Below are 57,671 nucleotides of genomic sequence, written 5' to 3' on the forward strand. Positions count from 1 at the left end.
ACGGAACCCATTGGCTGGCTGTTGTTGTCGTTTTGTGGCTCACGCACATAGTCGGTCGTACTTGGCTGCCCGCCGAGCCGCGGCCAGCTTCCTTCGCCTTATCCGATTCGCCAACTGAACGTTCATCGCTTTCGGCTGAGAGGTCGACTCCTTCGCCATTGGCGATACCGCCTGTCTGTGGAGATGTAGGGCAGACTCCTGCCTTTTTCTGCGCAAAGGTGCAGTCCTCAGGATCCGCGTAAGAGGGTGCTGTAGGCGTAATTGTGAGCGCCATCGTCGCCAGAGCTGAGACTATGAGCAGAAGTTTGAACCGGACCATATTGGGGACTCCGAAATCAGCAGTTGTCGGGAATTACTGTCGGGCGTAACGAAGACGACGACCATCGGCGAGCGGGAATCGTCGTGTTTGACCACGGACTCACCGGCCTCGTTGACCGTGTCGGAGGCGCTGAGATCTAGGCAGAGGTATGTGCGTATCTCCCAAGTGGAATCTGCCAGGGTCTGGGATGATTGAATGGTCATTGAATCAAACAGGGTGACCCCGGTAAACGACCAGCCTTTTTCCTCCATCAGCTTGCCGGCTTGCTCTGCGCCGTCGTGTTCCGTGCCTGTAGTAAGGGACAAATATGCCTTCCATGATTCAGAATCCGTTGCACGGGCAGTATCACCTGCTGCAAGGTAGGTCGTATACGCCGCCTTCGCGGCAGCGAGAGCTTCGTCGTTCGAGGCGAAGGCCGGGAGACTCGCACTGGGAGTGGCGGTCGCCTCCACGATGGGCGGACCCGAATTGGGCGGGACGGGAGCGGCCATGCATCCGTTCAGCGTACTGGCAAGGAAAAGCACGGCAGCGGTGAGCACAGCTCTGTGCACGGGGTGTCCATGCGGCGGGTTTCGCATGGGGCCACCATAGACCGGATTGCTACAACCCCGTCAAAGTTCTCCACAGGCTGGTGTTGGGACCAGAATCAGGCTACGCGGCGGGCTCGAGGGTGAGCGTGTCGGTCGCGTCGTCCTTGATAGTCGTCGGGGTGAACAACCACGGACGCGTCTCATGATCGCGCCAGAGCGGCGCCTGATCGATGTAGTTGGAATGGAAGGCGTGACCGGATGCCCCGGTGAGATTGATCCAGGTGGAGTCGTCGAAGTCCTCCAGGCTGATCACCTGCCGCATCGAGGGCACCCAGTCGACCTGGTAGCCCTGGGTGGCATCCCACCCGACGGCGTTCACGACGGTAGATCCGCCCGCCAGCTCGTAGGGTCCGCGGTTGAACAGCCACTCCAGCGGGGCGATCCCCGACTCGCCGAAGCTCGCGTTCTTGAGGTCGAGCGTGTGAATGCTGCCCCACTGCCAGTCAGCCGGGTCAGACCCCATCAGGTCGGCACTCTCGGTGGCGGCGCTCGTCATCACCCGCCGCAACATGCTCTCCTGGCCGACGGTGCCGTAGGTGGGGTTGGACCACCACGGCGAGTCAGGCTGGCCGAGCAGGCTCGTCACCACGGAGAACGCCCGGTCACCACCGGTGAGATGGGCGCCGTCGTCGATCTTGCCGGTGAACATGTCCTTCAGCAACGTACGCCAGATCACGTTGAAGTAGGCGGCCGCCGCGCTGTCGGCATCTACCTGGTAGTCCCAACCATCCAGCAGCTGTTGCGCCTCGGCTGCTGAACCGGGGAGGCGCACCTCCTGTAGCCGTGGCACCAGCGCCGCGGCGATCGCACTGTAGTTGTCGCCCTGAATGTCGCTCATCAGCTCTGTGGTGAGCGGAGTCCCGACCGCGATGAGGTTCTGCAGTCGAGCGGTGATCTGGTTCGCTCGATATCCGAGATCCCAGTCGGCCGTCAGCAGGTTCGGGGAACCCGGATCGGCGGCGGCGTTATTGGCCGTGACGATGTATCCGCTCGATGGATTGAAAGTGCTCGGCAGCGCATCAAAGGGAATGTAGCCGGTCCAGCCGTATTGGCTGGTCCAGCCTGGCACCGGGAGGGTGCCGTTTCCACTGGCCCGAATGGGGATGAGTCCGGGAGCCTGGTAGCCGATATTGCCGTCGACGTCGGCATACGTCAGGTTCTGCGCCGGAACCTCAAACAGGGCTGCGGCCGCCCGAAAGCTGGTCCAGTCGGTCGCTTGGTTGAGCGCGAAAATTGCGGATGCCGTTCGCCCGGGTGCCAGCGCGGTCCACTGCAGGGATAGCTCATACGTGCTGGCCTCAGCGCCGGACTCTGCCCCGGAGGAAGCCGGCGGTAGTTCAGCCACTGTCGGATAGTCACTGGCGATGCGTTGGTAAGTGGTGCCCTTAAATCCGCTGAGCAGTGGTCCGTGCTCGGTCGAGCGAATCTCGATCTTGACATCGTCACCGCCGGCGACCGAGATCTTCTCGTCGCGCAGCAAAAGCGGCTTCGCTGCGCCGTCGAATTCGTAGCTGTCGCCGGTTACTTTTTCAATATAGAGGTCGGCGACGTCGGGTCCGAGGTTAGTGAAACCCCAGGCGATGCGCGCGGTGTGACCGATGATGACGCCCGGCAAGCCGGAGAAGCTGTACCCGGCGACGTCGAACGGGCAGTCGGCGTTGATTGACTGGCAGCGCAGCCCGACCTGGTACCAGACCGAGGGCAGTGCCGGCCCGAGGTGCGGGTCGTTGGCCAGTAGCGGCAGGCCGGTGTCGGTGAGAGAGCCCGCGACGACCCAGGAGTTGGAACCGATCTCGCCGCCGGCCGGTCCGAGCAGCTCCGGAACCGAAGAGAGTGCGGCGCGCAACTCGGTGAGTGCTCCCGCGTAGGAATCGACGGACGCTGGCTCGATGGTCGAGTCAAGGCTGGTGCTGGCGGACGGCTCGGACGTAGGTTCAGCGGTCGGTTCGGCAGCATCCGGCGCCCCGGCCGAAGGAACGACGACCGTCTGGCTGCCGGTAATGGTCGGGTGCGTTCCCGCGGGGTACTCGGGGTGCAGCTGGTTCACCTCGCTCGGTGTGAGCGTCATCGACAGCAGCGCTCGGTCGATCTCATCATCGAGGTTGGAACGCAGGTCCCAGGCCATTGCCTTGAGCCAGGCGACCGAGTCCGCCGGAGTCCACGGTTCGACCTCATACCCAGGGTTCTGCAGGCCTAAAATGGCATACTCTAACGACAGATCGGCGCCGTCATGGGTGTCGAGGTAGGCGTTCACCCCGTCGGCGTAGGACTGGTAGTAGCCGAGTGTGACCGGGTCGAGCAGTGCTACCTCCTGTTCGGCGACGGTGCGCCAGCCGAGCGTACGCACAAACGTGTCGGTGCCCACCTGGCTCTCGCCGAACAGCTCCGACAGTCGACCGCTCGTCACGTGCCGGCGAAAATCCATCTCCCAAAAGCGGTCCTGGGCATGCACGTATCCCTCGGCCAGGAACAGGTCGGCCGCGGTCTTCGCCGTGATCTGAGGTATTCCGGCGTCGTCACGGGTCACGGTTACCGTGCTCGACAAGCCCTCGATGTTGACGGATCCGGACAGGGTCGGAAACGAGCGTGTCACCGTCCAAACGCCCAGCCCGGCCGTGACCAGAACGAGGCTGAGCACCACACCGAGCGCGATCAATAACCGCCGAATGTGGCGATGGCCCTTGCTGCGCGGTGCGTCGGTCCCCACATCACTCCCTCGTGTGTTGCCTCTACCGGGATGCTAGCGGAACCCGCTGACATCCGCTCTGCAGCAGCTACGCGTGCAGCGCGGCGTTCAGTGTGATGCCGCTGCCGCTGCGGGCGAGTACCTCGACGGCGCCGGAGATGGAATTGCGGCGAAAGAGCAGGTTGGGCACGCCAGAGAGCTCCACGGCCTTCACCGTCGGCCGCGTGCCGTCGTCGCCGACCGGCTCGCCGACCAGAATCACTTTGGTGCCGGCTGTGACGTAGAGCCCAGCCTCGACGACGCTGTCGTCGCCGATGGCGATGCCGACGCCGGAGTTGGCGCCGAGCAGGGCGCGGGCGCCGATCGAAATGCGCTGGGTTCCGCCACCGGAGAGAGTTCCCATAATGGATGCCCCGCCACCGATATCGGCGCCGTCACCGACCACGACACCCTGCGAAATACGGCCCTCGACCATTGAGGAGCCGAGGGTTCCGGCGTTGAAATTGACGAAGCCTTCGTGCATCACGGTGGTACCGGGGGCGAGGTGGGCGCCGAGCCGCACGCGTGAAGCATCCGCTATTCTCACGCTGGCCGGTACGACGTAGTCGAGCAGCGGCGGGAACTTATCGACGCCGCTGGCCTGGATTCCGGCACGTTGCAGGGCCGGACGAAGCCGTGCGAAGTCGACCGGCAGCATGGGGCCGACGTTGGTCCAGACCACGGTGGGCAGGTGCGCGAAGATGCCGTCGAGGTTGATGCTGTTCGGCAGAACGAGCAGGTGGGAGAGCAGATGTAGCCGCAGATAGGCATCCGACGTGTTGGCCGGGGTCGCGTCGAGGGTGATCTCTACGGTGACGGCTTCGAGGCGCACCGCGCGACGGGCGTCGTCGCCGGCTGCCTCACAGAGTTCGGCCGGAACGATCCAGCGATCGCGGCCGGTCGGCAGTGTACCGAGCGCCGGGGACGGAAACCAGGTGTCGAGCACGGTGCCGTCGGTGGCGACGGTCGCGAGACCGTACCCCCACGCCTGGGTCGGTGCGGCTGTGACGTTTTCGGTAAGAACGGAGGGCATACCTCTAGGTTAGTAGAGTGACTTCTAGACTTCCGGCCCCAGCGAAACTCACCGTACTCGACCTGACGGCGACGTCGGTCGAACTGACCAGGCAAATTTGCGATATGGAGTCGGTCTCCGGCAACGAGACCGCACTGGCCGACGCGATCGTCGTCGCGCTGGAGGGCTTCGAGCACCTCGAAATCATTCGCGATGGCGACACCGTCGTCGCTCGCACCAACCTGAATCGTGCCCAGCGCGTCGTCATCGCCGGCCACATCGACACCGTTCCGCTCAACGACAACCTGCCGACCCGCTACGAGACCATCGACGGCGTCGACTACCTGTGGGGCCGCGGCACCACCGACATGAAGGCCGGCGTCGCCGTGCAACTCAAGCTCGCCGCCGAACTGAGCGCCCCCGGCGTCGACGTGACCTGGATGTGGTATGACCACGAAGAAGTCTCCGACGAACTCAACGGCCTCGGCCGTCTGGCCCGTAACCGGCCCGACCTGTTCAAGGGCGATTTCGCCATTCTCGGCGAACCGACCAAGAGCCAGATCGAGGGCGGCTGCAACGGCAACCTGCGGGTCGAGATTCGCTGTTTCGGACTGCGCTCGCACTCCGCGCGCAGCTGGGTCGGCGAGAACGCCATCCACAAGGCTGCAGCCATTCTGAACATTTTGGCCGGGTATCAGGCCCGCGAGGTCGAGGTCGAAGGCCTCGTCTACCGCGAGGGACTCAACGCGGTCGGCATCACCGGCGGCGTCGCCGGCAATGTCATCCCGGACGAGTGCATGGTACACGTCAACTACCGCTTCGCTCCGAGCCGCAGCGGCGATGAGGCTGTCGCTCATCTGCGCGAGTTGTTCGCCGGCTACGACCTAACGGTCGTGGACCGTGCCGAGGGCGCCCGGCCCGGCCTCGACGCCCCGCTCGCCCGCGAATTCCTCGCCGCCGTCGGCGGTATCGCCAGGCCCAAATACGGTTGGACCGATGTCGCTCGCTTCTCGGCCCTCGGAGTTCCGGCCGTCAACTACGGGCCCGGTGACCCGCTCAAGGCGCACGCCGATGACGAGCGCGTGGCCGTAGAAGAGATCACGGCCTGCGAGAGCGGTCTGCGCGCCTGGCTGAGCGCATCCGTTCGCTAACGCAGCGACAGAACAATGACTGAGCGGATGCTGCGCTCCCGCAGCCAGGCCACCCGCCGCCCACACTTCCACCGCCCGCCCGCCCACCTGATACCCGCCACCTGGCACGCCCGCTATCGGCTGACTCCGTGGTGGGGCAAGGTGATCGCGGTCTGGGCGCTGTCGCGCGTGGTCACGACGAGCCTTGTCGTTATTCTGGCGAGCGTGCAGGGCCCCAACGCGTGGACCGGCGCGAGCCCGAAATACACCGACTTTGCCAATATGTGGGACGGCAACTGGTACAACATCGTCGCTGTTGTCGGCTACCCGAGTGTGCTGCCCGTAACCGAGACCGGTCAGGTCGGTGAGAATGCTTGGGCGTTCATGCCGGGATACCCGGTACTGGCGCGACTGCTGATGGAACTGACCGGGTTCACCTGGGCGCCGGTGGCGGTGTTCGTCTCGGTCGTCTTCAGCCTCGGCACCGCCCTGCTGTTCTACCGGCTGATGGCCCGGGTTCAGTCGCCGGCCACGGCCCTGTTCGCGGTCGTGCTGTTCTGTGTCGCCCCGCTGTCGCCCCTGTTGCAGTTCGCCTACGCCGAGTCGATGTACCTTTTCTTTCTGACCCTCGCGCTCTACCTGCTGCTCGAACGCCACTATTGGCTGCTGTTTCCGGTGATCGCGGTGATGGCCCTGACCCGGCCGAGCGGGCTGGCCTTCGCGCTCGCGCTCGGGCTGCACGTGATCTATCGGTTCGTCACGCGCGGGCGTGACCCTTTTGCGCCTCGAGAACGGATGCTGGCGGCATCCGTTACCCTGTTCAGTGCGCTGCTGGGGCTGGTCTGGCCGCTCGCTGCCTGGGCGGTGACCGGCGACCTGATGGCCTATACCGACACGGAACTCGCTTGGCGAGCACCCTACATCGGCTATCAGGAGCTCGTGCCGTTCACGGCCTGGTTCCAGAGCGGCGTCTGGTGGCTCGGCAGCCCGTTGGGCATCGTCGTGGTGACCGCGCTGATTCTGGCCTTCGCCCTGCTGCTCTTCACACCCGCTGTACGGCGTCTCGGCGTTGACCTGCGGCTGTGGCTGGCGAGCTACGCTCTGTACCTGCTCGCGGTGTTTTTTCCCCAGTCGAGCACTTTTCGGCTGCTCATGCCGATGTTTCCGCTGCTCGGCGCGGCCGCGATGCCGCGTAACCGGGCCTATCGCGTGGCGATCGTTTTGGTCTGCGCGGCCGGGCAGTGGGGCTGGCTGCTGATCTGCTGGGGAGTGGACGGCTACGACTGGACGCCGCCTTAAACGACCGCGAAAGGGCCCTAATTTACGTCTCGGGCCGAGATAGTCGATAATGGGTATACAAAGACGAATGGAAGGGGAGTTCATGGCGGCCATGAAACCACGGACCGGAGACGGTCCAATGGAGGCGGTAAAAGAGGGGCGCCTGATCATCGTGCGTGTACCGCTCGAAGGTGGGGGTCGGCTCGTTGTCTCAGTCAACGACGCCGAGGCCAAGGAACTTCACGATGCACTCGCAGGGGTTGTCGCTGCGGCGAAGTAGCGTTTTTCGAGTACAGAACATAAAAAGAACGGCTGCTCGCGCAGCCGTTCTTTTTATGTATGGGAGGTTAAGCGTTGAGCTTGGTGATCTGCAGCAGTCCGTCGCCGACGGGGGAGAGCGCGCTGATCACGGCGCTCGACCCGGCGATCTCGGTCAGCAGCGTGCGGAAACCGGTGGCGACGTCGTCGCGCTGCGCGGGGTCGGCGACGCGTCCGCGCCACAGGGCATGCGCCACGAGTACGGTTCCGCCCGGGCGGGCCAGGCGCAGGCCATGTTCGACGTATTCGATGACCGACTGCGGGTCGGCGTCCACGAACACAATATCGTAAGAATTTTCGTTCATGCGGGGCAGCACCTCGCCGGCCTTCCCGGTGATCAGGCGAACCCGGTTGGCCGGAATCTTCGCCTCGGTGAAATTGGCCTTGGCGTGCTGCAGATGATCGACCTCGGTATCGATCGAGGTCAGGGTGGCGCCGGGCGCGCCAGTGAGCAGCCAGATCCCCGATACTCCGGCCCCGGTACCGACCTCGAGGATGCTGCGCGCCCCGGTGGCGGCGGCGATCACGGCGGATTGTGCGCCCACCGAGGGTGCAATCGCGTCGATTCCGAGTTCGAGGGATTGTTGACGTGCGCGCGAGATGGCTTCGGATTCGACGACACAGTCGTCGGAGAACTTCCAGTTCAATTCAATGTCAGACACAAATAACTCCAGTAGATGATTAGCTCAAGACTAGGGCCGAGGTGGGCATGGTCCATGGATGCCCCGCCGGGCAGATATTCTAGGGACATGTTTGGGCTGACATTCGAGAAGATTCTGCTGATCGGGATCATCGCCGTCTTCTTGCTCGGTCCCGACAAATTGCCGCACTATGCCGCCCAACTCGCTCGCCTCGTGCGCCAGCTGCGCGACATGGCCAACGGTGCCAAAGATCGCATGCGTGACGAGATGGGTCCGGAGTTCGACGATCTGGACTGGAAAAAACTCGACCCGCGGCAGTATGACCCGCGACGCATCATTCGAGAAGCCCTCGCCGATGAAGACCCGGTCAAGGAGCAATCCGCGTCGATTTCCCGGGCCGAGCCCAACCCAGACGGCGCCTATCTGAAACGCAAACGTGCCAGGGAAGCCGCCCTGACCGCGCTCGAGCCGGCCCCGTTCGACTCTGAGGCCACCTAACGCTCTAAGGAGAACGGATGACCGAGTCGAAGCAGCCCAAACGAGTGAAAAAGTCTGTCTACGAGGCCGAACTGGCCCGGCTGCAGGCCGAACTGGTCACGATGCAGCAGTGGGTGAAGGCGTCCGGTGCCCGCGTTGTGGTGATCTTCGAGGGCCGCGATGCCGCCGGCAAGGGTTCGGCGATCAAGCGCATCACCGAATATCTCAACCCTCGGGTCGCTCGCATCGTCGCCCTGCCGATGCCGACCGAGCGCCAGCGCGGCCAGTGGTATTTTCAGCGGTATCTCGAGCACCTTCCTTCGACCGGTGAAATCGTGCTGATGGACCGATCCTGGTACAACCGGGCCGGCGTCGAGCGGGTGATGGGCTACTGCAGCTCCGACGAATATCGCCGGTTTCTGCACCAGACACCCCTGTTAGAACGGATGCTCGTCGAAGATGGAATTCTGCTGGTCAAGTACTGGTTCTCGGTGTCTGACCTGGAGCAGGAACGACGGTTTCGCTCCCGGCAGAAGGACCCGATGCGGCGTTGGAAGCTCTCCGAAACGGATGTGTTGTCGATCACCAAGTGGGTCGAGTATTCCAAGGCTAAGGACGAGATGTTCGTGCACACCGGCATCGCCGAAGCGCCTTGGTGGGTGGTCGAGAGTGAGGACAAGCGGGCCAGTCGGTTGAACGTGATCAGCCATCTGCTCTCGCTCGTGCCCTACGAGAAAACGGACCCGCCGAAGGTGCACATTCCGCCCAGACCACCGGCTTCGGACTATGAACGGCCGCCGCGGGAGGAGAACCATCAGATTCCCGACCATGCGGCGACGTTGGTGAAGCCGAAGGAATAAGGCTCCGCAGGGCGGTTTCCCCGGGCGGTTCCATCGAGTCGGCTAGTGCGGCGTGAGGCCTAGACTGCGGCCCGCCAGCCCGCGTGCCCGCGTTTTCATGCGGTGCGCGAGCTCCAGAATGACGCGAGCGGCCGGGTCGTCGGGCGCGCCGAGCACAACAGGGAGTCCGGCATCACCGCCGCTGCGCAAGGCCAGGCTCAGCGGAACCTGCGCTAGCACCGGCACTGGAACATCTTGGCCGACGGAGAGGCGCGTGGCGACCTCAGCGCCGCCGCCTGAACCGAACAGCTCGAGCAGGCTACCGTCGGGCTGCACCATCGCCGACATGTTCTCGATCACGCCGTAGACGCTCTGCCCCGTCTGGCGGGCAACGATTCCGCTGCGCTCGGCCACGTCCGCCGCCGCGGACTGTGGCGTGGTCACAACGATGACCTCGGCGTGGGGGAGCAGCTGGCCGACCGTGATGGCGACGTCGCCGGTGCCCGGTGGAAGATCGAGCAGCAGCACGTCGAGGTCGCCGAAGTACACGTCGGTCAGGAACTGTTTGATCGTGCGGTGCAGCATCGGTCCGCGCCAGGCGACCGCGGCCGACGCGTCGTCGATGAACATGCCTATCGAGATGACCTTCACGTCGTGCGCGATCGGCGGCAAAATCATGTCGCCGACCTGGGTCGGTTTGACTGCGAGGCCGTCGTGCACCAGGCCGAGCAGACCGGGAATACTGAAACCGTGCACGTCGGCGTCTACGATTCCCACTCGCAGGCCTTCGCCGGCGAGCGCAACAGCCAGGTTCGCGGTGACGGTGGACTTGCCGACGCCACCCTTACCGCTCGTGATCGCATAGACGCGGGTGAGCGACTCCGGGCCGAACTGCACGCTGCGTGCTACCTGGCCGCCGCGCAGTTTCTCAGTCAGTGCGGTGCGTTGCTCGCGGGTCATGATCGCGACCTCGACGCTCGCGCGCCCCGGTCCGCATACCGACTCGGCGGCGGCGAGAACGTCGCTCTCGATCCGCACAGCGGCCGGACAACCGGCAATGGTCAAGCGGATGCCGACGTTCACCTGCCCGTCGTCGCTCACCGTCACCCCGGACACCATGTCGAGGTCGGTGATGGGCTTGCGAATCTCGGGGTCGGTCACCCGGGCCAGGGCGATGAAGACGCGCGAGCGGATGCTATCGTTCGTTGAAATCAGTGGATCAAGAGTCATACGGTGGGGCGGCTTTCCTTGGTGCTGTCTGGGTCTGTGCGTTCGTCCAAATGCTCAAGCAACGCGCGCAGTTCCGCGCGAATGAAGTCCTTCGACGCCATGTCCTTGATGGCGATGCGCAGCGCCACAACCTCGCGGGCGAGGTATTCGGTATCGGCGAGGGTGCGTTCGGCCCGCTGACGGTCTTGTTCGAACTGCACCCGGTCGCGGTCGTCCTGCCGGTTCTGCGCGAGCAGAATCATCGGAGCAGCATAGGACGCCTGCATGGACAGCACGAGGGTGAGCGCGATGAAGCCGAGGGCGACCGAGTCGAAGCGCCACGCCACCGGCGCCAGAGTGTTCCAGGAGATCCAGGCGACGGCGAACAGGGTGAGCCCGAGCAGAAACCACGGGGTTCCCATGCCGCGGGCGATGGCCTCGGTGAAGCGGCCGAACCGGTCCCGGCTGTGGCCGCCGTTGCGCCCGAGACCCACGAGGTTGCCGGTTCGCAATCCTTTGGGCGCATCGAGGCGCAGGTCGGCGCGATTATTGCGGGCCACGAGTCGTCCTTTGCGCTCCGGGTAGTGGGATACTGCCGGTTCTCATCTCGCTGCGGGCGGCGGCGCGTCGACGCACGTCGTCATTACCGTCATGGCTGCGCCAGTCGTCGGGCAGCAAGTAGTCGAGCACGTCATCAATCGTCACCACCCCGACCAGTCGGTAGTTCTCATCGACCACGGGCACCGATACGAGGTCGTAGCTCGCCAGAATACGGCTGACTTCGGCGGCCGACGTGTCGGCGGTCACCGGATCCAGACCCGCGTCGAGCAGCGTGCCGAGCCGCTCGTGGGGTGGGTAGCGCAGCATCCGCTGAAAATGGACCATGCCCAGAAAACGACCGGTGGGTGCTTCGTAGGGGGGCAGAGTCACGCAGATCGCCGCGCCGAGTGCTGGGGCAAGATCGTGACGACGGATGCGCGCGAGCCCTTCGGCGACGGTGGCATCGGCCGAGACAATAATCGGCTCGGTCGTCATGAGGCCGCCGGCCGTGTCGGGGGCGTAGGAGAGCAGAAACCGCACGTCTTCGGCTTCTTCGGGCTCCATCAGGTCGAGCAGCTGCTCGCCACGCTCCTCGGGCAGCTGGGCGATCAGGTCGGCCGCATCGTCGGGCTGCATCTGATCAAGCACATCGGCGGCGCGGGCATCGCCGAGGCTGGTCAGAATGCCGACCTGATCGGTCTCGGGCATTTCCTCGAGCACGTCGGCGAGGCGATCGTCGGGCAGCTCACCGGCCACCTCGAACATGCGCTCGCGCGGCAGATCGAGCAGGGTATTGGCGAGGTCGGCCGGTTTCAAATCGGAATAGGTCGCGATGAGGTGTTCGGCGGACTGTGCCTGGCCTTCGGTCTCTTTCTCGCGGACCTCGGCCCAGGTTGCGAAGGTCGTGATGCCCTTGACAAAGGGGGAGGCGCTGGTCTTTGGGCGACGCACGAAGAGCTGGCTGATCGCCCAGTCGGCCTCCGTACCCTCCTTGATCGCGACGTCTTCAATGGTGGCTTCGCCCGAGCCGTCAGTGAAGAGCACCTTGCGGCCGAGAAGTTCGGCGATGACGCGCACCTCGCCGCCGCGCTGCTCATAGCGGCGCACATTGATGAGGCCGGTCGTGATGATCTGGCCGCTGCCGATGCTGGTGACCCGGTTGATTGACACGAACACGCGTCGTTTACCGGGGATCTCCACGATCAATCCGACGACGCTGGGCGGGTCATTTTTTCGATACACCACAAGAACATCGCGCACCTTGCCCACGCGGTCGCCCGCGGGGTCGAAAACGGTGCACCCGGCCAGTCGGGCGACAAAAACTCTTGTGGAACTCACAATATAAATGTAGGCCACTGGTGCGACATTGGCGGCCCGGCACGACTTCCCCGTGTCGGCTACTAGCCCGACAATGGCGGCCAGGCACGAATTGCTGGCACGGAATAGGGTTGCGCTCATGACCGTTTGCAAACTTGTCCATGATTTCCGTCGAAGGCTGGTAGAAACGGTCGCTGCACGGTGCTCGGCCGGGCCCGCTTTCCGGGCGCAGGGCGAGCGTTGAGCTTTCTGGCGAAGGGCGGCATTCCTGCGGCAAGGCGAGCCGTGCAATTGATCTGGAGCGCAGTCGCACCCGACTACAGCAAAGTCGGCGACAGCGCCGCCGCCGGCCGGGCTCTCACCGGCCTCCTGAACGCAGCGCACGACATCGTCGCCTATCGGCAATTATCGATCAAGGCCGAATCCATCCACCTGGTCTCCGGCGACCGGATGAGCTACCTGAAATTTGCGGTCGCAACCGATCGCACCGCAGACAATGCCGTCTCGCTGTCCCATCTCTTGGCACTCAACGCTGAGGAAGCACGGGGCCTCGGCGACCTGATCGGCGGAAAAGCGCCGTTTCGCTCACTCCGCATCGTTATCCTCTCCCTGGAGGGGGACTTCGCCATCACCCGGCTCGACCTGGACCCCGAGAGCCCGGGAGGTGTCTCGTGGTATGGTCCGTTCGACCGCAAGCTCTTCAACGACATTGCTCTGGGCTTTGCGCTCTTCGTCACCCACATGGTGGCCAATGTCTTTGATGACGACGACGGTGAGGAGACGTTCGCCGAGTCCATTGAATGGATAACCTGAGGTGCGCGCTCAGGCAGGTCAACAGGTCTGCGTGAAAGAATGATGCTATGAGCAACCAGAGTCTGTTTCCCCGGCGTCGCCCAGTTTTGCCTCCCGTGTTGCCGCGCGGCGAGGTGCTCGGGACGTACAGCACCTATGCCGATGCGCAGAGCGCGGTCGACGCGCTCGCCAAGGCGGACTTTCCGGTGAAGCAGCTGGCGATCGTCGGCAACGACCTCAAGAGTGTCGAGCGCGTGACCGGCAAACTCACCTACGGCCGGGTCGCGCTCGCTGGCGCGGCATCCGGTGCCTGGTTGGGAATCTTCTTCGGGATTCTATTCTTTTTGTTCTCGCCGACCGGATCGAGCCTGCCGTTCGTCTTCGCCGCCCTGATCATGGGTGCCGGTTTCGGCATGCTACTCGGCATTACGAGCTACGCGATCAACCGCCGCCGCCGCGACTTTACCTCGACCATGCAGGTCATCGCGACCAACTACCAGATCATTGTCGACGTTGAGCTGGTCAACCGGGCCCGCAACCTGCTCGCGGGCTTCCGCCAGGCCGAGCCAGCACCCGTGGTACCCACGGTGACCCCACCGGCGACCCCACCCGTGACCCCACCCGTGGATCCACCCACCCCCAACTAACTCACGCTAGAGCGGGAAAATATTTGCTTCGGCAGGGCTGAAGCAAACATTATCCCGCTCTAGCGAACCTGTTAGCGCTGGGCTTTGGCGATCCAGGCCTCTACTTCACTCGCGGTGCGGGGGATCGCTGCTGAGAGGTTCTCGGCACCCGTCGCGGTCACCAGAATGTCGTCTTCGATGCGCACGCCGATGCCGCGGAATTCAGCCGGCACGGTGAGGTCGTCGGGCTGAAAGTACAGCCCGGGTTCGATCGTGAAGACCATGCCCGGTTCGAGCACGCCGTCCATATACATATCCCGGCGCGCCTGCGCGCAGTCGTGCACGTCGATGCCGAGGTGGTGGCTGGTACCGTGCACCATGTAGCGGCGGTGCTGGCCGTTGTCCGGAAGCAGGGCCTCCTCCGCGGTGACCGGGAGCATTCCCCACTCAGCGGTGCGCTTCGCGATGACCTGCATCGCGGCGGCGTGCACGTCGCGAAAGATGGCGCCGGGGCGAACGACGGCCAGAGCGGCATCCGCTGCCTCGCGCACGGTTTCGTAGACCTGGCGCTGTACGTCGCTGTAGACACCATTCACTGGGAGGGTACGCGTGATGTCGGCGGTGTAGTAGCTGTCGAGTTCGACGCCGGCGTCGATGAGAATCAGGTCGCCGGGAGCTACGACGCCGTCGTTGCGGGTCCAGTGCAGAATACAGGCGTGCGGGCCGGAGGCGGCAATAGTGTCGTAGCCGACCGTGTTGCCGTCGCTGCGAGCGCGGGTGTTGAACACGCCTTCTACCAGGCGCTCTCCACGCGCGTGCACGCTCGACCGTGGAAGGTCGGCAATGACATCGTTGAAGCCGCGCGAGGTGGCCGCGATGGCCAGGCGCATCTGCGCAATTTCGAAGGCGTCTTTCACGAGGCGAAGTTCGGAGAGGCCGAGGGCCAGACCGGCGTCGGGTTCGTGTTCGGCGTTGATTTCGATGCTGAACGGTGAATCGGTGGCGTTGCTGCTGAGCACCCGCTCGGCGGCGAAACGCAGACGGGCTTCGTCGACCTGCTCGGTGAAGTTCGGGTCGGCTTCACGCAGCACGAGGGTTTCGCTATCGACGACCTTCAGCACGGCGGCGAGCTCGGCGATGCCGCGCACCTCAAGGGAGAGGTCGCTGGCGACCTGGGCGACGGATGGACGCGGTCCGATCCAGAATTCGCCGATGTCGGGGTTGGCGTAGAACTCGTCGGAGTCACGACCGGCCCGCTCGCGAAAGTACAGGGTAGCGTCGTGGCCGCCGGCGGCCGCCGGTTCCAGCACGAGCACGGCGCCGGGTTCACTGTCGCTGCCCCAGCCCGTGAGGTGGGAGAAGGCCGAGTGGGCGCGGAAAGCGTAGTCGGTGTCGTTGGAGCGCTGCTTGAGGCGGCCGGCCGGAATGATCAGGCGCTGGCCCGGGTACTGCGCGGACAGCCGAGCGCGACGTTCGGCGGCGAACGGCGCCTGCTCGCGGGCTGGGGGCAGAACGTCGGTGCGTTCGGCCCACCCGCTCGCGATGAAAGCTTTGAAGCCGGTAGACCCCGGAGTGGTCGAACGGTTTTCGTTCGAACGCGCGGCAGGAATAAATGCGGGAGCAGTAGTATCAGCCATTCCCCCATTCTCGCACCGCACTCTGGTCAGCCCCCGATCTGGTGCTGCAGATGCTGCGATAAGTGGATCCTGCGTGACTGTCCGAAATTATCTGGCCGGCGTCAGTGTCGCTACGATCGGTCGGTGATCGCTTCCGGCCTCGTCGAGCGACTCGATCACCTGCAGGCCGGAAACCCGCCAGTTGGGGGTGGCCATCACGTGATCGATCGGGCTGCCGAGCAGCGCGGGCAACGCGGTCGGCCAGGTGCCGACGGATGCTGCACCGACGGACAGCGCCGCATCCGAGCAGTTGCCGAGCACCGAGTCGCCGCCGCTCGCGCGGTCCGCCATATGGTCGAGCGTGGAATTGAAGTCGCCCGCCATGATCACGTCGTCGCCCTGGCACTGGGTAGCGAGCCAGTCCAGATCGCTGCGCCAGTTCGACATCTCATACTGAATCGGCGCAACGGCATGCACCGCCACAATGGTGGGGCCGGAACCGTCGACCGGTTCGGCCACGACGGTCGGCAGCACGTTGGTGTTGCCGGGCGGCCCGGACCCGGCCGCGTTGGTGACCGCGTAGGCGCCCAGGTCGGGGCTGATCAGCACGGTGGTGGAGCGGGCCTTGGAGACCAGATCGAAGGCCAGGGTGTGTACCCACATAGGGCGGCCAGCGTCGCGCATCGCTTCGGCGATCAGAATGCCGGTCTCCTCCGTCGTTTCGGGCAGGGTCACGACATCGGCGTTGTGGGCCAGCGCTTGCGCGGCGATGACCGCGGCACCGGGAGCGTCTCCGAGCGTGTTCCAACTGAGCACGGTGACGGAGTCGGCATCCGCTTCGGCGCTGACCAGACCCTCGGTGGGCGATACCGTCGTCGAGAAACCGCGGGAGGCCAGAACGCCGACGTTGGCGATACCGAACAGGGCGAGCAGCACCATGGCCACTCCCAATGTTCGACGGTGCGGAAGAATGAACCGCAGTACGGCGAGCAGAACGAGCCCGACGACCGCGCCGATGACGGCCACGGCGCGAAAGGAGACCAGATGGGCGACGACCCAGCTGTTATGCAAGCCGAACGCTTGCGGCCAGGTCACGACCAGCAGGATGACGGCGGCACCGATCAGAATCAGTGCCCGAAGGAGTCTGGTGAACATTATTCTGAACCCTAGATCAGTATTCTGGGGAATAACTCGTGCCGTGGGCGGTGGTGAACGGGCGCAGGTGTCCAACTAGCATGGGGTCATGGCAGTCGCGCGGCAATTTCGGGGTCCGATCGACCTTCACGCACACTCGAGCGTGTCCGACGGTACCGAAACTCCGGCGGAGCTCGTGCACGCCGCGGCCGTGGCAGGGCTCGGCACGATCGCTCTCACCGACCATGATTCGTCGGCTGGCTGGGCTGAGGGTTCCGCGGCCGCACGCATCGAGCACCTGACACTTATTCCGGGAATGGAATTTAGCACCCGGGTGCGGTATTCCAGCGTGCACCTTTTGGCATATCTTTTTGACCCGGACGATTCTGCGCTGCTGGCCGAGATGACCCGCGTTCGTGCAGCCCGGCTCAGCCGGGCCGAGGAGATGGTCGCCCGCATCGGAGTGGATTACGACCTGAGCTGGGACGACGTGCTCGCCCAGACCACTCCTGAAGCCACGGTCGGGCGGCCGCATATCGCCGATGCTCTCGTGGCTCGCGGGCACGCCCTCAATCGCAGCGCGGCCTTCGCCGACATTCTGCACTGGAAGGCCGGTTATTTTCAACCGCACTACGCCCCCGAGCCCCTGCGAGCGATCGAACTCGTGCGCGCAGCCGGGGGAGTGCCGGTCATCGCCCACCCCGCCACCCGCGGCATCGGCGACGTCGTCGCTGAATCCAGCTTGAAGACGATGGTCGACGCCGGACTGTTCGGGCTTGAACTCGAGCATCGCGAGAACAATCCGGAGCCCACCAAACGGCTGCACGAGCTCGCCGCCAAATTCGGGCTGTACGTCACGGGTTCAAGCGATTATCACGGCACCGGCAAGCCCAACCTGCTCGGCGAGAACACCACAGCCCCCGACGTTCTCGACCGCATCATCGCCGAGGGCCGCGGCTCGGCTCCGGTTTACGGCTGATTGCTTGTTCGAGTGGCGCTGCGCAGCGACTAGATTGTGCTGCCGGTCTGCGGCGAGCGACGACGGGTGCGACTGCGACGCAGCGGGGCGTTATTGCCGTCGTGGTGCTCGGCTCCACCGCCATCGTGTGTTCCGGCGGCCGGAGTCGCCGCCGGGGCATCCGGGTTCGTGCTGGAGCCGACGCGGGTGCGTGACCGGGCGGGGCGACTGGCGTCGGCGGCGGCCGGGCTCGTCGCTGGCCGGTCGGAACCGGTGCGCGCAGAGTCGCCACGGCCGGAGCTACGACCGCTCTCGGAGCGACCGGAGCGTGCCGCGCCGGATCGGCTGCCCACTCCGGCAGAACGAGATGCGCCGGTACGTCCGGCCCCGCCGGTGCGAGCGTCACCCACGGTGACCTCCTTCACCGGGGTGGCGCGCAGGCGGCCCTTGGAACCGGCTGGAATGTTCAGGTCGGTGTAAAGATGCGGTGACGAGGAGTACGTCTCCATCGGTTCCGGCTGGCCAAAGTCCAAGGCCTTATTGATGAGCGACCACTTGTGCAGGTCGTCCCAGTCGACGAAGGTGACGGCGATTCCGGTCTTGCCGGCACGACCCGTGCGGCCGACGCGGTGCAGGTAGGCCTTCTCGTCTTCGGGAATGGTGTGGTTGATCACGTGGGTGACGTCTTCCACGTCGATGCCGCGCGCGGCGACATCCGTCGCGATGAGGATGTCTTTCTTGCCGCTCTTGAAGCTGGCCATGGCGCGTTCGCGCTGTTCCTGGTTCAGGTCGCCGTGCACTGCGGTGGCGTTGAAGCCACGGTCGCCGAGTTCCTCGACGAGCTTCGCGGCGGCACGCTTGGTGCGGGTGAAGATGATGGTCTTGCCGCGGCCCTCGGCCATGAGGATGCGGCCGATGACCTCGTCCTTGTCCATGTTGTGGGCACGGTAGACCAGGTGCTCGATGTTGGCCTGCATGAGGCCCTCGTCGGGATCGGTCGCGCGAATGTGAATCGGGCGGTTCATGAAACGACGGGCCAGGGCCACGATCGGTCCGGGCATCGTTGCCGAGAACAGCATGGTGTGGCGGGTCGCCGGAGTCTGCGCGAAGAGCTTCTCAATGTCGGAGAGAAAACCGAGGTCGAGCATCTTGTCGGCCTCATCGAGCACCATTTCGCGCACGTTGGCGAGGGTGAGCAAACGCTGGCCGGCGAGGTCGAGCAGACGGCCAGGGGTGCCGACGACGATCTGAGCGCCAGCCTTGAGCTGTTCGATCTGATCTTCATAGGCCTTGCCGCCGTAGATGGAGACAATCTTGGTATTACGGTTCGCCGCGGCAAGTTCGAGGTCTTCGGAGACCTGCACGCACAGTTCGCGGGTCGGCACGACGATGAGGGCCTGCACACCGGGCTCCGGGTCGATTCCGAGGCGCTGAATTACCGGAAGTCCAAAGCCGAAGGTCTTTCCGGTGCCGGTCTTGGCCTGACCGATGATGTCCTGGCCGGCGAGGGCGAGGGGGATGGTCTGGGTCTGAATCGGGAACGGTTCGAGGATGCCCGTGGCGGCGAGGGAGTCGACCATGTCCTGGTCAATATTAAGTTCAGAGAAAGTCACGAATGTATGCCTGTCATTAACTGGAAGCGAAGTGCGCCCGTTTTTGCGTCTCGGGCAGCGGCCGCCGATCCTTGTCGGCGACGTAATTCCACCTTACTGCCCCGTCTGGACAGCGGCCACAGGCGCGCTGTTCTAAACTAGGCCCGTGGTCACGTGGTTCGGTCGGCGCCCGCAGCGCAATGAAGCTCCGAGGCTTTCGGCCCGCGGGGCGCCCCAGCCAGCCGAAAAAGTAGACATCAGTTCGCTCGCACCGGGCGTGCAACATTTTCTCGGCCAGGCCGCTTACAGTGAGCTCGGCGAATTCGATAGCCTGGCCCGCGCGGTGGCGACCGCACCGAACCTCGCAGTGAAAGAAGGCCTCAGCGCCGCTGCTGGTCGGGCGCTGAGCAAGCACCACGGACTGATCACCGAGATTCGTCGACGCGGCCACGAACCAGCCGTCGAGATGGCCCCGTTCGTCCTGAGCCTCGATGCGTTCCGCGCGAAAACGGCCGGTACTGACTGGCATGAATTACTGCTGAGCTGCTACCTGGTTGGTGGCTTGCTCGACGACTTCTTCATTCGGCTGTCCGACGGCCTGCCGCGTGATATCGGGCCTCGCGTCGCGCAATTGCTGGGCGAGGATTCCGGTACCGACGTGCTCATTCACGAGCTACAGACCGCGATCGAAAACGACCAGGCGCTCGGCTCACGGCTGGCGATGTGGGGCCGTCGGCTCGTCGGTGACACCCTGCTCGTGGCCAGGTCGGCCACTGATCTGGCGAACGCTCCCGCAGACAGCAATGAGGCACGCATCGAACCGGTCTTCACCGAACTCATCGCGGCGCACACCCGCCGCATGGACGGCCTCGGCCTCACTGCATAAAAATGTGAGACTAGGCCGTTCCGGTTTTGGCGAGGGCTTGCAGCAGCCGCTGATCGGCGTGAATGCGTCGCCGGCTGATCAGAAGATTCAGCACAACGGATGCAGTACAGGCGGCCCCGAGGGACACCCACCAGATCCATCCGCCGGCCCAATTCCAGCCGAGCCAGGTCAGTGCGACCCAGACAAAGGATGCCGCGGCCGTTCCGATCGCCGGGACCAGCACCGAGCCCTGGGTGGAGCGTCCGGGTAAGAAGTACCGTGCGCCGAGGCCTATGAGCGTGCCGAACAGCGCGACGAACAACAACTCCATGGCGTTTTAGGCGACGAAGCCGACGCGGCGCGACTCTTCGCTGCCGAGTTCCACGTAGGCGAGCCCAACGGTCGGAACGATGTAGACGCGACCCTTGCTGTCGCTGAGCTTCAGATAGCCGGTCTGACCGGAGAGGGCCGCCGCAACGGTCTCCTCAATCTCGGTCGCTGGCTGCGAAGTCTCAAAACCGATCTCCCGGGGAGAGTTGAAAATACCAATGCGAATATCCACCGAACTGCCTTTCGTAGCCTTGCGCCCAGATTACGACAGAACGCGCCCCCGCCCTGACCGATTTCACTGTCGGCGCAACCCGTTACCGTTGAAATGTGACCAACCACGACCTCGACGCCGACCAGCAGGCCGTTCTCGACCTCCCCGAAGCGGAGAGCGCCGCCGTTATTGGTGCGCCCGGCTCCGGCAAGACCACCACACTCGTCGAACTCGTCGCCGACCGAGTGTTGAACCGGGGGTATTCACCGAGCGAGGTGCTGGTCTTGGTTCCGACGCGCGCCGGTGCCACCGTGCTACGCGACCGGATCGCGCTGCGCCTGGCCGTGCCGACCAACGGACCGCTAGCTCGCAGCGCCAACTCCGTGGCCTTTCAAATCGTGCGCTCCGCGGTCGCCCAGGCCGGTGGGCCGACTCCGACCCTGCTCACCGGCGGCGAGCAGGACCAGATCATCGCCGAACTGCTACAGGGCCATCTAGACGACGAGACGGCCGGAGCGCCGAGCGGCCCGGTTTGGCCGACCACTCTTGGCGCGGATGTGCGCAGTCTCCGCGGTTTTCGTACCGAACTGCGCGATCTGATGATGCGCGCCGTGGAATATGGCGTCACCCCGGGCCAGTTGGAGCGTCTCGGCCTGGGCCGGCCGGAGTGGGTGGCTGCTGCCGAGTTTATTCGCGGCTACGAAGAGGCCAAGGACCAAGCCCGCCCAGAGCAGTACGACTCTACCGAGCTCGCCCGCTATGCAGCGGCGATCGTGGCCAGAGCCGAGGCCGGCCCGGCCGGGGCTGCGACGCTCGGCACCCTGGCCGGACTGCGTCTGATCGTGCTCGACGATGCCCAGGAAGTCACCCAGGCCACGCTCACCCTGCTGGCGCAGTTCCAGGCGCGCGGAGTCGCGATCATCGCCGTTGGCGACCCCGACATCAGCACCGGTTCATTCCACGGTGCGCATCCCGATGCCCTCGGCCGCCTCGGTCAGTACCTCGGCATCGGCGCGGTCGGTACGCCGGTGCGGACCTCCGCCGGCACCGCGGCGGCTTTGCCTTTCGGCGGGATAGCGCCGCCGATCGTGCTCGGCACCGTTTACCGCCATGGCGCGGGCATCCGTCAGGTGATTCAGCAGATCACCAGCCGCATCGGCGCGGCCGCGGCCGGCACCCAGCGCGCGGCGGGCAGCGTGCTGGCTGCGCCCGACGTGGTGAGCGAGATTGCTGTCGAAGGCTCCGATGATCCTGCGCTCTCGGCCCCGAGCGCAGTGACCACGCCGGACGTCGTCCCCGAACCATCCGTGCACACCGTCATCGCGACCAGCCCGGCCGACCAGCTCGCGGTGATCGCCCGGCTGCTGCGCGAGCGGCACGTGATCGACGACATTCCGTGGTCGCGCATGGCCGTGATTGTGCGCACCGGTTCGCTCGTTCCGTCGATATCCAAGGGGCTCGCCGCTCTCGAGGTGCCGACGCAGGTGTCGACTGCCAGCACGGCGCTGCGCGACGAGTACGCCGTGAAGGCATTTATTCTCGCCCTCGAGGTCGCCCTCGGCCGTAAACAGCTCGACTCCGAGGCCGCGATCGAGCTGCTGCGCGGCCCGCTCGGCGGCCTCGACCCGATCACCCTGCGTCGGCTGCGCGCCGCACTGCGTCAACAGGAGTTGGGGCAACACGAGCTAGGCGAACACGAGCTAGGCGACGACATCCCCTCCCCGCGCAGCGCCGATGAACTGCTCGTCGTCGCCCTGCACGACCCCGAGCTGCTCGCTACCATCGACAACCGCACCGCCCGCCGCGCAGCCGGTTGCGGAGCGAGCCTGCGCCAGGCCGCCATCGAGTATGCGGCCGGCGCGACCATCGAAGAACTTCTTTGGGGCCTGTGGCAGCGCAGTGGCCTCGACCGCGAATGGAAGGAACAGTCCACCAGCACCGGAATCGTCGCCGACGAGGCCAACCACAACCTCGATGCCGTCGTCGCCCTGTTCTCGGCCGCTCAGCGTTACGTCGAACGTACCCCCGCGGCCCCACCGGTTTTGTTCCTCGAACACCTCGTCGACACTGACGTGCCCGAAGATACCCTAGCGCCGCGCGCCCTGGGCGCGGCGGTCACCGTGTCCACGCCGAGCGGTATCATCGGGCGCGATTTTGATATCGTCGTTCTCGCCGGTGTGCAGGCCAACGTCTGGCCCGATCTGCGTGTTCGCGGTTCGTTGCTCGGCGCCGGCGACCTCGCCCTCATCGCCTCGGGGCAAGATGTCCCCGATACCGACGCCCGAACGGCGGTGCTCCATGACGAGCTACGCATGTTCGCTCAGGCGGCCAGCCGGGCCACGACTGAACTGCTCGTGACCGCCGTCAATAACGAAGAGAACGAACCATCGGTGTTCTTTCGCCTGTTGCCGCAGCCTGCCCCGGCTCTCGGAGCCGACGACCCCGCTCACTACCCCGTGTCGCTTCGCGGTCTGACCGCACGACTGCGTCGCGACCTGACCCGTGCCATCCACTCGCCGGGTCGGTTCGACTCTGCCACCCGGGCAGCGGATGCCGCCGCGACGCTGGCCCGGCTCGCCGACGAAAATGTTCCCGGTGCCTCGCCCGACGAGTGGTACGGTCTGGCCGATCCGAGCACCGTGCGTCCGCTCAACGACCCGGAGGCCGGTGACCAACCGGTACGGGTATCGCCGTCGCGCATGGCAGCCTTTGAAACCTGCCCGCTGCACTGGCTGATCGGTCAGGTCGGTGGCGGCAACTCCAACTCCGCCGCTAACCTCGGCACGATCATCCACAAGGTCATGGAAGACGCCACCGATCGGCGCCCAGAAGCCCTGTGGCAGGGGATGGAGGCCCGTTGGAACGAGCTTGACTTCGATGCTGATTGGCAATCCCGGGTGCAGAAGGTTGCAGCGCGGAAGCTAACCGATCGACTGGCCTCCTACCTGCTGGATTTCGAGCACGGCGGCGGCGAGCTGCTGAGCGCCGAGGGCACCTTTCAGCTCGAGGTGAGCGGTGCCGTGCTGTCGGGCACCATCGACCGGGTCGAGCGCCAGGCTGATGGTCGGGCCGTGATCGTCGACCTCAAAACTGGCAAGGGCGATGCGACGAGCGACAGTGGAGTCGCGGAGCATCCGCAGCTTGGCGCCTACCAGCTGGCCTTTCAGGAAGGCGCCATCGACGGTGTGTCCTCGGATATGGCTCTGGCCGGTGCCCGCTTGGTCATCGTCTCCTCGGGCACTGTCAAGCAGAACTATCGCAATCCCACCCAGCCCGCGTTCACGCCGGAGCAGCTTGAGGCTTTTCGCATCCGGGTGGGTGATGACGCTGCCGGAATGGGCGGTGCCACCTTCATCGCCGAGATCACTTCGCACTGTCTCGACCCCAGGTCTCACGGGTCCTGCCGCATCCACGTCATCAAGCAGGTCAGCTCATGAGTCTTCTTTCCACGACCACTACGGTTTCCGCGCTCGATATCGCGGCGGCGCTCAACATGTTCGCGCCGACTATTGAGCAGCAGGCGGTCATCGAAGCGCCGCTCACGCCGACCCTCGTCGTCGCCGGAGCCGGCAGCGGTAAGACCGAGACCATGGCCAACCGGGTGCTTTGGCTGCTCGCCAATGGCCACGCCCGACCCGACCAGATTCTCGGACTCACTTTCACCCGCAAAGCCGCCGGCGAGCTCAGTGAGCGCATCAACAAGCGCATCAGCGACCTCGAAACAGCCGGCCTCATGCCGATCACCGTCGACGCCGACTCCGACTCCGACTCCGACCATGGCACGGCTGCGGAGTCTTCCGACCTGTTCAACACCCCGAGCGTGTCCACCTACAACTCCTTCGCCAGCCGCCTGTTCACCGACAACGCCCTGTTGCTCGGCCGCGAACCCGAGTCGGTGTTGCTGAGCGAAACCAGCGCCTGGCTCCTGGCCCGTCGCGTCGTCATCGACTACGGCGACGGGCGGCTCGTGCCCTTCGGCAAGAGCCTCGACCTCGTCACCGATGCCGTGCTGCAGCTCAGCCGTGCCCTGGCCGAGAATCCGCCAGCCGTTCACCTCGGTCAGCCCGGGGCTCCCCACGACCTCACCGGTCTGGCCGACAGTTTCGGCTACCTGCCCGATTTGCCCTACGGCAATCCGCGCAAGAAGACACCGTACGCCTCGGTCACTGATTCCCTGGCCGCGGTCGTCCCGCTCCCCGTTCTGGCCGAGCTCGCCGCCCGCTACAGCCGTGAGAAGCGTCGCCTCGGACTGATCGAGTTCTCCGATCAGGTCGCCCTGGCACTGCAGGTCTGCCAAAAGGTCGACACCGTCGTCGACCGATACCGGGACCAATACCGCGTGGTGCTCCTCGACGAGTACCAGGACACCTCGGTCTTGCAAACCGAGCTGCTACATACCCTGTTTCGCGACCACCCGGTGATGGCCGTCGGTGATCCCCACCAATCCATTTACGGATGGCGCGGTGCCAGTAGCGCAAACCTGCTCGGCTTCGGCCGAGATTTCAACACCAGCGACTTCAGCCCAGCGATTACGGCCCCGACCATGTCGCTGTCTTTCACGTGGCGCAATCCTGCCCTTGTGCTCGATGCTGCCAACACTCTCGTCGCCCCGCTGAGCGCCGCGCTCCGCGCCAAACCAGGCGGAATCCAGGTCGAAACTCTCAAGGTGCCCACCGGCACCCGGCTCGGCGCGGTCGACGCGCTCATGGCTGAAACCATCGCCGAAGAGGCCGGAGCCATCGCCGACTGGTTCGCCACCCGACTGGTCGGCGAGCACAGCGGCGCGATGCTGTTTCGGGCCCGTAGTGAGATGGAATACTTCGCCGAGGTGCTGCGGGTGCACGGCGTTCGTGCCCACGTGCTCGGACTCGGTGGTTTGCTCTCCACCCCCGAGGTCGCCGATGTCGTGAGTGTGTTGCGCGTGGTGCACGACCCCGCCGCCGGCAGCGAACTGGTGCGGCTGCTCAGCGGTGCCCGCTACCGCGTTGGCGCGCGCGACCTGCAAGCGCTCGCCGACGTGGCGCGCTGGCTGGCCGGGCACGACTGGGCGCAGAAAGCCATCTCGGCCGATTTGCGCGGCAAGCTGCGCGCATCCGTTGCCGGCGATGAGGGCAGCTCGCTCGTCGATGCGCTTGATTTTCTCGGCTCAGCGCCCGACTCGCACGGCCAGCTTGCCGGGTTCAGCGAACTCGGCCGGGCCCGGGTACAGTCGGCCGGTCGTCAGCTGGCCTGGCTGCGCTCCCGGGCCGGCCTGCCGTTGCTCGACCTTGTGCGCTTGATCGAGCAGGAATTTCGGCTCGACGTCGAACTGATCGCGAACGAGGCCAACGACCTCGGCCTGGCTAACCTGTATTCCTTCCACGACACCGTCTCGGCCTTTCTCGACAGTGACGAGCAGGGCACCTTGGCGAGCTTTCTGCGCTGGCTCAAGCGGGCTGAACTGCAAGATGATCTCGGCCCTCGCGCTGAAATGTCGGAGCAAGGCACCGTGCAGCTGCTGACCGTTCACGGAGCCAAGGGTCTCGAATGGGATTTCGTCGCCATTCCTAACCTGACCGAGAAGAGCCTGCCAGCCGCCTCTCGCGATACGAGCGGATGGCTGCGCTTCGGCGAGCTGCCCTATGCGTTCCGAGGCGACCGGTCCGAGCTGCCCGATCTCGATATCGCCGGCCACGTCACCCAGTTCGACTTCGATCTGGCGTTTCAGGCCTACAAGGCCGAGCTGGCCGACCGGCACGACGACGAGGAACGCCGTCTCATCTACGTCGCGACCACCCGCGCCAAGCGCGAGCTGCTGCTGACCGGCTCATTCTGGGGTCCCGGAAGTACCGCCCGCAAGCCCAGCCGTTACCTCACCGAACTTGTCGAGGCCGGGCTGATCGCCGAAATCCCCGACGTGCCCGTCGAGTTCGAGAAGCCCGCCTGGGTCGATGATGGCACTGAACTGTGGCCGTTCGACCCACTCGGTGGCCGCCGGGCGCTGGTCGAGGCTGCTGCGGCAAGGGTGAGCGCGAGCGAAGCGGATACCCCCACGCGCTGGTCGCACGCCGTAACCCTGCTGCTTGAGGAACGCGCCCTGCGCCTCAAAGGCGGCGGGGTTGCGCCCGTGCCCACTCGCATCCCGGCCTCCCGGTTCAAGGACTACGTCGACGATCCGGCCGGTGTCGCGGCGGAGCTGCGCCGCCCGATGCCGCAGCGTCCGTACCGGGCCACTCGGCTCGGCACGTTGTTCCATTCCTGGGTCGAGCGTCGGGCGGGCGGAGCCACTGGCACCGACCGCGTCGATGCCGATCTGTTCGACCTCGATCTCGATCTGGCAGACGAGGGCCAGGGCACGGGAACGCTCGGGCAGCTCGACGTGCCGGAGCAGGAGCAGTTCGCTATTCTCCAGGCCACCTTCGAACGCTCCGAATGGGCTGATCGCCGGCCGGTTGACGTTGAGATCGAAATTCACCACGTGCTCGCCGGGCAGGTTTTCGTCTGCAAGCTCGACGCCGTCTACCGTACCGAAACCGGGTTCCAGGTAGTCGACTGGAAAACCGGGCGGGCGCCCAAGAACGCCGCCGACCTGGAACTCAAACAGACTCAGCTCGCGCTGTACCGGCTCGCCTACGCCCGGTGGAAGGGGATCGATCCGAGCATCGTCGATGCCGTGTTCTATTTCGTCGCCGACGATATCGTCATCACCCCCGAGCGTCTCTACTCGGAGTCCGACCTTCTTGCGGCTTGGTCCGGGGCATTGGCCCCGGTGTTGGCGTCGTCAGAGTCCGCGTCGTCACGGTCGGAGTCAGCGGTCAGTCCCGAAAAGTTATAGCTATCGGTGTGCATGGCCGCGTGCTGGTCGTAGTCGCGGGCGGCGCGCGGCATGTGGTCGAGCATGTTCTCCACGTCACCGACGCTCATGATCGGGCCGGTTTCGGGGGAGAGCGGCTGCTGGGTGTGGCTGTGCACAGTGTCGACCAGGCCGTCGAGCATGGCGACGGCGTCATCGACGATGGACTGGTCGTGGCTGCTGGAACCGTGCAGCAGCCAGCGGGCCAGTTCCAGTTCGGCGTACAGCATGGCGCGCTGGGTGATGTGCGTGTCGCTGCCCTGTCGGGTGCTGGAATAGGTATCGATGGCCAGTTCGGCGGCGTCACCGCGGGCGGCCAGCAGCCAGTGCAGGTCGCGCGCCGGATCGCCGACGGCCAAACCCGACCAGCCGAGAATCCCCGACACGGCGTCGTCGGTGATCAGAATGGAATCGGCCGACATCGACCCGTGCACCACGGCCGGCGCGAACTGCCACAGGGCCTCGTCGTCGGTGCCCTGTTCCCAGCGGCGCAGCAGCGCGGCGGGCAGATAACCGGTGCTGGCGGCTCGGTCGATCAGGTCGATTGCGTCCTTGCGGCACTGTTCGGCGCTTTGCTGCGGCAGGCCGGCGGTGCCGATGAAGGCGCTCGGCAGCGAGTGGATGGCGGCTATCGCGCGCCCGATCGACCCGGCGACGCCCTCATGCCCGGTGAGGGCATCCGCATCAAAACTGTCACCGGCCAGCAGCTCATAGACCACAGCACGGGTCCCTTGAATCGGTGTCTGGCCGACGTACTCGGGCACGTCGAACGGCAGCCGGCTGCGATTGCCGGTGGTGAGCGCGCGCAGCGCCACGAGGTCCGCGGACTGCTCCGTTTCGGCCGACTGGCTGGTGGGAACGCAAATAATGAGCGCACGACCGGCCTTGTCGATGACGAGCGCCGAGTCGAACAGCCCGTGCGCGCCGGCACTGTGCTTGCGGGCGTAGGCCACGTCGAGCCCCGGAACAGCGGAGGTGGCTAACGCGGCTAGAGTGAGTTGAGTTCTGGCCATGCCTTCTAGGTTAGATCGACTTGCGGTCTGGCGGTTATCCGCCACGCCTCCATAACGCGTTCTCGCAGAGCTCGGAGATAAACCATGTCGTTCACATTCACGACGAGGTTGCCGCTGTCTCGCCACGCGGTCGACCGCGACCACCTTACCCGCGACCTGACTGAGCTGTTCGACCAGCTCTGGGCGGATGCCGCCACCCGCCTTCTGCCCGTCTGGAACGGCAAAATACTGCTCGCGCCCCCCGATGCGACCAGCACCGATGCGACCAGCACCGGCGTGCACCTGGCCCTGCTGTCGCCGACGAGTCTGCACAACGCCGGCCTGCGCGTCTACCTCGGCCGGTCCCTGCCCGCTGATCTGCCCGAACCGGCCGGTACCCGCATCGTTGCCGTGCAGCTCGAGGATGACGCCGCCGCCCGCCTCGAACCCGACGAGACACGCTGGGCGGCCTTGCGCACCGTCGCGACCGTGCTCGACGACCGCGACGCCGGGCTGTTCACCGAAGCACTCGGCGTATTCAACTGGCATGCCTCGCACGGGCACTGCCCCCGCTGCGGTGCCGTCACCCTGGTCGAGGAGGGCGGCTGGGTGCGCCGCTGCCCGGTCGATAACAGCCAGGTTTTTCCGCGCACCGACCCCGCCGTGATCGTGCTGATCACCGACGCCGACGACCGCATTCTGCTCGGCTCCAACGCCATGTGGGAGAACAACCGGTACTCACTGCTGGCCGGATTCGTCGAACCCGGCGAAGCCCTTGAAGCGGCCGTGATCCGCGAGATGTCCGAAGAGTCCGGCCTGCGCGTCACCGATGCGGCCTACGTCGGCTCCCAGCCGTGGCCGTTCCCGGCCTCGGTTATGTGCGGCTTCACCGCTCGCCTCGTCGACGACCAGCAAGCTCATGATCTGCTGCCCGACGGAGCTGAGATTCTCGCGCTGCGCTGGTTCAGCCGAAAAGACCTGCTTGATGCTGGTGAGTGGATGCTGCTGCCCGGCCCGTCCTCCATCGCGCACGCCATGATCGAGCGTTGGCTCGGCGCGCCGTTACCCGCCGCGACGGAATTGATTCGTCCGTGACGGTCACCGCCGACTCGCTGCTTGCGGGCCTCGACGAACAGCAGCGTATTGCCGCCGAAGCTTTGATCGGCCCGGTCTGCATGCTCGCTGGCGCCGGAACCGGCAAGACCCGCGCCATAACGCACCGCATTGCGCTCGGCGTGCTGACCGGCGCCTACGCCCCGAACCGGGTCATGGCGCTCACCTTCACCAGCCGCTCGGCCGCCGAACTGCGCGGACGCCTGCGTCAGCTCGGCGCCGGGGGAGTGGCCGCGCGCACCTTTCATGCCGCAGCGCTGTCCCAGCTGAACTACTTCTGGCCGCACGTCGTCGGCGGGCAGGCGCCGCGCATCCTCGACGGCAAGGGCCGCATTCTCGGGCACGCCGCCGAGGCTCTGCACCTCAAACTCGACACCGCCACCCTGCGCGACCTCGCCGCCGAGGTGGAATGGCGCAAAACCAGCGGTCTGAGCATTGAGCAGTACGCGGCCGGTATCGCCCGCCGCAGCCTGCCCGGCCGACTCGACGTCGACCAGGTCGTCGCCCTGCAGCAGACCTACGAGAAGCTCAAAGACGATCGCAAGCAGATCGACTTTGAGGACGTACTGCTCGCCATGGCCGGCATGATCGAGGCCGAACCCTCCGTGGCCCTGCAGGTGCGCGAACAATACCGGTTCTTCGTCGTCGACGAATACCAGGACGTCTCGCCGCTGCAGCACGACCTGCTCGCCCTTTGGCTTGGCGACCGCCGCGACCTCTGCGTCGTCGGCGACGCGAGCCAGACCATCTACTCCTTTGCCGGTGCTCGCAGCGACTACCTGCTGGACTTTCCGAAGGATTATGAGGACTCCACGGTAGTGCGGCTCGAACAGAATTACCGGTCGACCGCTCCGATCGTCGCCACCGCGAACCAGCTGATGCGTGGCCGGTCCGGCGCACTGACCCTGCAGTCTGCCCAGACCGACAGCGGCCCCGACCCAACGGTGCGCGGCTACGCCTCCGACATGGCCGAGGCCCGCGGCGTGGCCGAGCAGATTCTGCAACTTATCGACGCGGGCACTAAACCCGAAGACGTGGCCATCTTGTTCCGGGTCAACGTGCAGGCCGCGCTGATCGAAACGGCGCTGACCGAGGTCGGGGTAAGCTACCAGATTCGCGGCGCGAAACGGTTCTTTGACCTCCCAGAGGTGAAGCAGGCGGTGATGAGCCTGCGCGCGGCATCCGTTTCAATCATTGGGGAACCGCTGTTCAAATCGGTCAGTGACGTTCTGCGTTCGCTCGGCTGGAGCCAGGCTGCTCCGGAGACCCGCGGCGCAGTGCAGGCGCGGTGGGAATCGCTCAACGCCCTGATGGGTCTGGTCGACCAGGCCGCAGCCGGAACCACGTTCAGACAGTTCACCGACGAGCTGATGGAGCGTCAGGCCGGCCAGCACGAACCGACGGTGTCGGCCGTGACGCTCGCCACGATGCACTCCGCTAAGGGCCTCGAGTGGGATGCGGTGTTTGTGGTCGGCCTGAGCGAGGGCCTGGTGCCGATCAGCTATGCGAGCACGTTCGAGCAGATCGACGAGGAACGCCGGCTGCTCTACGTCGGCATCACCCGCGCCCGGAAACGGCTCGCGCTGAGCTGGTCGTCCTCGGGAGTGCAGGCGCGAGGAGCTCGCGAACGCTCGCGTTTTCTGGAAGAGCTTGGCAGCCGCACCGCTCGTGCAGCCGGTGTACAGAGGCCGTGAGCGCACCGCCCCGCGCGTCCAGGCGCAGTGACCGCGTGAACAACACGGATCGGCCTGTTTCCAGGCGGTCCTGAACGAGTCCGGCCACCCGGGCGGCGAGCTCGAAGCTCAGCCGCGGAGTTTCGCTCGGGGCCTCGCGCAGCACGAGCTGGCAGGCCATGGCCGGCCAGCACGGATCGTCATCGACGTGGGCGAGTTCCAGGCAGGTCAGGCAGGGTCCGCGGCCGGGTTCGACGAGCGGCCCCACCCGCGCGGCGCTGTCACTGAAGACCACCGGCAGGTGCGGAATATCGCGGCGCAGCCAGTGCCCGTGGCGTTCAGGAGAGAAGACGTACTGCCCGATCAACACGGCCAGCTCCGGGTCGTTGTCGGGTGATGGCTCTTCGATTCCGAGGTTGGCCAGCAGCACGCGCAGCCGGATCGCGGTTGGTCCGTGGCCGTCAACCAGCACGGTGCGGGGCAGCGGGGTGACCGGTGCCGGCGCATCGTCTGGCACGTACAACAGGGCCGGTTCGAGCAAGTCGAGCAAATGCGTTACCTCGACAACGGATGCCCCGGCGGCAGTTCCGAGGAGCATCGCACCCGATCGATGTACCCCCGCAGAAAGTGCTGACAGCACGGCCTCGTGCGCGGGCGTCAACCCGCCGATCGTGACAATGGCGCGGTCGATGCCGAGCTGCACGCAATTCGGTGTACGCCACACCAGCGGATACCGCGGATTCAGTCTCAGGGCCATGCCGACATGATGACGCGTCTGGTGGTCGCGCGTAAAAGTTATCCACAGGTACGGGAGTGCGGGCGCGCTTCCACCGAATAGTGGGATTCGGCGATCGCTCGGCCAGCATCGTCAGGCCGCTTTAATAGTGGATGATCACCCGACCGTCGATCTTGCCGTGCTTCATCTCCCCAAGCACCTCGTTGACCTCGTCGATGCGGCGCTCCGAGACCGTCGGGTGAATCTAGCCGCGCGCGTAGAGCTGCAGGGCTTTTCTATGTCTTGGCGGGTGTACACAAGGTAGCCGCCGTTCTGCTCGGCGAGGCGGAGGAAAAGCGCCGCTACTCCTCGTGCGGGCGCTCGGCGCCGTCGTCACGCAGCAGGTCTTCGAGGGCCTGGTCGACGTCGTCGAGCACCTCGGGTTCCCCGCGGGCAACGCTGGTCAGCCGAATGATCAGTGGCTGGGGATCGTCGATGTCCTCCGAAGTGGGCAACAGATCGGGGTGCGACCAGAGCGCGTCGCGCGCCTCGTTGCCGACGGCATCCGTCACGGCCTGCCACATCGCTGCTGCCTCCCGTAGCCGGCGCGGACGCAGTTCGAGACCGACCAGGGTCGCGAAAGCGGACTCAGCCGGACCGCCTGAAGCCCGGCGGCGTTTGACCGTCTCGGCGATCGCATCCGCTTTGGGAAGTCGAACGGTGGCGCGAGCGGTGACGACGTCGACCCAGCCCTCGACTAGGGCGAGCATCGTTTCGAGGCGGAACAGGGCCGCGAGCTGTGACTCGGACTTTTGCTGAATAAGCGAACCGTCGACCATGGCCTGGCGCAGGTCTTCGGGGTTGGACGGATCGAAACTTCCGGCCAGTTCTTCGAGCCGGCTGGAGTCGATGCTGATGCCGCGCGCATAGGCGGTGACCGCGCTGGTCAGGTGCAGGCGCAGCCAGCGGGCGTGGCGGAACAATCGGGCGTGGGCTACCTCGCGCACGGCGAGGTAGATTTGCACCTGGTCGGGCGGAACGTCGAGGCCAGCGCCGAAGTCGGCAACGTTCTGGGGGAGCAGGGCGGCCTGCTGCTCACCGAGCAGCGGAATGCCGACATCGCCGCCGCTGACAACCTCGCTGGCCAGCTGGCCGACGACTTGGCCGAGTTGCATGGCGAACAGGGTGCCGCCGATGCTGCGCACGAGCTGGCTCGCATTGGCGACCATGCCCTGCATCTCTTCGGGAACCTGTTCGGCGAAGACCCGGGTAAGGGAATCGGAGATGCTCGTGGCGACCGGTTCGGCGAGCTGGGTCCAGAGCGGCATGGTCGCGGTGACCCACTCGCGGCGGGTCATTAGGCGCGGTTCGACGGTGAGTTCGGCCACACTGATGATGTCATCGAGCCAGAGAGCCGCGATGTGAAAAGCTTGGCGCAGCTGAGCCTGCTGTTCATTGGTCGCACTGAGCTGGCCAGTGGCCGCTCGCTGTTCACCCTGCGTGAGCGCAATCTTCCAGTCAACGCCGGTGCCCTGGGAGTTCATCGCGCCCTGCAACTGCTGCATGAGCGCGGCGACGCTGGCCGGGTCGTTGGGCAGGCCGGCAGCGCCGGCGAGCTGGCTCGGGTCGATGCCGCTCTTGCCGCTCAGAATGTCGCGTAGCATGTCACGAAACTCGTCACCGTCGTCATGAGCGTTGGGTTCGCCGGGATTTTTGTCGTTCGGGGGTAGGGAGTCGTCGGCCACTTCAGGCCCCTCTCAGTTGCATACTTCTACGCTAGTGCGAGTAGCCCGCTCGGGGCTGGGAAACATCCTAGGCTGTAGGGCTTGCTGTGCGCCCGTCGCGAACACGACCAGCAACCTCGCACAAATCAACACTCAAAGGATCACGATGGCGCTATTCACCGATGCATCGGCACCTCGACGTGCCCGGCGCTCCGGCCCGTCCTTCGGCTGGACGGCGCTGCTGATCGCCCTCGTCGCCGGAGTGATTCTAGGCATCATGCCGGCGCCGTACGTCATCGAGAAGCCGGGTCCAGTGCTCAACACCCTCGGCACCGCCACCTACGACGACGTCGAAACCGCTCTCATCACCATCCCCGACGAGACCGTCTACCCGACCGGCGGAACCCTCGATCTGCTCACCGTGTCGCTGTTCGGCAACAGGGAAGACCGCCCGAGCTGGCTCGCCGTGGCCGGCGCCTGGCTCGACCCGAGCGAGGCAGTACTCCCCATTGACCAGGTTTTTCCCGACAATGTCAGCACCGAGCAGCGCGACGCTCGCAGCAGCGCCGACATGATCAATTCCCAACAGGATGCCATCGCCGCCGCACTCACTCATCTCGGCTACGACTACCCCACGACGGTGTCTGTGGTGAGCCTGCCCGAAGGTTCTGCGGCCGCGGGATTGATCGAACCCGACGATAAAGTGACCGCAGTGAACGGTACCCCGGTGGCCAACGTCGCCGAACTGCGTGCCGCGTTACAGGTCAACGGCGCCGAGGCCGCGGCGAGCGTCGACGTTGTGCGGGGCGGCGTCGCGCGGACCGTCGAGGTCACTCCGATCGACAACGACGGCACGATCGTGGCCGGCATCAACGTGTCGGTCGCCTACGATTTTCCGTTCGAGGTTCAGATTCAGCTCGACAAGGTCGGTGGCCCGAGCGCCGGCATGATGTTTGCCCTCGGCATCATCGACAAGCTCACTCCAGGCGAGCTGCAGGGCGGCGAGAACGTCGCCGGCACCGGAACCATCGACCAGTCCGGCGCCATCGGCCCGATCGGCGGCATCCAGCAAAAGCTCTATGGCGCGCTCGAGAGCGGCGCGACCTGGTTTCTCGCCCCCGCGGAGAATTGTGACGAGGTAACCGGCAATATCCCCGACGGCCTGACCGTGTTCTCGGTCGCCACCCTCGACGAAGCGCTCAACGCCCTCGACGCGATCAAGACCGGCGCCGACACGAGCGACCTGCCGAGCTGCCCGGCCAGTTGAGCCTCGGCCAACGCGCAGTAGTGATGACTCTCTCAGGGCCGCCAAAGTATGATGGTGGCAAACCCTGATCACGCAGCAAGTGATCACCCTGTATCTAATAACTGAGCGCAAGAGGCCAATTCGTGACTTCATCATCAGCCGACAACGCCCCACGGCGTAGTCGAGCCCCGCTAGCAATTACCGCAGCCATTATCGCGGGGTTGGTGATCCTGTTCTTTATCTTCGCCGGACTGTATACCGATGTGCTGTGGTTCGACCAGCTGGGGTTCGTCAACGTGCTGACCACCCAATGGATCGCCGGTACCGTTCTGTTCATGATCGGCTTCGTCGCGATGGCCGTTCCGGTCTGGGTGAGTATTCAGCTGGCCTACCGCCTGCGCCCGGTCTACGCGAAGCTCAACTCGCAACTTGATCGCTACCAGCAGGTCATCGAGCCGCTGCGTCGCCTCGCGATGTACGGCATTCCGGCCCTCCTCGGGCTGTTTGCCGGTGTGGCCGCTGCCACCCGCTGGCAGACCGTGCTGATGTGGCTCAACCGCACCGAAACCGGGCGGGTTGACCCGCAGTTCAACTTCGACATCTCCTTTTATCTGATGGACCTGCCGTTTTACCAGTCCGTGCTCGCCTTCGCATCGGCTGTGGTGCTGATTTCGGCGCTCGTTTCGGTCGCGACCAGCTACCTGTACGGGTCCATTCGGGTGTCCGGGCGTGAGGTGCTCATCTCTAAGGCCGCGCGCGTGCAGATTGCTGTCACGGCCGCCATCTACCTGCTGCTGCAGGCCGTGAGTATCTGGTTCGACCAGTACTCCACCCTGACCAACAACAACGCACTGATCACCGGTGCCGGTTATACCGACGTCAACGCGACTATTCCCGGCCGAGCGATCCTCGCCGGCATCGCCGCCGTCGTCGCTCTGCTCTTCATTCTCACGGCCATCATCGGCCGCTGGCGCCTGCCGGTCATTGGTACCGCGCTTTTGATCGTGTCCAGCCTGCTGATCGGATCGCTCTACCCCTGGGTGGTAGAGCGCTTCCAAGTGGAGCCGAGCGCGAAGGCACTCGAGGAACCGTATATCGAGCGAAATATCGACCTCACGCGGGATGCCTACGATGTCGCAGACATCGAAGAGATCCCGTACAACGCGACGACCACCGCCGAGCCGGGCGCTCTGCGCGCCGACGCCGCGACCACCGCCAACATTCGTATTCTCGACCCGGCCCTGGTCAGCGACTCGTACCGTCAATTAGAACAGTTCCGCCAGTACTACCAGTTCCCCGACAACCTCGATGTTGACCGCTACGTGATCGACGGCGTGTCGCAGGATGCCGTCGTCGCCGTGCGTGACCTCAACATCGACGGACTGAACACCGGTAACACCTGGGTCAACTCGAAGACCGTCTACACCCACGGCTACGGAATGGTGGCCGCCTACGGCAACCAGCGTTCGGTCGACGGACAGCCGGTGTTCCTCGAATCCGGCATTCCCACCAGCGGCGCGCTCGGCGACTTCGAACCGCGGATCTACTTCGGCGAGACTTCACCCGAATATTCCATCGTCGGTGACGAAGAGGGGGCCAATCCGATCGAGCTCGACTATCCGTCGGGTGAAGAGGGTGCTGGCCAGACCTACACAACGTTCTCGGGAGACGGTGGGCCGAAACTGGACAACGCGTTCAAGAAACTCATCTACGCCCTGAAATTCCAGTCGGAGCAGATCTTCCTGGCCGCCTCGGTCAACGACAAGTCGGAGATTCTCTACGACCGCGACCCGGTCACCCGCGTGCAGAAAGTCGCGCCGTACCTGACGCTCGACTCCGAGGCCTATCCTTCCGTCGTTGACAATCGGGTCATGTGGATCGTTGACGGCTACACCACTTCGGCGGACTACCCGTACTCCACCCCGGTCAGCCTGAGTGAGGCCATCGCCGATACGCAGACACCGGCGCAGCCGTATGCGCTCGACAGCATCAACTACATGCGCAACTCGGTCAAGGCCACCGTCGACGCCTACAGCGGCGAGGTCACCCTCTACGCTTGGGACGACGAGGACCCGCTGCTGCAGACCTGGCAGAAGATCTTTCCGTCGTCACTCAAACCCATGAGCGAGATGAGCGGCGACCTGATGAGCCACGTGCGCTACCCGGCCGACCTGTTCAAGGTGCAGCGCTCCATTCTCGGTCAGTATCACGTGACCGACCCGGGTTCCTTCTACTCCAAGGACGACGCCTGGATCTCGCCCAACGACCCGGACTCGCCCGCCACCGACCCGACCCTGCAGCCGCCGTACTACCTCACCATGCAGGTACCGGGGTCGGATAAACCGTCGTTCTCGCTGTACACGACCTTCCAGCCGGAAGCAACCGGCGAATCCAGCCGAAACGTGCTTTATGGCTATCTCGCCGTAGACGCCGACGCAGGAGCGGAAGACGGGGTGCGCGCCGACGGGTACGGTCAGCTCAGGCTGCTGAACCTGCCCAAGGACGGTACCGTTCCTGGCCCCGGCCAGGTGCAGAACGTGTTCAACGCTGACCCGACGGTCTCCACCGAACTCAACCTGCTGCGACAGGGCTCATCGACCGTGCTGAACGGTAACCTGCTGACCCTGCCGGTCGGTGGCGGACTGCTCTACGTGCAGCCGGTCTACGTGCAGTCCACCGGTGAGACCAGCTACCCACTGCTGCAAAAGGTGCTCGTCGCCTTCGGTGACCAGATCGCGTTCGAGGACACCCTTGACGGCGCCCTCGACGTGCTGTTCGGTGGTGACTCGGGTGCCACGGCCGGCGACACCGATGTGCCCGAGGATGCCACCACGAACAATGGCGGCCCGGCCGACCCGAGCACCGACGGGTCAACCGATGGCAGCACCGACGTACCGGCCGGTTCGACCGGTGATGCCGCAACGGATGCCGAGCTCAAGTCCCTGCTCGCCGTCGCCAAGACGGCGCTCGCGGAGAAGGCAGCCGCACTCGCCGATGGTAACTTCGCCGACTACGGCACCGCCGACGCGAAGCTCGAAGACACGATCGCGAGCATGCTCGCCCTGCTCGGCGAGTAGCCCGACCGCACGACGACTGCCGCAAGCCCTCACTCTCTCGGGTGAGGGCTTGCGGCATTTCCGGACTCCAACCATCCTGTAGCTGCAGGGCCCTAAATCGGCCAGATTGCAATTATTCAACGATGGCGTTCAACGATGGCGAAAAATCAACGGGGTGTCGACCTCGAAGTTGGCCGCGCGAATGTTCATTACCAGGGAGTGCGCCCGTCAAGTTATTGAGACAATCTGATTGATTTTTCTTCTACGCCGCGATCGTGTGGCGGTGCTGCCGGCTTACTCTGGTGCTCGCGCGTGGTTCGGTCCGCACCCGAGAAGCGAGGTGGGGGTGGACGGTTATTGGCGCGGTGCACAGAGGGCCCGCTGAGCTCCATTGCCAACCGTTGCCAAAGGGGGCTTGCGGCCATTGTGGTCGCGGGTGTTTGATACCAGAAGAGAAGCGTAATTCGGTGCTCAATGGGTGATATCAACCCAATGTGGTCGACCGGGCTTTCGGGGTGTGCTAAATTTGTACTTGTAGCGCGGGGTGGAGCAGTTCGGTAGCTCGCTGGGCTCATAACCCAGAGGTCGTAGGTTCAAATCCTGCCCCCGCAACGAATGCCCCCGAAACCCTTGGTTTCGGGGGCTTTTTTGTACCCGCTGTGGCTACGTCTGTACAAGGCGCCCACCGCCCTCCCGCTGATCGAGCCGGTCTAGATCGCCATTGACCGACGCGCGAAATCAGGGCGACCCGGCCATCCCGCATCCGCTCTGAAATATCTAATTGTGAATATGTCATGACATTAAGCGCAGAGGGCGCTACTGTGGAGGAACGGCGATAAGCCGACCACTACTAGTACAGAAAGTTGTACATCGACGTATGACGACTTCACCGCGAACCCCCCACGATGTGCTGACCATAGGTCGCGTCGGCGTTGATATTTATCCGTTGCAGGATGGTGTCGGCCTCGAAGACGTGTCAACGTTCGGCAAGTATCTCGGTGGCAGCGCGACCAACGTCGCCGTCGCCGTCGCACGCCACGGATTGAACTCGGCGGTAATCACCCGCACCGGTAACGACCCCTTCGGCAACTACGTGCACCAAGAGCTCGTGCGCCTGGGCGTCAGCGACGAATTCGTCTCTGGGGTTGCCAACCTCAACACCCCCGTAGTGTTCTGCGAGATCTTTCCGCCCGACGACTTTCCCCTGTACTTCTATCGAGCGCCCAAAGCGCCCGATCTGGTCATTCATGCCGACGAGCTCGACCTGACCGCCATCGCGAATGCCCGCATCTACTGGTCGACCGTGACCGGTCTCAGCGAAGAGCCCAGCCGATCCGCTCATTTCGCAGCCTGGGAAGCCCGGGGACGCAGCCCGCTGACTATTCTCGATCTAGACTATCGGCCCATGTTCTGGGCCTCGCCCGCAGAGGCGAGCGCCCAGGTAGCCCTGGCCCTCGGCCACGTCACGGTCGCTGTCGGCAACAAAGAGGAGTGCGAAGTCGCCGTTGGCGAGACCGACCCGCTGCGCGCCGCCGACGCGCTGTTGGAGCGTGGCATCGAACTGGCCATCGTCAAGCAGGGGCCTAAGGGCGTGCTCGCAAAAACTCGCACCGAAACCGTCGAGGTACCGCCGTACTTCGTCGACGTGGTCAACGGCCTCGGCGCCGGCGACAGCTTCGGCGGGGCGCTCTGCTACGGCCTGCTACAGGACTGGCCGCTCCGCCGTATCCTGCAATTCGCCAACGTGGCCGGCGCCATCGTCGCCGGCCGCCGCGAATGCTCCACTGCCATGCCCACAACCAGTGAGGTTGAAGAGATAATGAAGGGACTGCCGGCATGACCAGGCTTGACTTCGACGCGCTGCGCGACGCCCGTGCGGCGCACCCCGAGCGCATCGGTGAGATTCTGGCCGGCCGTACCCGGCGTGAGCTGATTCGTGGTGATGGCCGGCTGTTCATCGTGGCCGCCGACCACCGCGCTCGTGGCGCCCTGGGCGTGCGCAAGGACGCCAACGCCATGGCCAACCGCTACGCCCTGCTCGAGAGCCTAGCGACAGCTCTGCGCCGCCCGGGCGTCGACGGCGTGCTGGGCACCCCCGACATCATCGACGACCTGGCCCTGCTCGGGCTGCTCGACGACAAGGTCGTGGTCGGGTCGATGAACCGTGGCGGGCTCTGGGGCTCCTCCTTCGAGATGGACGATCGCTACACCGCCTACGACATCGACAAAATCAAGCGCGACCGTCTCGACTTCGCCAAGAATCTCGTGCGCATCAACCTCGAAGATGCCGGCTCGCTCGCTACCCTCGAGGCCACAGCGCTGGCCGTGAGCGAAGCGGCTGCGGCCGGCATCCCGATTATGCTGGAGCCGTTCATGAGCTCCTGGGTCGACGGTCGCGTCAAGAACGACCTCACGGCGGATGCCGTCATCCTCTCGATCGCCATCGCCGAGGGCTTGGGCAACTCCAGTGCCTACTCGTGGCTGAAGCTGCCGGTCGTTGCCGACATGGCTCGCGTCATGGCGGCGACCACCCTGCCGACCCTGCTCCTTGGCGGTGACCCGGTCGGCGATCAGACCGAAACCTTCGAATCCTGGCGCAACGCCCTCGAGCTTCCCGGCGTGCGCGGCCTCGTCGTGGGCCGCAGCCTGCTCTACCCGAGCGACGGCAACGTCCAAACAGCCATCGATACCGCCGCCGAACTCGTGCACGGCGCCTAAGAACTCTCATCCACTCTCGTACAGAAGGAAAGCAACCATGCCCGCAACAGCCACGGATTTAGCCACCGCCCCGCACTGGATCGACGGAAAGGAACAGCCGGGAACCTCCGGCCGTATTGCGCCGGTCTTTGATCCAGCCCTGGGAACGGTGAGCAAGACTGTGTCGCTCGCTGACCAAGCCGAAATAGCGACCGCCATCGCCAGCGCCAAGGCTGCCTTCCCAGCCTGGCGCGACCTGTCCATGGCCAAGCGCCAGCAGGTTCTGTTCAGCTTTCGCGAACTGCTGAACGCCCGCAAGGGCGAGCTGGCCGAGATCATCACGAGCGAGCACGGCAAGGTACTCTCCGACGCGCTCGGTGAGATCTCCCGCGGCCAGGAAGTCGTGGAATTTGCTTGCGGCATTCCGCACCTGCTCAAGGGCGACTACTCCGAAAACGTCTCCACCGGCGTCGACGTGTACTCTACCCGCCAGGCGCTCGGCGTCGTCGCTGTGATCAGCCCGTTCAACTTTCCGGCCATGGTGCCCATGTGGTTCTTTCCGCTCGCTCTCGCGGCCGGTAACTCGGTGATCCTCAAGCCGAGCGAGAAAGACCCGAGCGCGGCCATCTGGATGGCCAAGCTGCTCCAGGAAGCCGGCCTCCCCGACGGCGTCTTCACCGTGCTGCAGGGTGATAAAGAATCAGTTGACGGCCTGCTTGAGCACCCCGACGTGAAGGCCATCTCCTTCGTGGGCTCGACCCCGATCGCCCAGTACGTCTACGAGACCGGCACCCGCCACGGCAAGCGCATCCAAGCCCTCGGCGGAGCCAAGAACCACATGCTCGTACTGCCCGACGCCGACCTTGACCTCGTCGCCGACTCCGCCATCAACGCGGGTTTCGGCAGTGCGGGGGAGCGCTGCATGGCCATCAGCGTGATCGTCGCCGTTGAACCCGTTGCCGACGTGCTGATCGAAAAGATCGTCACCCGCATGAACACCCTGACCGTAGGCGACGGCCGTCGCTCCTGCGACATGGGTCCGCTCGTGACCGAGGTACACCGCGACAAGGTCGCGAGCTACATCGACATCGCCAAGGATGACGGTGCCAATATCGTCGTCGACGGCCGCGGCATCGAGGTGGACGGCGACCCGAACGGGTTCTGGCTCGGCCCGACCCTGATCGATGCACTGCCGGTGACGTCGAAGGCATACACCGAAGAGATCTTCGGACCGGTACTTTCGGTGGTACGGGTGGCGAGCTTCGAGGAGGGCGTCGACCTGATCAACTCCGGTGCCTTCGGCAACGGAACCGCCATCTTCACCAACGACGGCGGCGCGGCTCGCCGTTTTCAGAACGAGATCGAGGTGGGCATGATCGGCATCAACGTACCGATCCCGGTGCCTGTGTCGTACTTCTCCTTCGGCGGCTGGAAGAACTCTCTGTTCGGCGACACCAAGGCGCACGGCGTCGAGGGTGTGCACTTCTTCACGCGCGGCAAGGCCATCACCAGTCGTTGGCTCGACCCGAGCCACGGCGGCATCAACCTCGGCTTCCCCGAGAACAACTAACGATGACAACGCCATCCGCAGGCTGGTTCTACGCGCGGGGCTCCCTCGAACGCGACGGCTGGGAAACCGTCGTCGACCGGGCTATCAGTGGATGGCGCTATACCGGCATCCGCGTCGCGGCCCTCGAGGTGGAAGACTCCGTGTTACTCGCCGCAGAAGCGGTCGAACGCATCGTGGTTCCCCTGAGCGGATCGTTCACGGTGCGCTACACGCTCGTGGGAGAGACCGAGGCGCGCGTGCAGGTGCTCGCGGGGCGAGCATCCGTTTTTCACGGACCCACCGACACGCTTTACCTGCCCACCGGCACCGCGCTCTCGATCGAGGGTGCCGGCCGGGTGGCGGTGGCCGAGGCGCCGACCGACCAGGCGTTTCCGGTGGCCTACATTCCGATAGCGGATGTCCCAATCGAGCTGCGCGGGGCGGGGCGCTCGAGCCGCCAGGTACACAACTTCGGCACGCCGGCGAGCCTCGCGGCCGACCGGTTGATCGTGTGTGAAGTGATCACCCCGGCCGAGAACTGGTCGAGTTACCCGCCGCACAAGCACGACGAATACCGGGACGGTGTGGAGTCGAAGCTCGAGGAGATCTACTACTTCGAAAGCAGCGTCACGCGCGGCCAGCCCGTGCCGGACACGGCGAGCCCGTTCGGCCTGATGCGTACCTACTCATCCGAGGCTGGCACGATCGACATTATGGCGGAGGTGCACACCGGCGATGTCGCGCTGGTGCCCTTCGGCTGGCATGGCCCCTGCGTCGCAGCCCCCGGCTACGACCTCTACTACCTCAACGTGATGGCCGGGCCGGATCCCGACCGTTCGTGGCGCATCAGCGATGATCCGGCGCACGGCTGGATCCGGGATACCTGGGTGGGTCAGGAATTCGATTCCCGACTTCCGTACACTTCTTAACTTCACCGCAGCACCCCGAAAGGACACAGCGTAGTGACTACCCGTCGCATGACAGTCAGCCAGGCACTCATCGAGTTTCTGGCCCACCAGTACACGGTCGATGGCGAGGTGCGTGAGCGCACGATCGTAGGCACGTTCGGCATCTTCGGCCACGGAAACGTCGCCGGAATCGGCCAGGCCCTCAAGCAGCTCTCGGTTGAAGACCCCACCCTGATGCCGTATCACCAGGCGCGCAACGAGCAGGGAATGGTGCACGAATCCATCGCCTACTCGCGCATGACCCGTCGCCGGTCCACCTTCGCCTGCGCGGCATCCGTCGGCCCCGGTGCTACTAACATGCTGACCGGTGCGGCCGTCGCGACGACCAACCGCCTCCCCGTCCTTCTGCTGCCCTCCGACACCTTTGCCACCCGCGTCTCCGACCCGGTGCTGCAGCAGCTCGAGCTTCCGCACGATGCGAGCATGAGCGTCAACGACGCCTTCAAGCCGCTCTCGCGCTTCTTCGACCGGGTGAATCGCCCCGAGCAGCTGTTCTCGGCCGCCCTCGGCGCCCTGCGAGTACTCACCGATCTGGTCGAGACCGGCGCCGTGACTATTTCCCTGCCGGAAGACGTGCAAGCCGAGGCCGTTGACGTGCCGGCGGAATTTCTCGCCGACCGCGAATGGCATATCCGTCGCCCCCGCCCCGACCGCGGCGTCATCGCCGAGGTCGCCCGCGCGATTTCCCGGGCCCAGCGCCCGATGATCGTCGCTGGCGGCGGCGTGATCTACTCCGATGCCACCGCGGCCCTGCGCGAATTCGTTGAAGATACCGGTATTCCGGTGGGCATGTCGCAGGCAGGCGTCGGTTCGCTCAGCTGGGACCACGCCCAGAACCTCGGTTCGGTCGGAGCTACCGGAACCACCGCCGCCAACCGCGCTGCCGCCCAGGCTGATCTGATCATCGGTATCGGTACGCGCTACAGCGATTTCACCGCCGCGAGCCGCACGGCCTTTCAGAACGCCAACGTGCGCTTCATCAACATCAACATTGCCTCCTTCGACGCGTTCAAGCACGGCAGCGCCATTCCGGTTGTAGCGGATGCCCGCGAGTCGCTGCTCGAGCTCACTTCAGCCCTGACGGGCTTCCATGTTTCGGCCGACTTCGAGTCGGACTACACGCGCCAGAAGGTCACCTGGGATACTGCTGTCGACGAGTCCTTCGTGGACCGCCGTCGGTCCCTTCCGAGTCAGTCGGAGATCATCGGTGCCGTACAGCAGGCCTCCGACCCCCGCGACGTCGTCGTCTGTGCGGCCGGCTCGCTTCCGGGGGACCTGCACAAGCTGTGGCGCGTGCGCGACGACCTCGGCTACCACGTGGAATATGCCTTCTCCTGTATGGGCTACGAGATCGCCGGCGGCATCGGGGTGGCTCGGGCCGACACGACCCGCGATTCCATCGTGATGGTCGGCGACGGGTCATATCTCATGATGCACTCCGAGATCGTCTCGGCTGTTGCCGAGGGCATCAAGTTCATCATCGTGCTGATCCAGAACCACGGCTACGCCTCGATCGGACACCTCAGCGAGGACGTCGGATCGCAACGCTACGGAACCCTCTATCGCTATCAGGACAAGGCGGGTAACAACTTCGAGCAGGGTGAGATTCTGCCGATCGACCTGGCCGCGAACGCCGCCAGCTACGGCCTGGACGTTATTTCCATCGAACCCAGTGCCAACGCGATCGCCGATCTCTCAGCCGCGATGAAGACCGCCAAGGCTTCGACCCGCGCCACCATGATCCACATCAACAACGACCCCAGGCTTTATGCACCCGATGGCGAAGGCTGGTGGGACGTACCCGTCGCCGCCGTCTCCTCCCTGCCAAGTACGCAGCAGGCCCGCACCGAATATCTTGCCCACCGGTCCCGCCAGAAGCCGCTCCTCGGCAACGGCGCCCTCGAAAGGAACAACTAGTCATGTCGGAATCCCAGATTCGCATCGGCACCGCTCCCGACTCGTGGGGCGTATGGTTTCCGAACGACCCGAAGCAGATTCCGTGGGAACGCTTTCTCGATGAGGTGCAGGCGGCCGGCTACCACTGGCTGGAACTCGGCCCGTTCGGCTACCTCCCCACCGATCCGGCGCAGCTCGCCGATGAGCTGGCTAAGAGAGATTTGAAGCTGTCGGCTGGAACCGTCTTCACCGGTTTTCACAAGGGTGAAGACCAATGGAAGCGGGCCTGGGACCAGGCGCTCGACGTTGCCGGGCTGGTCTCGCAGCTGGGCGTCGAACACCTCGTTGTGATTCCGGACCTGTGGCGTTCCGATGCCACGGCCGAGGTGCTCGAATCGCGAAACCTCGATAGCGACCAGTGGAAGAAGCTCTCCGCCGGCCACGACAAGCTCGGCCAGGCCCTGCTTGAAGAGTATGGAATCAAGCAGCAGTTCCACTCGCACGCGGACAGCCACGTTGGCACCTACCGCGAGGTCGAACGCTTTCTTCAGGAGACCGACCAGGCCTTCACCAACCTGTGTCTCGACACCGGACACTTCGCGTACTACCTCGGTGACAACGTCAAGCTCATGACGGCCTACCCGGATCGCATCGGCTACCTGCACCTCAAGCAGGTAGAACCCAACATCTTGGCCGATGTGCTAAAAAACGACCTGCCGTTCGTCGAGGCCGTGGCGCTGGGAGTCATGACGGAACCGGGCTTCGAGGGCGTGCCGGAGCTGGCACCGATCATTGAAAAAGCTGCCGAAATCAACCCCGAGATGTTCGCCATCATCGAGCAGGACATGTACGGCTGCGCCATCGACTTTCCGTTCCCGATCGCCCAGCGCACTCGTGAGCACATCTTCAGCTGCACCCGGGCCGCGCGCATCCGCTAGCCCCGCAGTATCCGTTCTATGCCCACCCAAACGTTTCGAAGGAAAAATCATGCCTGATCTGAAAATTGCCGTCGTCGGTGCCGGCCTTATGGGGGCCGACCACGTCATCCGCATCACCGAGCGTATCGCCGGCGCTCGCGTCAGCGTTATCGTCGAACCCGATGAGAGTCGAGCTCAGGCCGCCCTCGCGCACGCTCCCGGTGCTATGCACTTCACAAAGCTGGAAGACGCCCTCGCTGCCGGTGTCGTCGATGCCGTACTGATCGCCACCCCGGGCCAGTTTCACGAGCCGGTCCTTTTTCCCGCCCTCGCGGCGGGCATCCCGATTCTGTGCGAGAAGCCGCTGACGCCAACTCCGGAGGCATCACTGCGCATCCTCGAAGCGGAGCAGGCGGCCGGTGCTGTAGTTGGTCACAAGCTGATCCAGGTGGGCTTCATGCGTCGGTTCGACGCGGAGTACATTGAGCTGCGCGACTTGATCGTCGCCGGCACGGCGGGGGAGCTGCTGGCTCTCAACTGCGCTCACCGCAACGGGATGGTGCCCGACTCTTACACCAACAGCATGCTCATCGAAGACTCCGTCGTGCATGAGATCGACGTGGTGCGCTTTCTCACCGACTCGCCGATTGTCGCGATCGAGGTCAAGCACGGCAAGCGCAACACGCTCTCGCCCGATCACCTCAACGAACCAATCTTCGTGCTGCTGTACACGGAGAGCGGTGTGCTGGCCAATGTCGAGATGAACGTCAGCGTGCAATTCGGCTACCAAGTAAAGACCGAGGCCGTCTTCCAAAAGGGAATCGCCGAGATCGGCCGCACCGCCGGAATGACCCTGTGGCAGGACGGCCGTTACGGTGGAGTCGAGAACGCGAGCTTCAAAACCCGGTTCGCCGCCGCCTACGACAACCAGATCCAGCGCTGGGTAAACGCCACCAAACGCGGCGAGATCGACGGACCGAGCGCCTGGGACGGCTACCTCGCCTCCGCAGCCTGCGCGGCCGGCGTGACAGCCCTGACTACGAGCGAACTGGTCGACGTTGTGTACGTCGAGCGACCCGCCTTCTACAACTAGCCTTCACCTACCCGTTTTCGAAAGGCCACCGTGAAGATCGCACTCGACCCCACCCCGTTCCACCACTCGCACTCCCTGCTGGAGTTTCCCCGTCTCGCGGCTGACCTCGGCTATGAGTGGCTGCAGCTGACGCCGCACGCTGACTTCATCCCGTTCTTCAACCATCCGAAGGCGGACGACGACCTTGTTCAGGCGTTCAAAAAGGCGTGCACGGATGTCGGAGTGGGCGTGGCATCCGTTCTGCCGGTCTTGCGGTGGTCGGGTCCCGACGAAGATGCCAGGGAAGCGGCGGTGCGTTACTGGAAACGCGCCATCGAGATCACGGTCGAACTCGGGGTCGACACAATGAACACCGAGTTCAACGGTCGGCCTGAACTGGCGGAACAGTCGGAGCGGGCCTTCTATCGCTCGATGGAGGAGCTCGTTCCGACGATCGAGAAGGAAGGGATCCGGGTACTGATCGATCCGCATCCCGATGATTTCGTCGAAGACGGCCTTGCCGCGCTGCGCGTGATTCGCGGCATCAACTCGAAAAACTTCGGGTTTGTCTACGTGGCCTCGCACACGTTTCACTACGGCAATAGCCCACTCGAAATCATGCGCGCCGCCGGCGACAAGCTCGGCCTGGTGCATGTCTCCGACACCATGGATCACACGGCGTCGCACGGCCTGCGCTACATCACCAATCCGCCCGGCAATGCCGTGCGGGTGCACCAACACCTGAAAATCGGCGACGGCGACGTGAACTGGAGCGAATTCTTCGGTGGACTGAAGGAAATTGGATTCCTCGACCGTGCAGACACGGTCATGGTCTCAAGTGTCTTCGCCGAGGACGAAACCGCCGCCGCGACCGCTATCTACCAGCGCGAAGTGATGACGGATTCGATCGCCTAGATGCATGCGCCGGTTTAAAGGGAATCCGAGGAAGTCATGAATGGCAAATGTCCTTCACGCGCGCTGGTGAAACCATTGCTTTACCAAATGAATCTCTATCTTAAAACGGATGCATTATGATCGCGTGGGCCAGGTATCCCTATGACGAAACTCGTCTTCTGGTCACCGGCGCGGGGTCGGGGATTGGACGCGCGATTGCGCGGGCATTTCTCGAACAGGGCGCACGAGTACCTGTTGCGGGTCGCCGCGCGGAGGCGCTCCGCGAGACGGTGAAGGACTTCCCCTCCGACTGTTCCCTGATCATCGAGGGCGACATGGCGGTACGCGCCGATGTCGAAATGGCAGTGCGCGCCGCCACGGAGATCTGGGGCGGACTGGATACCGTTATTGCCAACGCCGGCCTGTGTGAGCCTGGAACCATTGACGAACTCACGAATGAATCGTGGGAGCGAATGCGGTCGATCAACATTGACGGAATGATCCACCTGGCTCGAGCCGCTGTACCGGCGCTGCGCAAGTCCCGTGGGTCGTTCACAGCGATCTCGTCAATCGCCGGCATGGGTGGTGACTGGCGACAGGTGGGCTACAACGCAACGAAAGGAGCTGTCAATGCCTTTGTGCAAAGCCTGGCACTCGATCTGGGTCGTGACGGTGTGCGAGTCAACGCCATTGCGCCGGCTTTCACATCGACTCAGCAGACGCAGGAACGACTGGATGACTCGGTTTTCTGGTCAGCGCTGCGCGACCGTCTGGCACTGGAACGACCCGCGACACCGAATGACATCGCCAGGGCCGCCTTGTTTCTGGCAAGTCCCGACGCCGCCTATATCACGGGTGTCATACTGCCCGTCGACGGCGGCACGACGGCTTCGAGTGGGACTCCACGCCCCCCCGACTACGGTTCGCTGGCCAACCGCAGCGTTCCTCTCACCCAAGTGTGATTGATCACGCCGTCACCCAACATTGTCGCGAAGGAGCGCCATGACAGAAAATCCGCAGCTACGAGTCGCCAGGCCCGGCTGTTCGCATCTCGAACTCAGTCTTTCTGAAGCAATTGATGATCCGGCCAGGTCGCTGGAAACAGAGACGGTCACTAAACAAGGCGGTGTTGGGCCGTTGGATTTCACGGTGGATTACGACCCGTTGTCCTACGCGGTGTATGACTACCCCTACGACACCTACAAGCGGCTGCGGGATGCCGCCCCCGTGTATTTCAATCGGGACCGGGAAATCTATGTTGTCTCCCGATACGACGACGTTCGTGCCGGCTTGGCCAACAATGTCCAGCTGGTCAACGGTCTCGGGAACGATATCGATGGAACACACGACTCCTATGGGGCCGGAATGCTCGTCGCCGAAGACCCTCCCCGCCACACGAACTTGCGGGCGGCCATTCGCCGTACCTTTGCAGCCCGCGAAATCTTGGCCAAAGAAGACGGCATTCGTGCGTTCACGCAGAGCCTTCTCGCCGACATGCAGGCCAAGGGTGGTGGCGATTTTGCCACCGATTTCGCCCTGCCCATGTCCATTGGTATGGGTATCTCCTTGCTCGGCTCACCGGCAGAGGACAACACCGCGTTCGTGGAACACCTGTGGCGGGCGATGGAACGAACGGTGGGCAAGTACGGCATCCCGGTTGACGCGGCGGTAGCGAATGGCGAAACCGAAGAGCTTCTAGCGCGTCGTTTCGCCCAACGTCGTGACGCAATCGCGGCTGGCGCCGAGACAACTGGCTCCGATGCGTACACCCAGATTTTGCTGGCCTCCCAGAAGGGGAAAGTACTTGAAGCTGAGCAGGACGGTTTAGCCCATCTCATCCTCTCTGCCGCCAGCGATGCCCCGGCAGCCCTGCTCACCAACCTGGTTTATGTCTTGGATAAATTTCCGCGCCTGCAAGGACATTTGCGCTCTCACCCAGAGTTGATCACAGCGTTTGTTGAGGAGACCTTACGTTACGAAACGCCGGGACAAAATGTGTCGCGACAAACCACGGAGCAGATCGTGATCGCCGGGGTCACGATTCCGGCCGATTCCCGAGTGATGTTTTTGCAGGGGTCAGCGAACCGGGACGAACGCGTGTATCCAGATCCGGACGTTTTCGACATCAGTCGGGAGTTCACGCCGAAGAACCGCATCATGTCGTTCGGTGAAGGTATTCACGCTTGTATGGGCGCGCCGTTCGCTCGCATGGCAGCAAAAATCATGGTCGAGGAGCTGCTGGCCGGACCTGATATTCGCATTGTCGGCTCCCCTGAACGCTGGGTGAAGCAGTTGGTGCGCGGATTCTCCGCTCTCCCTGTCGAATTCGCCGCGCCCGGCAGCGGCGTCGTCCATCAGCACTTCACTCTAGGAATTGGACGGTAAACCCCATGCAATATCGCTCTTTTGGTAGAACAGGATGGGATGTTAGCGAGATCTCCTTCGGCGCATGGCAGCTCGGCGGCCAATGGGGCCAGGTCGACGATGAAGAGTCGATTGCGACCCTTCTGGCCGCGTACACCCTTGGCATCAACTTTGTCGACACCGCTGAGTTCTATGGAGCTGGCCACAGCGAAGAAGTGATCGGCGAATCTCTTCGCCGCTGGGACGGGGACCGCATCTACGTTGCCACCAAAATTCAGCCAACTCGCTGGCCGAACGCCGACGAAGACAACCCCAAGATGCGTGGCCGCTACCCCGAGTGGCATCTGCGCAACGGCGTCGAGCTCGCGTTGACCCGGCTTGGCGTTGAACGGCTTGATCTCCTTCAACTGCATTGCTGGGTCACCGACGGACTGAACAACCTGGATTGGCTGGAAACCCTCAATGCCCTGCGGGTTGAGGGCAAGATAGACAAAATCGGGGTTTCCATTCGCGACTACCGCCCCGATGAAGGAGTGAATCTTGCGAATCTCGGACTAGTTGACTCCATCCAGGTCATTTTCAACTTATTCGAACAACGTCCAGTGACCAATTTATTTCGGGCAGGAGCGCGAACGAAGACCGCGTTCATTGACCGGGTCGCCTTCGACTCGGGCTCCCTCAGCGGTGCGTGGACTCCCTCAACCTATGACTCGTGGGAGGTCGGCTCGCAGCAGCACCAGATGTTTCGCGGTGAACGGTTCACCGAAACTTTGAAACGCGTCGAAGCGTTGAAAGCGATCTGCGCGCCGTATTACCTCACCCTGGCGGAGGCTGCCATGCGATACACCCTGAGTTCACCCGACGTCTCGACCGTGATCGCGGGCATGAGCACGCAGAAAAACGTCGAGCGCAACGCCTCGTACTCCGATGGCCAGGCGTTCCCCCCGGAACTGCTCGACCAGCTTGCGGAGCACAACTGGCCCAGAAACTACTACAAATGAGAGATGCAAAACTTCGACAAGTTCAAGTCGAGTACCTCTCGCCCGCCGAACTTGACGCAGCTTTGGCTGCTGCGTCCATCGTGTATTTACCGCTGGGGACGATTGAATTTCATGGTTCGCATCTGCCGGTCGGTCTGGACGCTCTAACGGCCCACGGGCTGTGTATTGACGCTGCTCAACGGACTGGTGGTCTGGTCCTCCCTCCGCTGTACCAAGGCACGGGAGGAGGGCATTCCGCCTACCCGTGGACGATCATGATGCCAACAGCTACAGCAATCCGATCAAACGTGCACCACACCCTGCAACGATTGTCTGATTTCGGTGTGCGGAAAACTGTTCTGTTCACCGGTCATTTTCCCGACGAACAGCTCGATCTCATCGACGGGCTGGCAGCCGAGTGGAACACGCAGGGAACTCACACCATGCGGGTTTTGGCTACCGGTGTCAACCGGTGTACCGAGGCGCCTCTCGCTCCCGACCATGCCGGGGTGTTCGAAACCACTCTGCTGCACTCGTTCTGGCCCGATTTAGTACACCTCGACCGACTGCCGCCCGCAGACATGCATCCGGCAGTTGACCCGGCCGGTGACGATCAGGGTCGGCACCGGCATGACTCCGCCCATCCGTTGTGGGGAATTTTTGGCCCGGACCCGCGACGTCTGGATCTATCCAGCAGCGGTCTTCTGCGCGAGTTTCTGGTCGGGTGGCTCAGTGGTCAAGTTCTCAAGCTCACGGCTTGATGGGTGCAACTGTCACGATTCGCGTCGGCTCTGTACCGGCGATTTCATCAAACACTAGCACGTGCTAGTAAATCATGCTATGTTGACCTGACAAAGTTCTATTTAGCCTACGAACACTGCAAGGGGCAGCACGTATGCACAGGAGTGAACTCTCGACCGTTAACGGGGAGTTAGCCGTGTTTGCCCCCGCGACGCACTCCATCGCCATCGTCGGCAGTGGACCGTCGGGTTGTTACGTCGCGCATTTCCTGCGCAAGCGCTGGCCGACTTCCGAAATCGTGATCTTCGATCGTTTGGATCTTCCCTACGGACTCGTGCGTTACGGCGTGGCGCCCGATCACACCGGCACGAAAGCGGTGGCCCGGCAGTTCGACCGCCTGTTTGAGCAGAGTGGGGTGCGCTTTGTCGGCGGGACCGAAATCGGTCGGCACATCACGGTGGACCAGCTGCGTGAAGCCTTTGACGTTACCGTGCTCGCGACCGGCCTCTCTGCCGACCGAGCCCTCGAAATCCCCGGTGCCACCAGCAACGTTCCCCGGGCCACGACTCTACCGGCCGGCGCCGACGTCACCGGTGCGGCTCTGGCTGGAATATACGGTTCGGGACGAGTCACCCGCCTGATCAATGGTCACCCCGACGAGAGTGCCAACGGTGTGGTATTCGGCTCGCGTATCGCGATCGTCGGGCAGGGCAATGTGGCCGTTGACCTGCTCCGAATGTTCCTGATGTCGCCGGAGGAACTTCGTGGCCATGGCGTGGCCGATGAAGTCGTCAATGCCATCGCTGCCGGGCCGGTGCGGCACATCGACATCGTGGGACGATCCAGCCTCTCACGAGCAAAATTCGATCCTGCGATGATCCGCGAGTTGGCGAGAATTCCCAACGTGCGTTTTCTGGCCGATCCCAGTGAACTCCACGACGCCGACACGGAGCCTCGGGACTCGGCTAAATGTGACGCGCTTCTTAACCTGCTCGCGGCCGCATCGGCCGCATCGGCCGTTGACGGCGCTCAAAATACGGATGCTGCCGCGGGCTCTGACCGCACGGTACGATTTCATTTTGGTTGGGTGCCGGAGCGGATCGAAGGCGACGACACCGTTGAGGCCCTTATCTTTCGCAGTGCCGATGGTATCCAGTCCTCGTTCCGGCTCGCCGTCGACTCAGTGTTGACCGCCATTGGCTTCTTCGAAGCAGAAGATGCCCCAGTGCGTCGCCAGGCCCACGAATCGCACGATAGCGACCTCGATATCGGACGCCTCGGACCGGGGTTGTTTTGCGTCGGTTGGCTCCGTCGCGGGCCGCAGGGCACCATTCCTGCCAACCGCACTGACGCGAAGATGGTGGCTGATGTCATCGGTGCAGCTGCCGACGCTGGCGAATTTTTCCCGGGAAAGCCCGGGTTTTCCGGACTGAACCTCCCGACTCTGAACTGCCCGCATCGCCCTCGCCCGCACGACCTTTAACATAGGAACGCTCATGAGCACAACTGTCATCTTGTACGGAACCGAATCCGGCAATGCCGAATTGGTCGCCGAAGACCTGGCCGCCGAGCTGGAGGGAGAGCGGGAGGTCTCCGTCTACGACATGTCAGATTTCGACGTCGCCGATTTCGATGCCGAAAATTTCTACCTCGTCGTGTGCTCCACGCACGGCGACGGAGAACTCCCAGGCGGGGCGACGCCCCTGTTCGAAGCGCTCAACAGCGAGCGGCCGAATTTGTCGGGTATCCGCTACGCCATGTTCGGTCTCGGCAACAGCACGTATGAGACCTACAGTCAAGGCAGCGAAATCATTGACCGCCGACTCACCGAACTCGGGGCGAAACGGGTAGGAGTATACGGTCGTCATGACGCCTGCGACGGATCACTTCCGAATGACGGCGCGGTCGAATGGGCTCGCGAACTACTTGTGCTGGTGTAACCGCGCGGGCTACCGAGACGGCACGGCCGTGCTGCCGCGGACGACGAGCCGGGCACTCGTGAAGACTTGCGAGCCTGCGGCACCCGTGTCGGTGATTCGAGTAATGGCCGCGGCCATGGCAGCCGCGCCGACCTCTCGGGGGTCTTGACGCACCGTCGTGAGGTTCATGAACGACAACCGGGCGACGCGGTTGTCATCAAATCCCGTGATCGAGACATCAGCTGGAATGCGCACGCCGGCGGCCGCAAGGGTGTAACTGAGGCCGAGGGCGGCTTGGTCGTTACTGCAGACAATGGCGGTCGGGAGCACCGCGCCGGCAAGGAGGATGCGTGCGGCGCTAGCCCCGCATTCTTCGGTGTAGTCGCCCCGAACTTCGAGAATCTGCTCGGTGAGGGCGAGTCGCTGCACGGCCGCACGGTAGCCGGAGAGCCGCAGCGTGCCGTCAAGCATGTCGACGCCGTGCACGTACACGATTTCGGTATGGCCGAGGCCGGCCAAGTGCATAACGGCGGATTCGATTCCGCTGTCGCCCTGCGAACGGACGAGGTCGAAGTCACAGTCGGGGATGCCCCGGCCGATGACCACAATGGGAATCTGTCCGGCGGCGCGGCGCAGTAGCTCCGGTGAGGAACGCGGGGCAATCAGGATGAGCGCCTCACATCGATGGCCGACGATCTCGGTTATCGCCTCGCTTTCGTCCCTAATCGGCGTGAGCGCACTGACCACAAGCCGGTAGCCGGATTCGTGAGCGACGGCGTAGAGCCATTCGATGATCTCGACCGGGGCCGAGTGAGCGGGATCGAAGATGACCCCGATGTATTTGGTCGAACCGGCGCGCAAGGCGCGGGCCGCCGTGTTTGGACTGTAGCCAAGAATCCGAGCGGCTTCCAGGATTCTTTCCCGGGTATCGGCACCGACTCCCGTGGCATTTCGAAACACGAGCCCTACGAGCTGGCGAGACACTCCGACCCGCTGCGCGACATCGGCCATGGTCGCCGGGCGCAGACCTGCGGTCGGCGATGATTGGTCGGTCACTGTGGTTCCTTTCGACGCAAAGGTCATCGTAACGTCCCGGTCGCTACGCCGCGTGTCTGCACAAATCACCGCTCCATTTGTCACCGTTTGATAACGGATGCCCAACTCGATAATTTCAGGACTTGTGCCGCTCGAGTTTATGACGTAAGAATGTCCTAACAAAGAATCTGTCGTCACTCGGTCCCCCGCTACCGCCAGTCATTTGCAGTGCAGCTGCCCTTCCCCCGGCAGGAGCGCACAACTCACAATCCGTTCTTTTGAAAGGGACACAACGACGTGAAACTCACTCTCAACACCAAGCGCGGCCTGGTCGCCGTGGCTATCGCGAGCACGGCAATGCTCGGCTTGGCAGCCTGTACCGCAAGTGGAACTGAAACAAAAGCGGCCGACTCCAGCGCTTCCGGCCTCGAGTCCGGATTCGGAGCCCGCGGCGAAAACCGCGACGCGTACTTCATCACCTATTACAACCCGGCATCAGACGCCTTCTGGGCACAGATCCTTGCCGGTGCAGAGGATGCCGCCAAGCTCGGTAACCTCAACCTCACCCACCAGACGGCTGACGCCGACCCCGCCACCATGGTGACCCTGGTTCAGACCGCAATCGCCACTGACCCGGCGGTGATTTTCATGCCCTTCAACGAGGGCGAAGCCTGGGTTGACGTTGCCTGCCAGGCACACGATGCCGGAATCACCGTCATCTCGTACAATGTTCCAGCACCCGATACTGCCGGTGAATGCGTCTCCGGCTTTGTCGGCCAGGACTTCTATGAAGTCGGCGGCATCGTCGGCCAGGCGCTCCTCGACTCCGGCAAGGTCTCGACCGGTGACAAGGTGCTCATCACGGCTGAAGAGCCCGACCAGCCCTACGCACTGCAGCGTGGTGGCGGAGCCTTCGACGTTCTCGACGCGGCTGGCATAGGCGTTCTTCCGCAGGAGCAGTGGCTTCGAGTGGGTGGCGACGATGCCGGTGCTCTCGACGCGCTGACCTCCTGGCTCGTTGCAAACCCCGATGTTAAGGCTGTTATCCCCGTCGGTGGCACCCCGCACCGTAACCTGCCCGCCGCTCTTGAAGCAGCCGGTCTCTCCGATGTGTCGATCATTGGCTTTGATACCGCTCCCCAGATCGTTCAGGGTTTGAAGGATGGCGTCATCCTCGCAACGGCTGACCAGCAGGGCTACGTTCAGGGCTTCCAGTCCACCATGCAGGGTGTCCTCTCGCTGGACTTCGGTTTCTCGCCGGCGAACATCAACTCCGGTGGTACCGGTCTGATCACCACGGATAACGTCGACAACATCGAAGCTAAGGACCTTCAGGGCATCCGCTGGTAGTTAGTGGCGCGGCATGGCTGGCATTAGTCAGTAGCTCCACGCGGTTGTAGTTCAATCACAGAGGCCAGGGCCGATCGTCAGCTCGTCGATCGGCCCTGGTTCCACCCCACACCTCAAAAACTTCCCGGCACCTTCATCTCGTGTGCTCAAAGGAAAGAAGCCATGTCAGACAAAACCCCCGGCCGTAGAGGCCCCATCCTCGAAGTGCCGCTTCCGACCGAGGCTATCTCGCTCAAGCGCAAGCCGTCCGGTGAGCCAGATTCGCTTTTCGGCCGGATGAACTACAACCTGCAGTTCATTCGCGGTCGTGGCGCACTCGAAATCAGCATCGTTTTGATCGTGCTCCTTGCGGGATATGTCACCGCAAGCCTGATCTCCCCGACCGGCTTCGCCTTTCTCAACCCGAACAACTTATCGGGTGTGATCTCGCAGAGTGTGCCAGTGCTGGCTATCCTCGGGCTCGCCGCTGGCATCCTGATGATTGCCGGAGAATTCGACCTCTCGCTGGGCGCGAACATCACGCTCAGCGCCATCGTGTTCATTAAGACCTCGGAAGCCGCCGGACTGTGGCTCGGCATTGCTGCTGGCATTGCCACGGGTGTCGCCGTAGCGCTCGTCAACGGCATTATCGTTGTCTACACGAAGATCCCTTCCTTCATCGCCACGCTGGGCATGAGCTTCTTCTGGATGGGTGCCGGCATCTTCATCAACGGCACCTCACCCGCCGCGTTGACGACCTCGCGCGAAGGCACCATGGAGTACCTGTTCGCACACAACTTCGGTTCGTTCCGGTCCCAGCTGGTGTGGCTGCTGATCATCGGTGTTCTGGCCTGGTTCTTCATGCACCGCCACAAACTCGGCAACCACATCTTCGCCGTTGGTGGCAACCCGGCCGCGGCCGAGGCCATCTCGATCAAGACCAAACGCGTCAAGCTCATGTCGTTCGCCATTTTTGGCGGGCTGGTCGGCTTCGCAGCCATCCTGATTGCCGTGCGCACCTCGTCGATTCAGCCCGGTGGTACCGCCACCGAAGACTTCACGCTCTTTGCGATCGCCGCCGCAGTCGTCGGTGGCACATCGCTGACGGGTGGGCGCGGCAGTGTTATCGGCATTATCGTTGGTGCTGCGCTGATCGAACTCATCCGTAACGGACTTCTGCTCGCCAAGGCACCTGGCTTTTACATCACCCTGTTCGTCGGCGTCACCATCGTTATCGCGGCGATCTTCAACAAGCTCATGGAAGGGAAAGCGCGATGAGCGAGGCACTGCTTCGAATCGAGGGCGTATCCAAGAAATACGGTCCCAATACGGTACTCAAGGACGTGTCGTTTGAAATTGGCAAGGGCGAAGTTGTCGGCCTGCTCGGTGATAACGGTGCTGGAAAGTCCACCCTGGTCAAGATCATGTCGGGCGTCGTGG

At 64.0% G+C, this 57,671-nt stretch carries 47 protein-coding genes and 1 tRNA gene (1 of these 48 running past the window's edge); 33 read left to right on the forward strand and 15 right to left on the reverse strand.

What is annotated here, in order from left to right; translation table 11 throughout:
• Nucleotides 1-291: 291 nt before the first annotated feature.
• From CXY73_RS11055 to dapD, 3 genes are all read right to left on the reverse strand, one after another.
• On the reverse strand, nucleotides 292-870 hold the full coding sequence (locus CXY73_RS11055; RefSeq protein WP_233198274.1) for a hypothetical protein: 579 nt from the start codon (nucleotides 868-870) through the stop codon (nucleotides 292-294).
• A 100-nt stretch (nucleotides 871-970) separates the two neighbouring features.
• On the reverse strand, nucleotides 971-3,616 hold the full coding sequence (locus CXY73_RS11060; RefSeq protein ID WP_104177737.1) for a penicillin acylase family protein: 2,646 nt from the start codon (nucleotides 3,614-3,616) through the stop codon (nucleotides 971-973).
• A gap of 67 nt (nucleotides 3,617-3,683) precedes the next feature.
• The gene (gene dapD, locus CXY73_RS11065; protein ID WP_104135830.1) at nucleotides 3,684-4,667 is read right to left on the reverse strand and encodes a 2,3,4,5-tetrahydropyridine-2,6-dicarboxylate N-succinyltransferase; all 984 of its coding nucleotides are present in this window, start codon (nucleotides 4,665-4,667) and stop codon (nucleotides 3,684-3,686) included.
• A gap of 17 nt (nucleotides 4,668-4,684) precedes the next feature.
• Between dapD and dapE the strand changes: the two genes are divergently transcribed.
• The 3 genes from dapE to CXY73_RS11080 all read left to right on the forward strand — a co-directional run bounded on the left by dapE (nucleotide 4,685) and on the right by CXY73_RS11080 (nucleotide 7,334).
• Nucleotides 4,685-5,797: a succinyl-diaminopimelate desuccinylase gene (gene dapE / locus CXY73_RS11070; protein WP_104135829.1), complete on the forward strand. Its 1,113-nt coding sequence runs from the start codon at nucleotides 4,685-4,687 to the stop codon at nucleotides 5,795-5,797.
• Nucleotides 5,798-5,824: 27 nt separating this feature from the next.
• Nucleotides 5,825-7,075 carry a hypothetical protein gene (locus tag CXY73_RS11075; protein WP_233198275.1) on the forward strand — a complete coding sequence of 417 codons (1,251 nt, stop codon included), beginning with the start codon at nucleotides 5,825-5,827 and terminating at the stop codon, nucleotides 7,073-7,075.
• A gap of 82 nt (nucleotides 7,076-7,157) precedes the next feature.
• Nucleotides 7,158-7,334: a DUF3117 domain-containing protein gene (locus CXY73_RS11080; RefSeq protein WP_092108645.1), complete on the forward strand. Its 177-nt coding sequence runs from the start codon at nucleotides 7,158-7,160 to the stop codon at nucleotides 7,332-7,334.
• A gap of 67 nt (nucleotides 7,335-7,401) precedes the next feature.
• On the opposite strand, the gene CXY73_RS11085 is transcribed toward CXY73_RS11080, so the two are convergent.
• Nucleotides 7,402-8,034 carry an O-methyltransferase gene (locus tag CXY73_RS11085; protein WP_104177738.1) on the reverse strand — a complete coding sequence of 211 codons (633 nt, stop codon included), beginning with the start codon at nucleotides 8,032-8,034 and terminating at the stop codon, nucleotides 7,402-7,404.
• 87 nt (nucleotides 8,035-8,121) lie between these two features.
• Here CXY73_RS11085 and CXY73_RS11090 point away from each other — a divergent pair, with 87 nt between their 5' ends.
• Both CXY73_RS11090 and ppk2 read left to right on the forward strand, forming a co-directional pair.
• Nucleotides 8,122-8,511, forward strand: coding sequence for a sec-independent translocase (locus CXY73_RS11090; RefSeq protein WP_104135827.1), 390 nt, complete (start codon nucleotides 8,122-8,124; stop codon nucleotides 8,509-8,511).
• A 17-nt stretch (nucleotides 8,512-8,528) separates the two neighbouring features.
• Nucleotides 8,529-9,350: a polyphosphate kinase 2 gene (gene ppk2, locus CXY73_RS11095; protein WP_199185348.1), complete on the forward strand. Its 822-nt coding sequence runs from the start codon at nucleotides 8,529-8,531 to the stop codon at nucleotides 9,348-9,350.
• Between the two features lie 42 nt (nucleotides 9,351-9,392).
• Here ppk2 and CXY73_RS11100 read toward each other — a convergent pair whose 3' ends face one another.
• From CXY73_RS11100 to CXY73_RS11110, 3 genes are read right to left on the reverse strand one after another with little or no spacing between them, the layout of a single operon-like run.
• Nucleotides 9,393-10,559, reverse strand: coding sequence for an Mrp/NBP35 family ATP-binding protein (locus CXY73_RS11100; protein WP_104177739.1), 1,167 nt, complete (start codon nucleotides 10,557-10,559; stop codon nucleotides 9,393-9,395).
• Complete coding sequence (locus CXY73_RS11105) at nucleotides 10,556-11,098, reverse strand: DUF1003 domain-containing protein (RefSeq protein ID WP_104135825.1); 543 nt, start codon at nucleotides 11,096-11,098, stop codon at nucleotides 10,556-10,558. Before CXY73_RS11105 ends, CXY73_RS11100 begins: the two co-directional genes overlap by 4 nt.
• Nucleotides 11,085-12,416 (reverse strand): magnesium transporter MgtE N-terminal domain-containing protein, encoded by a 1,332-nt coding sequence (locus tag CXY73_RS11110; protein WP_104177783.1) that lies wholly within the window; start codon nucleotides 12,414-12,416, stop codon nucleotides 11,085-11,087. Before CXY73_RS11110 ends, CXY73_RS11105 begins: the two co-directional genes overlap by 14 nt.
• A 219-nt stretch (nucleotides 12,417-12,635) precedes the next feature.
• Here CXY73_RS11110 and CXY73_RS11115 point away from each other — a divergent pair, with 219 nt between their 5' ends.
• Both CXY73_RS11115 and CXY73_RS11120 read left to right on the forward strand, forming a co-directional pair.
• Nucleotides 12,636-13,208, forward strand: coding sequence for a hypothetical protein (locus tag CXY73_RS11115; RefSeq protein ID WP_146071732.1), 573 nt, complete (start codon nucleotides 12,636-12,638; stop codon nucleotides 13,206-13,208).
• A gap of 47 nt (nucleotides 13,209-13,255) precedes the next feature.
• Complete coding sequence (locus CXY73_RS11120; RefSeq protein WP_104135823.1) at nucleotides 13,256-13,834, forward strand: general stress protein; 579 nt, start codon at nucleotides 13,256-13,258, stop codon at nucleotides 13,832-13,834.
• Nucleotides 13,835-13,905: 71 nt separating this feature from the next.
• On the opposite strand, the gene CXY73_RS11125 is transcribed toward CXY73_RS11120, so the two are convergent.
• Nucleotides 13,906-15,450, reverse strand: a complete 1,545-nt coding sequence (locus tag CXY73_RS11125; protein ID WP_104177740.1) for an aminopeptidase P family protein — start codon at nucleotides 15,448-15,450, stop codon at nucleotides 13,906-13,908.
• An 87-nt stretch (nucleotides 15,451-15,537) separates the two neighbouring features.
• Nucleotides 15,538-16,584, reverse strand: a complete 1,047-nt coding sequence (locus CXY73_RS11130) for an endonuclease/exonuclease/phosphatase family protein (protein WP_104177741.1) — start codon at nucleotides 16,582-16,584, stop codon at nucleotides 15,538-15,540.
• An 88-nt stretch (nucleotides 16,585-16,672) separates the two neighbouring features.
• On the opposite strand from CXY73_RS11130, the gene CXY73_RS11135 reads away from it, so the two are divergent.
• Nucleotides 16,673-17,542, forward strand: a complete 870-nt coding sequence (locus CXY73_RS11135) for a PHP domain-containing protein (RefSeq protein WP_104135820.1) — start codon at nucleotides 16,673-16,675, stop codon at nucleotides 17,540-17,542.
• 29 nt (nucleotides 17,543-17,571) lie between these two features.
• Here the strand turns inward: CXY73_RS11135 and CXY73_RS11140 are convergent, their stop codons facing one another.
• Nucleotides 17,572-19,134, reverse strand: a complete 1,563-nt coding sequence (locus CXY73_RS11140; protein ID WP_104177742.1) for a DEAD/DEAH box helicase — start codon at nucleotides 19,132-19,134, stop codon at nucleotides 17,572-17,574.
• Nucleotides 19,135-19,279: 145 nt separating this feature from the next.
• Between CXY73_RS11140 and CXY73_RS11145 the strand changes: the two genes are divergently transcribed.
• On the forward strand, nucleotides 19,280-19,999 hold the full coding sequence (locus CXY73_RS11145; RefSeq protein WP_104135818.1) for a ferritin-like fold-containing protein: 720 nt from the start codon (nucleotides 19,280-19,282) through the stop codon (nucleotides 19,997-19,999).
• 10 nt (nucleotides 20,000-20,009) lie between these two features.
• Here the strand turns inward: CXY73_RS11145 and CXY73_RS11150 are convergent, their stop codons facing one another.
• Entirely contained in the window at nucleotides 20,010-20,309 is a 300-nt protein-coding gene (locus tag CXY73_RS11150; RefSeq protein ID WP_104177743.1) for a hypothetical protein, read from the reverse strand.
• 6 nt (nucleotides 20,310-20,315) lie between these two features.
• Nucleotides 20,316-20,540, reverse strand: a complete 225-nt coding sequence (locus tag CXY73_RS11155; RefSeq protein WP_092108379.1) for a DUF3107 domain-containing protein — start codon at nucleotides 20,538-20,540, stop codon at nucleotides 20,316-20,318.
• Between the two features lie 95 nt (nucleotides 20,541-20,635).
• Here CXY73_RS11155 and CXY73_RS11160 point away from each other — a divergent pair, with 95 nt between their 5' ends.
• Nucleotides 20,636-23,956, forward strand: a complete 3,321-nt coding sequence (locus tag CXY73_RS11160) for an ATP-dependent DNA helicase (protein WP_104177744.1) — start codon at nucleotides 20,636-20,638, stop codon at nucleotides 23,954-23,956.
• The gene (locus tag CXY73_RS11165; protein WP_104177745.1) at nucleotides 23,953-27,333 is read left to right on the forward strand and encodes an ATP-dependent DNA helicase; all 3,381 of its coding nucleotides are present in this window, start codon (nucleotides 23,953-23,955) and stop codon (nucleotides 27,331-27,333) included. Before CXY73_RS11160 ends, CXY73_RS11165 begins: the two co-directional genes overlap by 4 nt.
• Here the strand turns inward: CXY73_RS11165 and CXY73_RS11170 are convergent.
• A complete protein-coding gene (locus CXY73_RS11170; protein ID WP_104177746.1) occupies nucleotides 27,219-28,364 on the reverse strand; it encodes a phosphotransferase in 1,146 nt (381 codons plus the stop codon). The genes CXY73_RS11165 and CXY73_RS11170 overlap by 115 nt on opposite strands.
• 84 nt (nucleotides 28,365-28,448) lie before the next feature.
• Between CXY73_RS11170 and nudC the strand changes: the two genes are divergently transcribed.
• Both nudC and CXY73_RS11180 read left to right on the forward strand, forming a co-directional pair.
• Nucleotides 28,449-29,438, forward strand: coding sequence for an NAD(+) diphosphatase (gene nudC / locus CXY73_RS11175; protein WP_104177747.1), 990 nt, complete (start codon nucleotides 28,449-28,451; stop codon nucleotides 29,436-29,438).
• The gene (locus CXY73_RS11180; RefSeq protein ID WP_104177784.1) at nucleotides 29,435-31,150 is read left to right on the forward strand and encodes an ATP-dependent helicase; all 1,716 of its coding nucleotides are present in this window, start codon (nucleotides 29,435-29,437) and stop codon (nucleotides 31,148-31,150) included. Before nudC ends, CXY73_RS11180 begins: the two co-directional genes overlap by 4 nt.
• 1,056 nt (nucleotides 31,151-32,206) lie before the next feature.
• Here the strand turns inward: CXY73_RS11180 and CXY73_RS11190 are convergent.
• Nucleotides 32,207-33,508 (reverse strand): zinc-dependent metalloprotease, encoded by a 1,302-nt coding sequence (locus CXY73_RS11190; RefSeq protein ID WP_104177785.1) that lies wholly within the window; start codon nucleotides 33,506-33,508, stop codon nucleotides 32,207-32,209.
• 226 nt (nucleotides 33,509-33,734) lie between these two features.
• Between CXY73_RS11190 and CXY73_RS11195 the strand changes: the two genes are divergently transcribed.
• From CXY73_RS11195 to CXY73_RS11275, 17 genes are all read left to right on the forward strand, one after another.
• Nucleotides 33,735-34,835, forward strand: a complete 1,101-nt coding sequence (locus CXY73_RS11195) for a PDZ domain-containing protein (protein ID WP_104177749.1) — start codon at nucleotides 33,735-33,737, stop codon at nucleotides 34,833-34,835.
• A gap of 122 nt (nucleotides 34,836-34,957) precedes the next feature.
• Complete coding sequence (locus tag CXY73_RS11200; protein WP_199185349.1) at nucleotides 34,958-37,891, forward strand: UPF0182 family protein; 2,934 nt, start codon at nucleotides 34,958-34,960, stop codon at nucleotides 37,889-37,891.
• A gap of 517 nt (nucleotides 37,892-38,408) precedes the next feature.
• A tRNA-Met gene (locus CXY73_RS11205) sits at nucleotides 38,409-38,482 on the forward strand.
• 265 nt (nucleotides 38,483-38,747) lie between these two features.
• Nucleotides 38,748-39,710 (forward strand): 5-dehydro-2-deoxygluconokinase, encoded by a 963-nt coding sequence (gene iolC, locus CXY73_RS11210; RefSeq protein ID WP_104177750.1) that lies wholly within the window; start codon nucleotides 38,748-38,750, stop codon nucleotides 39,708-39,710.
• The gene (locus CXY73_RS11215; protein WP_104135809.1) at nucleotides 39,707-40,588 is read left to right on the forward strand and encodes a deoxyribose-phosphate aldolase; all 882 of its coding nucleotides are present in this window, start codon (nucleotides 39,707-39,709) and stop codon (nucleotides 40,586-40,588) included. The genes iolC and CXY73_RS11215 overlap by 4 nt, the downstream gene beginning before the upstream one ends.
• A gap of 37 nt (nucleotides 40,589-40,625) precedes the next feature.
• Nucleotides 40,626-42,137, forward strand: coding sequence for a CoA-acylating methylmalonate-semialdehyde dehydrogenase (locus tag CXY73_RS11220; RefSeq protein WP_104177751.1), 1,512 nt, complete (start codon nucleotides 40,626-40,628; stop codon nucleotides 42,135-42,137).
• 2 nt (nucleotides 42,138-42,139) lie between these two features.
• A complete protein-coding gene (gene iolB, locus CXY73_RS11225; protein WP_104177752.1) occupies nucleotides 42,140-43,045 on the forward strand; it encodes a 5-deoxy-glucuronate isomerase in 906 nt (301 codons plus the stop codon).
• Between the two features lie 48 nt (nucleotides 43,046-43,093).
• Nucleotides 43,094-45,001, forward strand: a complete 1,908-nt coding sequence (iolD, locus tag CXY73_RS11230; RefSeq protein ID WP_104177753.1) for a 3D-(3,5/4)-trihydroxycyclohexane-1,2-dione acylhydrolase (decyclizing) — start codon at nucleotides 43,094-43,096, stop codon at nucleotides 44,999-45,001.
• A gap of 2 nt (nucleotides 45,002-45,003) precedes the next feature.
• Entirely contained in the window at nucleotides 45,004-45,918 is a 915-nt protein-coding gene (locus tag CXY73_RS11235) for a sugar phosphate isomerase/epimerase (protein WP_104177754.1), read from the forward strand.
• A gap of 46 nt (nucleotides 45,919-45,964) precedes the next feature.
• Nucleotides 45,965-46,990, forward strand: a complete 1,026-nt coding sequence (locus CXY73_RS11240) for a Gfo/Idh/MocA family protein (RefSeq protein ID WP_104135838.1) — start codon at nucleotides 45,965-45,967, stop codon at nucleotides 46,988-46,990.
• Between the two features lie 30 nt (nucleotides 46,991-47,020).
• Nucleotides 47,021-47,884 carry a sugar phosphate isomerase/epimerase gene (locus tag CXY73_RS11245; RefSeq protein WP_104177755.1) on the forward strand — a complete coding sequence of 288 codons (864 nt, stop codon included), beginning with the start codon at nucleotides 47,021-47,023 and terminating at the stop codon, nucleotides 47,882-47,884.
• Between the two features lie 116 nt (nucleotides 47,885-48,000).
• Nucleotides 48,001-48,825, forward strand: a complete 825-nt coding sequence (locus CXY73_RS11250) for an SDR family NAD(P)-dependent oxidoreductase (protein WP_104177756.1) — start codon at nucleotides 48,001-48,003, stop codon at nucleotides 48,823-48,825.
• A 40-nt stretch (nucleotides 48,826-48,865) separates the two neighbouring features.
• A complete protein-coding gene (locus CXY73_RS11255) occupies nucleotides 48,866-50,248 on the forward strand; it encodes a cytochrome P450 (protein ID WP_104177757.1) in 1,383 nt (460 codons plus the stop codon).
• Nucleotides 50,249-50,253: 5 nt separating this feature from the next.
• Complete coding sequence (locus tag CXY73_RS11260) at nucleotides 50,254-51,228, forward strand: aldo/keto reductase (protein ID WP_104135802.1); 975 nt, start codon at nucleotides 50,254-50,256, stop codon at nucleotides 51,226-51,228.
• Complete coding sequence (locus tag CXY73_RS11265) at nucleotides 51,225-51,968, forward strand: creatininase family protein (RefSeq protein ID WP_104135801.1); 744 nt, start codon at nucleotides 51,225-51,227, stop codon at nucleotides 51,966-51,968. Before CXY73_RS11260 ends, CXY73_RS11265 begins: the two co-directional genes overlap by 4 nt.
• Before the next feature lie 176 nt (nucleotides 51,969-52,144).
• Nucleotides 52,145-53,431: an FAD-dependent oxidoreductase gene (locus CXY73_RS11270; protein WP_104177758.1), complete on the forward strand. Its 1,287-nt coding sequence runs from the start codon at nucleotides 52,145-52,147 to the stop codon at nucleotides 53,429-53,431.
• A 13-nt stretch (nucleotides 53,432-53,444) separates the two neighbouring features.
• The gene (locus CXY73_RS11275; RefSeq protein ID WP_104135799.1) at nucleotides 53,445-53,888 is read left to right on the forward strand and encodes a flavodoxin domain-containing protein; all 444 of its coding nucleotides are present in this window, start codon (nucleotides 53,445-53,447) and stop codon (nucleotides 53,886-53,888) included.
• A 9-nt stretch (nucleotides 53,889-53,897) separates the two neighbouring features.
• Here CXY73_RS11275 and CXY73_RS11280 read toward each other — a convergent pair whose 3' ends face one another.
• Nucleotides 53,898-54,923, reverse strand: coding sequence for a LacI family DNA-binding transcriptional regulator (locus tag CXY73_RS11280; protein WP_158254108.1), 1,026 nt, complete (start codon nucleotides 54,921-54,923; stop codon nucleotides 53,898-53,900).
• Nucleotides 54,924-55,199: 276 nt separating this feature from the next.
• Here CXY73_RS11280 and CXY73_RS11285 point away from each other — a divergent pair, with 276 nt between their 5' ends.
• The 3 genes from CXY73_RS11285 to CXY73_RS11295 all read left to right on the forward strand — a co-directional run.
• Nucleotides 55,200-56,252 carry a substrate-binding domain-containing protein gene (locus CXY73_RS11285; protein ID WP_104135797.1) on the forward strand — a complete coding sequence of 351 codons (1,053 nt, stop codon included), beginning with the start codon at nucleotides 55,200-55,202 and terminating at the stop codon, nucleotides 56,250-56,252.
• A gap of 162 nt (nucleotides 56,253-56,414) precedes the next feature.
• Nucleotides 56,415-57,509, forward strand: a complete 1,095-nt coding sequence (locus CXY73_RS11290) for an ABC transporter permease (protein WP_104135796.1) — start codon at nucleotides 56,415-56,417, stop codon at nucleotides 57,507-57,509.
• A protein-coding gene (locus CXY73_RS11295; RefSeq protein WP_104135795.1) for an ATP-binding cassette domain-containing protein crosses the window boundary here: on the forward strand, nucleotides 57,506-57,671 show its beginning. Its footprint extends 605 nt past the window's final position; only the first 166 of its 771 coding nucleotides appear in the window; it begins with the start codon at nucleotides 57,506-57,508; its stop codon lies beyond the right edge, outside the window. The genes CXY73_RS11290 and CXY73_RS11295 overlap by 4 nt, the downstream gene beginning before the upstream one ends.

The sequence above is a fragment of the Cryobacterium sp. Y50 genome (assembly GCF_002929805.1).
In the GTDB taxonomy this organism is placed as follows: domain Bacteria; phylum Actinomycetota; class Actinomycetes; order Actinomycetales; family Microbacteriaceae; genus Cryobacterium.

What these genes read in the sequence shown, in the direction of transcription:
- iolB (WP_104177752.1), top strand. Translation starts at nt 42,140, where the DNA reads ATGACAACGCCATCCGCAGGCTGGTTCTACGCGCGGGGCTCCCTCGAA.
- CXY73_RS11170 (WP_104177746.1), bottom strand. Translation starts at nt 28,364, where the DNA reads ATGGCCAGAACTCAACTCACTCTAGCCGCGTTAGCCACCTCCGCTGTT.
- ppk2 (WP_199185348.1), top strand. Translation starts at nt 8,529, where the DNA reads ATGACCGAGTCGAAGCAGCCCAAACGAGTGAAAAAGTCTGTCTACGAG.
- CXY73_RS11255 (WP_104177757.1), top strand. Translation starts at nt 48,866, where the DNA reads ATGACAGAAAATCCGCAGCTACGAGTCGCCAGGCCCGGCTGTTCGCAT.
- CXY73_RS11120 (WP_104135823.1), top strand. Translation starts at nt 13,256, where the DNA reads ATGAGCAACCAGAGTCTGTTTCCCCGGCGTCGCCCAGTTTTGCCTCCC.
- CXY73_RS11260 (WP_104135802.1), top strand. Translation starts at nt 50,254, where the DNA reads ATGCAATATCGCTCTTTTGGTAGAACAGGATGGGATGTTAGCGAGATC.
- CXY73_RS11165 (WP_104177745.1), top strand. Translation starts at nt 23,953, where the DNA reads ATGAGTCTTCTTTCCACGACCACTACGGTTTCCGCGCTCGATATCGCG.
- CXY73_RS11250 (WP_104177756.1), top strand. Translation starts at nt 48,001, where the DNA reads ATGATCGCGTGGGCCAGGTATCCCTATGACGAAACTCGTCTTCTGGTC.
- CXY73_RS11275 (WP_104135799.1), top strand. Translation starts at nt 53,445, where the DNA reads ATGAGCACAACTGTCATCTTGTACGGAACCGAATCCGGCAATGCCGAA.
- CXY73_RS11150 (WP_104177743.1), bottom strand. Translation starts at nt 20,309, where the DNA reads ATGGAGTTGTTGTTCGTCGCGCTGTTCGGCACGCTCATAGGCCTCGGC.
- CXY73_RS11220 (WP_104177751.1), top strand. Translation starts at nt 40,626, where the DNA reads ATGCCCGCAACAGCCACGGATTTAGCCACCGCCCCGCACTGGATCGAC.
- CXY73_RS11135 (WP_104135820.1), top strand. Translation starts at nt 16,673, where the DNA reads ATGGCAGTCGCGCGGCAATTTCGGGGTCCGATCGACCTTCACGCACAC.
- CXY73_RS11195 (WP_104177749.1), top strand. Translation starts at nt 33,735, where the DNA reads ATGGCGCTATTCACCGATGCATCGGCACCTCGACGTGCCCGGCGCTCC.
- CXY73_RS11290 (WP_104135796.1), top strand. Translation starts at nt 56,415, where the DNA reads ATGTCAGACAAAACCCCCGGCCGTAGAGGCCCCATCCTCGAAGTGCCG.
- CXY73_RS11125 (WP_104177740.1), bottom strand. Translation starts at nt 15,450, where the DNA reads ATGGCTGATACTACTGCTCCCGCATTTATTCCTGCCGCGCGTTCGAAC.
- CXY73_RS11075 (WP_233198275.1), top strand. Translation starts at nt 5,825, where the DNA reads ATGCTGCGCTCCCGCAGCCAGGCCACCCGCCGCCCACACTTCCACCGC.
- CXY73_RS11090 (WP_104135827.1), top strand. Translation starts at nt 8,122, where the DNA reads ATGTTTGGGCTGACATTCGAGAAGATTCTGCTGATCGGGATCATCGCC.
- dapD (WP_104135830.1), bottom strand. Translation starts at nt 4,667, where the DNA reads ATGCCCTCCGTTCTTACCGAAAACGTCACAGCCGCACCGACCCAGGCG.
- CXY73_RS11215 (WP_104135809.1), top strand. Translation starts at nt 39,707, where the DNA reads ATGACCAGGCTTGACTTCGACGCGCTGCGCGACGCCCGTGCGGCGCAC.
- CXY73_RS11100 (WP_104177739.1), bottom strand. Translation starts at nt 10,559, where the DNA reads ATGACTCTTGATCCACTGATTTCAACGAACGATAGCATCCGCTCGCGC.
- CXY73_RS11235 (WP_104177754.1), top strand. Translation starts at nt 45,004, where the DNA reads ATGTCGGAATCCCAGATTCGCATCGGCACCGCTCCCGACTCGTGGGGC.
- iolC (WP_104177750.1), top strand. Translation starts at nt 38,748, where the DNA reads ATGACGACTTCACCGCGAACCCCCCACGATGTGCTGACCATAGGTCGC.
- CXY73_RS11130 (WP_104177741.1), bottom strand. Translation starts at nt 16,584, where the DNA reads ATGTTCACCAGACTCCTTCGGGCACTGATTCTGATCGGTGCCGCCGTC.
- iolD (WP_104177753.1), top strand. Translation starts at nt 43,094, where the DNA reads ATGACAGTCAGCCAGGCACTCATCGAGTTTCTGGCCCACCAGTACACG.
- CXY73_RS11265 (WP_104135801.1), top strand. Translation starts at nt 51,225, where the DNA reads ATGAGAGATGCAAAACTTCGACAAGTTCAAGTCGAGTACCTCTCGCCC.
- CXY73_RS11190 (WP_104177785.1), bottom strand. Translation starts at nt 33,508, where the DNA reads ATGCTACGCGACATTCTGAGCGGCAAGAGCGGCATCGACCCGAGCCAG.
- CXY73_RS11080 (WP_092108645.1), top strand. Translation starts at nt 7,158, where the DNA reads ATGGCGGCCATGAAACCACGGACCGGAGACGGTCCAATGGAGGCGGTA.
- nudC (WP_104177747.1), top strand. Translation starts at nt 28,449, where the DNA reads ATGTCGTTCACATTCACGACGAGGTTGCCGCTGTCTCGCCACGCGGTC.